Annotated in this window: 47 protein-coding genes, 1 tRNA gene and 1 pseudogene (2 of these 49 running past the window's edge); 15 read left to right on the top strand and 34 right to left on the bottom strand. The window is 61.0% G+C overall.

The genetic code is table 11. The annotated features are described in order from the left end of the window. From cyoB to QMZ26_RS08760, 14 genes are all read right to left on the bottom strand, one after another. Window positions 1-1,648: the 5' portion of a cytochrome o ubiquinol oxidase subunit I gene (gene cyoB / locus QMZ26_RS08825; protein ID WP_283221219.1), read on the bottom strand. 350 nt of this gene lie to the left of the window's left edge; the window shows 1,648 of its 1,998 coding nt (coding positions 1-1,648); its start codon is at window positions 1,646-1,648; the stop codon falls past the left edge of the window. Between the two features lie 2 nt (window positions 1,649-1,650). Further along, a complete protein-coding gene (gene cyoA / locus QMZ26_RS08820) occupies window positions 1,651-2,694 on the bottom strand; it encodes a ubiquinol oxidase subunit II (RefSeq protein ID WP_200733924.1) in 1,044 nt (347 codons plus the stop codon). Between the two features lie 304 nt (window positions 2,695-2,998). Then, window positions 2,999-4,231: a hypothetical protein gene (locus QMZ26_RS08815; protein ID WP_283221218.1), complete on the bottom strand. Its 1,233-nt coding sequence runs from the start codon at window positions 4,229-4,231 to the stop codon at window positions 2,999-3,001. Window positions 4,232-4,356: 125 nt separating this feature from the next. After that, the gene (locus QMZ26_RS08810; RefSeq protein ID WP_283221217.1) at window positions 4,357-4,713 is read right to left on the bottom strand and encodes a hypothetical protein; all 357 of its coding nucleotides are present in this window, start codon (window positions 4,711-4,713) and stop codon (window positions 4,357-4,359) included. Between the two features lie 553 nt (window positions 4,714-5,266). Beyond that, window positions 5,267-5,791 (bottom strand): hypothetical protein, encoded by a 525-nt coding sequence (locus QMZ26_RS08805; protein ID WP_283221216.1) that lies wholly within the window; start codon window positions 5,789-5,791, stop codon window positions 5,267-5,269. Beyond that, window positions 5,788-6,174, bottom strand: a complete 387-nt coding sequence (locus QMZ26_RS08800) for a hypothetical protein (RefSeq protein WP_283221215.1) — start codon at window positions 6,172-6,174, stop codon at window positions 5,788-5,790. Before QMZ26_RS08800 ends, QMZ26_RS08805 begins: the two co-directional genes overlap by 4 nt. A gap of 795 nt (window positions 6,175-6,969) precedes the next feature. Next, window positions 6,970-7,950, bottom strand: a complete 981-nt coding sequence (locus QMZ26_RS08795) for an RHS repeat-associated core domain-containing protein (protein WP_283221238.1) — start codon at window positions 7,948-7,950, stop codon at window positions 6,970-6,972. A gap of 485 nt (window positions 7,951-8,435) precedes the next feature. Further along, window positions 8,436-13,685 carry an RHS repeat protein gene (locus QMZ26_RS08790; protein ID WP_283221214.1) on the bottom strand — a complete coding sequence of 1,750 codons (5,250 nt, stop codon included), beginning with the start codon at window positions 13,683-13,685 and terminating at the stop codon, window positions 8,436-8,438. A gap of 1,296 nt (window positions 13,686-14,981) precedes the next feature. Next, a complete protein-coding gene (locus QMZ26_RS08785; RefSeq protein WP_283221213.1) occupies window positions 14,982-15,341 on the bottom strand; it encodes a hypothetical protein in 360 nt (119 codons plus the stop codon). 529 nt (window positions 15,342-15,870) lie between these two features. Next, window positions 15,871-16,335, bottom strand: a complete 465-nt coding sequence (locus QMZ26_RS08780; RefSeq protein ID WP_283221212.1) for a hypothetical protein — start codon at window positions 16,333-16,335, stop codon at window positions 15,871-15,873. Then, window positions 16,323-16,538 carry an RHS repeat-associated core domain-containing protein gene (locus tag QMZ26_RS08775; protein ID WP_283221237.1) on the bottom strand — a complete coding sequence of 72 codons (216 nt, stop codon included), beginning with the start codon at window positions 16,536-16,538 and terminating at the stop codon, window positions 16,323-16,325. The genes QMZ26_RS08780 and QMZ26_RS08775 overlap by 13 nt, the downstream gene beginning before the upstream one ends. A 64-nt stretch (window positions 16,539-16,602) precedes the next feature. Beyond that, complete coding sequence (locus tag QMZ26_RS08770; RefSeq protein ID WP_283221211.1) at window positions 16,603-16,962, bottom strand: hypothetical protein; 360 nt, start codon at window positions 16,960-16,962, stop codon at window positions 16,603-16,605. Window positions 16,963-17,173: 211 nt separating this feature from the next. Beyond that, window positions 17,174-17,530: a hypothetical protein gene (locus QMZ26_RS08765; protein WP_283221210.1), complete on the bottom strand. Its 357-nt coding sequence runs from the start codon at window positions 17,528-17,530 to the stop codon at window positions 17,174-17,176. A gap of 81 nt (window positions 17,531-17,611) precedes the next feature. Then, the gene (locus QMZ26_RS08760) at window positions 17,612-18,433 is read right to left on the bottom strand and encodes an RHS repeat-associated core domain-containing protein (RefSeq protein ID WP_283221209.1); all 822 of its coding nucleotides are present in this window, start codon (window positions 18,431-18,433) and stop codon (window positions 17,612-17,614) included. Window positions 18,434-18,796: 363 nt separating this feature from the next. Here QMZ26_RS08760 and QMZ26_RS08755 point away from each other — a divergent pair, with 363 nt between their 5' ends. Continuing rightward, a complete protein-coding gene (locus tag QMZ26_RS08755; RefSeq protein WP_283221208.1) occupies window positions 18,797-19,072 on the top strand; it encodes a hypothetical protein in 276 nt (91 codons plus the stop codon). Window positions 19,073-19,218: 146 nt separating this feature from the next. Here QMZ26_RS08755 and QMZ26_RS08750 read toward each other — a convergent pair whose 3' ends face one another. Beyond that, window positions 19,219-20,118, bottom strand: coding sequence for an RHS repeat-associated core domain-containing protein (locus QMZ26_RS08750; RefSeq protein ID WP_283221207.1), 900 nt, complete (start codon window positions 20,116-20,118; stop codon window positions 19,219-19,221). 395 nt (window positions 20,119-20,513) lie between these two features. Here QMZ26_RS08750 and QMZ26_RS08745 point away from each other — a divergent pair, with 395 nt between their 5' ends. After that, a complete protein-coding gene (locus QMZ26_RS08745) occupies window positions 20,514-21,938 on the top strand; it encodes a tyrosine-type recombinase/integrase (protein ID WP_283221206.1) in 1,425 nt (474 codons plus the stop codon). 26 nt (window positions 21,939-21,964) lie between these two features. Here the strand turns inward: QMZ26_RS08745 and QMZ26_RS08740 are convergent, their stop codons facing one another. Both QMZ26_RS08740 and QMZ26_RS08735 read right to left on the bottom strand, forming a co-directional pair. Continuing rightward, on the bottom strand, window positions 21,965-22,339 hold the full coding sequence (locus QMZ26_RS08740; RefSeq protein WP_283221205.1) for a hypothetical protein: 375 nt from the start codon (window positions 22,337-22,339) through the stop codon (window positions 21,965-21,967). A gap of 72 nt (window positions 22,340-22,411) precedes the next feature. Beyond that, a complete protein-coding gene (locus tag QMZ26_RS08735; protein ID WP_283221204.1) occupies window positions 22,412-22,672 on the bottom strand; it encodes a hypothetical protein in 261 nt (86 codons plus the stop codon). 911 nt (window positions 22,673-23,583) lie between these two features. Between QMZ26_RS08735 and QMZ26_RS08730 the strand changes: the two genes are divergently transcribed. Next, on the top strand, window positions 23,584-24,891 hold the full coding sequence (locus QMZ26_RS08730; RefSeq protein WP_283221203.1) for a hypothetical protein: 1,308 nt from the start codon (window positions 23,584-23,586) through the stop codon (window positions 24,889-24,891). A 415-nt stretch (window positions 24,892-25,306) separates the two neighbouring features. On the opposite strand, the gene QMZ26_RS08725 is transcribed toward QMZ26_RS08730, so the two are convergent. Further along, the gene (locus QMZ26_RS08725) at window positions 25,307-26,992 is read right to left on the bottom strand and encodes an AIPR family protein (protein WP_283221202.1); all 1,686 of its coding nucleotides are present in this window, start codon (window positions 26,990-26,992) and stop codon (window positions 25,307-25,309) included. Window positions 26,993-27,814: 822 nt separating this feature from the next. Between QMZ26_RS08725 and QMZ26_RS08720 the strand changes: the two genes are divergently transcribed. From QMZ26_RS08720 to QMZ26_RS08710, 3 genes are all read left to right on the top strand, one after another. Then, window positions 27,815-28,513 carry a recombinase family protein gene (locus QMZ26_RS08720; protein ID WP_079221099.1) on the top strand — a complete coding sequence of 233 codons (699 nt, stop codon included), beginning with the start codon at window positions 27,815-27,817 and terminating at the stop codon, window positions 28,511-28,513. Window positions 28,514-28,711: 198 nt separating this feature from the next. Continuing rightward, entirely contained in the window at window positions 28,712-28,858 is a 147-nt protein-coding gene (locus tag QMZ26_RS08715; protein ID WP_283221201.1) for a hypothetical protein, read from the top strand. A gap of 697 nt (window positions 28,859-29,555) precedes the next feature. After that, entirely contained in the window at window positions 29,556-30,329 is a 774-nt protein-coding gene (locus tag QMZ26_RS08710; protein ID WP_152027050.1) for a hypothetical protein, read from the top strand. Window positions 30,330-31,475: 1,146 nt separating this feature from the next. Here the strand turns inward: QMZ26_RS08710 and arsB are convergent. From arsB to QMZ26_RS08695, 3 genes are read right to left on the bottom strand one after another with little or no spacing between them, the layout of a single operon-like run. Next, on the bottom strand, window positions 31,476-32,507 hold the full coding sequence (arsB, locus tag QMZ26_RS08705) for an ACR3 family arsenite efflux transporter (RefSeq protein ID WP_079221095.1): 1,032 nt from the start codon (window positions 32,505-32,507) through the stop codon (window positions 31,476-31,478). A gap of 14 nt (window positions 32,508-32,521) precedes the next feature. Further along, entirely contained in the window at window positions 32,522-33,025 is a 504-nt protein-coding gene (locus QMZ26_RS08700) for an arsenate reductase ArsC (RefSeq protein WP_079221094.1), read from the bottom strand. A 37-nt stretch (window positions 33,026-33,062) separates the two neighbouring features. Beyond that, window positions 33,063-33,392 (bottom strand): metalloregulator ArsR/SmtB family transcription factor, encoded by a 330-nt coding sequence (locus QMZ26_RS08695; protein ID WP_079221093.1) that lies wholly within the window; start codon window positions 33,390-33,392, stop codon window positions 33,063-33,065. A 17-nt stretch (window positions 33,393-33,409) separates the two neighbouring features. On the opposite strand from QMZ26_RS08695, the gene arsH reads away from it, so the two are divergent. Beyond that, complete coding sequence (gene arsH / locus QMZ26_RS08690) at window positions 33,410-34,138, top strand: arsenical resistance protein ArsH (protein WP_283221200.1); 729 nt, start codon at window positions 33,410-33,412, stop codon at window positions 34,136-34,138. A 201-nt stretch (window positions 34,139-34,339) separates the two neighbouring features. On the opposite strand, the pseudogene QMZ26_RS08685 reads toward arsH, so the two are convergent. Beyond that, a pseudogene (locus QMZ26_RS08685) lies at window positions 34,340-34,732 on the bottom strand (nuclear transport factor 2 family protein); the annotation flags it as partial. A gap of 973 nt (window positions 34,733-35,705) precedes the next feature. After that, window positions 35,706-35,933, bottom strand: a complete 228-nt coding sequence (locus tag QMZ26_RS08675) for a hypothetical protein (RefSeq protein WP_152027048.1) — start codon at window positions 35,931-35,933, stop codon at window positions 35,706-35,708. Window positions 35,934-36,081: 148 nt separating this feature from the next. On the opposite strand from QMZ26_RS08675, the gene QMZ26_RS08670 reads away from it, so the two are divergent. Then, the gene (locus tag QMZ26_RS08670) at window positions 36,082-36,360 is read left to right on the top strand and encodes a hypothetical protein (RefSeq protein ID WP_079221087.1); all 279 of its coding nucleotides are present in this window, start codon (window positions 36,082-36,084) and stop codon (window positions 36,358-36,360) included. Window positions 36,361-36,782: 422 nt separating this feature from the next. Here the strand turns inward: QMZ26_RS08670 and QMZ26_RS08665 are convergent, their stop codons facing one another. Continuing rightward, the gene (locus tag QMZ26_RS08665) at window positions 36,783-37,397 is read right to left on the bottom strand and encodes a hypothetical protein (RefSeq protein WP_079221086.1); all 615 of its coding nucleotides are present in this window, start codon (window positions 37,395-37,397) and stop codon (window positions 36,783-36,785) included. A 297-nt stretch (window positions 37,398-37,694) separates the two neighbouring features. Further along, window positions 37,695-38,183: a BLUF domain-containing protein gene (locus tag QMZ26_RS08660; protein ID WP_079225140.1), complete on the bottom strand. Its 489-nt coding sequence runs from the start codon at window positions 38,181-38,183 to the stop codon at window positions 37,695-37,697. Window positions 38,184-38,385: 202 nt separating this feature from the next. Between QMZ26_RS08660 and QMZ26_RS08655 the strand changes: the two genes are divergently transcribed. Continuing rightward, window positions 38,386-38,688, top strand: coding sequence for an SOS response-associated peptidase family protein (locus QMZ26_RS08655; RefSeq protein WP_237772015.1), 303 nt, complete (start codon window positions 38,386-38,388; stop codon window positions 38,686-38,688). 393 nt (window positions 38,689-39,081) lie between these two features. Here the strand turns inward: QMZ26_RS08655 and QMZ26_RS08650 are convergent, their stop codons facing one another. Beyond that, window positions 39,082-39,546 carry an Lrp/AsnC family transcriptional regulator gene (locus QMZ26_RS08650; RefSeq protein ID WP_079221085.1) on the bottom strand — a complete coding sequence of 155 codons (465 nt, stop codon included), beginning with the start codon at window positions 39,544-39,546 and terminating at the stop codon, window positions 39,082-39,084. A gap of 195 nt (window positions 39,547-39,741) precedes the next feature. Here QMZ26_RS08650 and panB point away from each other — a divergent pair, with 195 nt between their 5' ends. Next, entirely contained in the window at window positions 39,742-40,590 is an 849-nt protein-coding gene (gene panB / locus QMZ26_RS08645) for a 3-methyl-2-oxobutanoate hydroxymethyltransferase (protein ID WP_079221084.1), read from the top strand. Window positions 40,591-41,234: 644 nt separating this feature from the next. Here the strand turns inward: panB and QMZ26_RS08640 are convergent. The 3 genes from QMZ26_RS08640 to QMZ26_RS08630 all read right to left on the bottom strand — a co-directional run bounded on the left by QMZ26_RS08640 (window position 41,235) and on the right by QMZ26_RS08630 (window position 45,311). Further along, window positions 41,235-41,310, bottom strand: a tRNA-Thr gene (locus tag QMZ26_RS08640). A gap of 36 nt (window positions 41,311-41,346) precedes the next feature. Beyond that, complete coding sequence (locus QMZ26_RS08635) at window positions 41,347-42,351, bottom strand: 2-hydroxyacid dehydrogenase (protein ID WP_283221199.1); 1,005 nt, start codon at window positions 42,349-42,351, stop codon at window positions 41,347-41,349. Window positions 42,352-42,425: 74 nt separating this feature from the next. Further along, on the bottom strand, window positions 42,426-45,311 hold the full coding sequence (locus QMZ26_RS08630) for an autotransporter domain-containing protein (RefSeq protein WP_283221198.1): 2,886 nt from the start codon (window positions 45,309-45,311) through the stop codon (window positions 42,426-42,428). Between the two features lie 162 nt (window positions 45,312-45,473). Between QMZ26_RS08630 and QMZ26_RS08625 the strand changes: the two genes are divergently transcribed. From QMZ26_RS08625 to treA, 4 genes are all read left to right on the top strand, one after another. Beyond that, on the top strand, window positions 45,474-46,076 hold the full coding sequence (locus QMZ26_RS08625; RefSeq protein WP_283221197.1) for a sigma-70 family RNA polymerase sigma factor: 603 nt from the start codon (window positions 45,474-45,476) through the stop codon (window positions 46,074-46,076). A 14-nt stretch (window positions 46,077-46,090) separates the two neighbouring features. Then, window positions 46,091-47,041: a FecR domain-containing protein gene (locus tag QMZ26_RS08620; RefSeq protein ID WP_283221236.1), complete on the top strand. Its 951-nt coding sequence runs from the start codon at window positions 46,091-46,093 to the stop codon at window positions 47,039-47,041. A 10-nt stretch (window positions 47,042-47,051) separates the two neighbouring features. After that, on the top strand, window positions 47,052-49,823 hold the full coding sequence (locus tag QMZ26_RS08615) for a TonB-dependent receptor (protein WP_283221196.1): 2,772 nt from the start codon (window positions 47,052-47,054) through the stop codon (window positions 49,821-49,823). A 169-nt stretch (window positions 49,824-49,992) separates the two neighbouring features. Next, window positions 49,993-51,612 (top strand): alpha,alpha-trehalase TreA, encoded by a 1,620-nt coding sequence (gene treA / locus QMZ26_RS08610; protein ID WP_283221195.1) that lies wholly within the window; start codon window positions 49,993-49,995, stop codon window positions 51,610-51,612. Between the two features lie 203 nt (window positions 51,613-51,815). Here treA and QMZ26_RS08605 read toward each other — a convergent pair whose 3' ends face one another. Together QMZ26_RS08605 and QMZ26_RS08600 are read right to left on the bottom strand one after the other, a co-directional pair. Continuing rightward, window positions 51,816-52,322, bottom strand: coding sequence for a hypothetical protein (locus tag QMZ26_RS08605; RefSeq protein ID WP_283221194.1), 507 nt, complete (start codon window positions 52,320-52,322; stop codon window positions 51,816-51,818). 83 nt (window positions 52,323-52,405) lie between these two features. Next, complete coding sequence (locus QMZ26_RS08600) at window positions 52,406-54,289, bottom strand: peptidase M61 (RefSeq protein ID WP_283221193.1); 1,884 nt, start codon at window positions 54,287-54,289, stop codon at window positions 52,406-52,408. Between the two features lie 210 nt (window positions 54,290-54,499). Here QMZ26_RS08600 and QMZ26_RS08595 point away from each other — a divergent pair, with 210 nt between their 5' ends. Continuing rightward, window positions 54,500-54,829 (top strand): hypothetical protein, encoded by a 330-nt coding sequence (locus tag QMZ26_RS08595; protein ID WP_283221192.1) that lies wholly within the window; start codon window positions 54,500-54,502, stop codon window positions 54,827-54,829. Between the two features lie 68 nt (window positions 54,830-54,897). Here QMZ26_RS08595 and ispH read toward each other — a convergent pair whose 3' ends face one another. The 3 genes in view from ispH to ileS are tightly spaced (at most 27 nt apart) and all read right to left on the bottom strand, a layout consistent with a single transcriptional unit that may run on beyond the window. Further along, window positions 54,898-55,848, bottom strand: a complete 951-nt coding sequence (ispH, locus tag QMZ26_RS08590; protein WP_108760141.1) for a 4-hydroxy-3-methylbut-2-enyl diphosphate reductase — start codon at window positions 55,846-55,848, stop codon at window positions 54,898-54,900. A 27-nt stretch (window positions 55,849-55,875) separates the two neighbouring features. Beyond that, the gene (gene lspA, locus QMZ26_RS08585; protein ID WP_200734438.1) at window positions 55,876-56,400 is read right to left on the bottom strand and encodes a signal peptidase II; all 525 of its coding nucleotides are present in this window, start codon (window positions 56,398-56,400) and stop codon (window positions 55,876-55,878) included. Further along, window positions 56,400-57,671 carry the end of an isoleucine--tRNA ligase gene (gene ileS, locus QMZ26_RS08580; RefSeq protein ID WP_283221191.1) on the bottom strand. It continues 1,560 nt past the right edge of the window, so 1,272 of the gene's 2,832 nt are visible here — the last part of the coding sequence; the start codon falls outside the window, past its right edge — the gene reads right to left on this strand; it ends in the stop codon at window positions 56,400-56,402. The genes lspA and ileS overlap by 1 nt, the downstream gene beginning before the upstream one ends.

Genomic DNA, 57,671 nt, shown 5'->3' with positions numbered 1-57,671 from the left:
TGTAGAAGGCCGGCGGCGAAGAGGTTTCCCACTCCAGCGTACGGGCATCCCACGGGTCGCCGGTCAGGTCGGCGGTCTTCTTGCGGTCGCGGATGGACACGGCCACCTGGATGATCTGGCACAGGATGCCGGCACCCACGATGAAGGCGCCCACGGCGGCAACCAGCAGGAACGGCTCGTAGGCCGGGTTGACGGTGCTCTGCAGGCGACGGGTCATGCCCATGAAGCCCAGCACGTACATCGGCATGAAGGTCACGTAGAAGCCGATGAACCAGCACCAGAACGCGCACTTGCCCCAGAACTCGTTCAGGCGGAAGCCGAACATCTTCGGCCACCAGTAGGTGATGCCGGCGAACATGCCGAACACCACGCCGCCGATGATGACGTTGTGGAAGTGGGCGATCAGGAACAGGCTGTTGTGCAGCACGAAGTCGATGGCCGGGATCGCCAGCATCACGCCGGTCATGCCGCCGATGGTGAAGGTGACCATGAAGCCGATGGTCCACAGCACGGGCGTGGTGAACTGCACGCGACCGCGGAACATGGTGAACAGCCAGTTGAAGATCTTCACGCCGGTGGGGATCGAGATGATCATCGTCGTGATGCCGAAGAAGGCATTGACGTTGGCACCCGAGCCCATGGTGAAGAAGTGGTGCAGCCACACGATGAACGACAGCACGCCGATGCAGGCGGTGGCGTAGACCATGCCCTTGTAGCCGAACAGCGCCTTGCGCGAGAAGGTCGCGATGACTTCGGAGAACACGCCGAAGGCCGGCAGGACCAGGATATAGACTTCCGGGTGGCCCCAGATCCAGATCAGGTTGATGTACAGCATGGCGTTGCCGCCACCATCATTGGTGAAGAAGTGCGTACCCAGGTAACGGTCCAGGGTCAGCAGCACCAGGGTGATGGTCAGCACCGGGAAGGCAGCGACGATCAGCACGTTGGTCACCAGGGCAGTCCAGGTGAACACCGGCATCTGCATCAGCTTCATGCTCGGGGTGCGCATCTTCAGGATGGTAATGAAGAAGTTGATACCACTCAGGGTGGTACCCAGGCCCGCGACCTGTAGGCCCCATATGTAGTAGTCCATACCTACATTGTTGCTGTACTCGATACCCGACAATGGTGGGAAGGCCAGCCAGCCGGTGGCGGCGAATTCACCGATCCACAGCGACAGCATGATCAGCACCGCGCCGGACACGAACAGCCAGAAGCTGAGCGAGTTGACGAACGGGAACGCGACGTCGCGCGCACCGATCTGCAGCGGTACGGCCAGGTTCATCAGGCCGGTGATCAGCGGCATCGCCACGAAGAAGATCATGATCACGCCGTGGGCGGTGAAGATCTGGTCGTAGTGGTGCGGCGGCAGGTAACCCTCGGACCCGCCGACGGCGATGGCCTGCTGGGTACGCATCATGATGGCGTCGGAGAAACCGCGCAGCAGCATGACGAAGGCGACGATGAGGTACATCACGCCGATCTTCTTGTGGTCCACCGAAGTGAACCACTCTTTCCACAGATAGCCCCACAGCTTGAACTTGGTGATCAGGGCCATGACGCCCAGGCCACCCAGCACCGCGCCGACCAGGGTGGTCAGCACGATCGGATCGTGGGGGATCGACTCAAGAGAGAGTTTTCCCAGCATGTTCATTCTCCCGAACCCATGTGGCCTTCATGGCCAGCGTGTTCGTGTTCTTCGGTGGCGTCCAGGTTCTTCCCGGATTCCTTGGAGTCATGCGCGTCCATCGGGGCGTGCCCCTCGTGCGCTTCATGGCTGGCCGCATCTGCCGCAGCAGCACCCGCGTGGGAATGCTTCATGCCGTAGTGCCTGTTGTCACCCATGTGCTTGGCGAGGACCCAGTTGAACAGGCCTTCTTCCACGGTGCCGTAGTAGGTGACCGGGTACCACTCGGAGTTCTTCGCTTCGCCCAGGGCCTTGAAGGTGGCCTTGTCGAGCGTTTCCGTGCCGGCGCGGACCTGGTCCAGCCACTGGCGGTATTCGGCATCGGTGACCGAATACGCGGTGAAATGCATCTTGGCGAAGCCCAGGCCGCTGTAGTGCGAGGACATGCCCGGGAATTCACCGGTTTCGTTGGCGATCAGGTGGAGCTTGGTCTCCATCGCCGCCATCGAATAGATCATGCTGCCCAGGTGCGGGATGAAGAACGCATTCATCACCGTGTCGGACGTGATCTTGAAGTTCAGCGGGGTGTTGACCGGGAACTTGATCTCGTTGACGACCGCAACCTTCTCTTCCGGATAGATGAACAGCCACTTCCAGTCCAGCGAGATCGCCTCGATGGTGACCGGCTTGACGTCCGACTCCAGCGGCTTGTACGGGTCAAGCGCGTGCGAGGACCGCCAGGTCAGCACCGCCAGGACCAGCACGATCATGCAGGGGATCGACCACACCACCACCTCGATCGCCGTCGAGTGGGACCACTTCGGCTCGTAGCGGGCCTTGGTGTTGGAGGCGCGATACTTCCACGCGAAGGTCAGGGTCATGATGATGACCGGGATGACGACCAGCAGCATGAGCACGGTAGCCGTGATCAGCAGGGTCTTCTCATCCTGGCCGATCTGGCCCTTCGGACTGAGGATGGCCACTGCATCGCAACCGGTGAGCATCACCAGCAACGACAGCAGCAGGCCCGGGCGCAACCAGCGCCCAAGGGTTTTCAACGGAATCATCGGTCGATCCAATTGCGAGGGAATGCCGTTCCCCGTCCTGCCCGCTCCGGCCAAAGCCGGTCCCGCCTGCGGTTGAGACAGGCAGTGAGGTGGGGTCGAGTCAGCCTTTCAATTTTAGGCCGTCACGCAACATTTAAGAAGGGCATTGACAATGATCCAGCGCAGGAAGTGGCCGGATATCGCTGCGACACGTTGTCGCACCGGGTGCGCAGGGGGCGGGGATGCCGGAATCGGCAAAGCCCGATGAACGCATTCAGGAATGCAGCCAGGGCGCCTGTCGTCCGGCTGCATGGCTGCCCGCCCCCTACCGCGCCGCAGCGCCATGGGGCGCGGGGTACTCGAAGCGCAGCTCACGCTGGCCCTCCCCCACCACCGGCAGCAGCGGATCGACGCCCACGCAGCCGGCGCGCAGCCGCAGCTGATCCGCCGCAAGTACCCGGCCGCAGGTTCCGAAGCTGGTGACCTGCACGCCCGACAGCATCGTCCTGAAGAAGGCCTCTGCCTCCCGGCTCGCCTGCTGGCGGCTGGCTGTCGCCGCCTCCACGCTGTAGCGCAGCTTGATGGCGTACATGCGGTCAACCGCAAAGATCATCACCGAGCTGTACGCCTTGCCCTTGCTGCTGTAGCTGAAGTCCAGCGCGTTCGCGTCCACCTGCGCCGGTCCACCAACGCCCAGGCTGGCCACCGGTACCACCATCGGCTGCAGCGCGGACATGCCCCGTTCGCTGGCCATCAATTCCCTGCGTGCGTCCAGCAGCGCCTCGCGCTCGCCCTCGGCCATCGCCTGTTGCTCGGCCGGCTCCTGCAGGCCGGCGGGATAGAAGTACAGGTCGATCCAGCCGGTTTTGTCGCCCGGCCGCTCGAAGCGGACCGAAGCGCCACCCAGTACATCGTCGTACCGGCGCTCATTTACCGCCTGCCACTGGCCCACCTGCATCGGATAGACCACGCTGGTGCCGCGCAGAAAATCGCCCAGAAACACCGTGAGGTCCGACGGCGCTGCATCGTCCGCGTCCAGTCTCAGGGTTTCCCTGGGAGCATCGCCGCTGCACTTTTCCTCAAGGACCGCCGCCACATGCGCGCGCAGGGTGCCGGCCTTCTGCAACGCGGCCAGATGATCCACGCCCGGGATCTTCAACGAGGGATCGGCCTTCAAAAACACCGCGTAGGCCTTGAGTGCACTTTCCACGCCGGCCAACTGACGATCCACCTCGTCGCCGTCACGGCCTTCCGTGATCTGGTAGGCCAGATTTCCGAACATCTGCTGCGCGAGTATTTCCGGAGCGATCGAGGTCTCCTCATCCACAGTCTCGGGCAGCCCAAGGACCGGGCAGATAATCACCTGATAATCCGGTGTTTCCATCGTCCAGTTGAGCAGCCACCGCCGCATGTCCTGCGCACCGGGCTGCAGTGGAGCGGCTTCCAGCTGCCGCGCTTCCCGTACGAAACGCGTGGTCTCGGCCTCCTGCGCGGCCCATGCCAGCGCAGGAAGCGCTACCGGAACCACGAGGGCCGCGGCGAGGATGGTTCGGCGCAACACATTCCCTGATGCCATGGCACACGATCCCTGAGGCCCCGCGACGGGGCGCGCTGGCGCAGCGTATCAGGCAGCCCCTGGCCGGGACAGCGGGTTTATACGACCCCGCTTGCCCCGCCAGGACGTCAGGACGGCCTGATTTCGCGGCACACCAGTTCGGCCAGTTCGCGGCAGGCGAAGAAAAGCCCTTCCACCACGCCCTCATCGAGGTGGCGGCGGGGCGTGGCCATGGTCTTGCAGCGGTTGGCCGCATGCAGCATCTCCGCCGCCGTGAGGATGGCCACGGCCGCACGGTCGATCCGCGCCAGGGACTGTCTGCGGCCGTCGGACAGGTTTTCTTCTGGCCAGAGCATGCCATCGGAGCCTTCGCCATCCCGGATGCGGGTGAGGCAGCCCTGGAAGGTGCTGAGATCGGAGGTGGGGTCTTCATTGTCGTTGACGGCATCAACAACATGGAGCGGTGGGTTCTTGCGCGTGGTCATGGCGTCGGCTTCCGTGGCTGTATTTGACAGCGCCACCGCGCGGAGGCGGGTGGCGGACGGTGCGGGTTGCAAACCGGGACAGAGAGTTACCATTGACCGGCGGGTCCGAAGACCCCCACGCACCGCCCGCCATAAAGGCCGACGGATTGCCAGCCGGCACCGCTTCAGGACGGTGCCGGCTGGCAAGCGTAAGTAACATCTGTCTCGGGTTTGCACGCCCGGCCACCCTGTTCTGGTGGCGCGCCATGTTGTCTACGCCTGCACGTTCGATTCAATGAGAAAAATCCGAAAGGTTCGGAGGGAATCGAGAGTGCGGTGGGAAGTGTTGCATGCGGGGTGAGTGGCGGAGACGACGAGGAAAGTCGCGAGCGCACTGATGTTGAGGCTTATGCGACACGTGGTGCCGCAAAAAGCTCGATAACCGGTCAGGTGCGTGACGTTTCTCGCTTACTACTAGTTGTATGAAGCGACGTGAGTGAATGCATGGAAGACGGGTGGCTTGAGGCAATCTGACGCAATCGACCGATTTATCGTGCTGGAAGCGACAGCCGATTCAACTGGGTGTCGCATTTATCACCTGCGCGAATTGCTCGATGACCGCGTCGAGCTGCTCGCCAGCGAACTCAGCGAAGTGAATTTCGTGGGTCGCCGCTGCCAGGTCGCTATATGGCAAATCTTCAACTGGCGATTCAAGACGCCATAGCACACAGAACGCACCCGTCTCGTTGCGGTAGGCGAAGACCGTATAAACGTCGAACAACGTGCCGCACTGAAGAAGATAGGAATAAGCGTCCTCTCGAGAATCAGCTGCCGCGCATTGATCGCTCAGGCGCAGATCATCATCGAGCGCATGAAACAACGCAGGCCCCTGCAGGTGTGCGTAACGTGCATGCAGAGTGCCTTTTCGACGCAAGTCCTGCAGACAGCCCATCACATAGCCGTCCAGATAGACAAGCTCCTCAATACTGCCCAGGGATGCATTGCCGAGCCAGAGCCGTGAATAGCCCATCATCTTCGAGGCATCCGTGATGCAGTATTCCAATGCAAGGGTCGATGGTTTACCGATGACCGTCGTCATACATCACATCCTTTCGCTTGCCTGTCAGCCACACCACCACCATCGAGATCCTTGACCTCGGTTACATTGCCATGTCGATCTTCATAGCGTTTTGTTTCACCTACACCTTTGATGCTATCCCATGCCGCGTCGGCAGCCTCCTGACCACCAGGATGAACATCGCCGTTACGTGACTTGCTCCCCGTGGAGGGTGAAGTGCCTTCCTTGATCTTGTCCGCAGCCGAACCTGCGGAGTCAGAGCGCTGAACAAGCCGTTCCAAACCTAAAGCACTCAGAATCCCAGCGATGACACCGCCGCCGCCACTGGTCCCTCCTGCTCCTGAGGCCCCTCCCCCCGTCGCGATACCGGCTTCAGCGCATGCTGCAGCATTTGCAGGATTCATTCCGCATGCAGCAATGCTCTGCCGCCCATCCGGATCCGTGAACTTGTACGGATTGCTGTTCGCGTACCGGTACCGATTGAACTGCCCTATCGCAACGAAGCCACAGTAACCGGATACAACGACGCGGCCCCAAGGTACGACGCTTACCGTGCGCCCAGGTCACGATCCAAGCTTTGTGCCCAGAGGGCTGCACACGGAGGATCAGGCCGCGAACCTGAGCGTCCCTAAGCTCATAGGGGCGATCACGGGGTTCTGCTGTAAGAACGATGCGCTTAGTGAGTGCGGATGACATCGGGCGGACAGTCCGTAAGTGGCGGTAGAGCCAACTTAGGACAGGATACGAGGCGGTGTTTGGATGCGGATCGTCTGCAACCACCGGCAACTTACCCTAGCGCAGCGAGGTCCCGGTGCGCTTCAAATCCTGAGCGCGCTGAATCAATGCAGACGCCGAAAGTCGATTGTGACCCTCTTCGCACAGCGAGATGGGACAGGCGAGAAACGCCATTTCTCTACAGCTATCAAGACAGCACTCTCATAGGCAGCAGTATCGACCTTTCCACGATCAAGCTGTTCTAGTTGAGAACGCGCAATGACCGGATTCGTCACCCTGCCATCTTCTTCCACGACAACGGTGGCCACGATAGAGCCACGCACCTGCAATTCGCTTACGGCAGGAACCCTAGGGGGAACGGTTTCCACAGGAATGTTTCCGGCGCCGCAAGGAGGCGGGACCTCGTCACCGGTCCGACATGAGACAATGGATAAAGCCATTGCAATCATCAGAATGCGGTTCATTCAACACCCTTGATTACTGGTGGGGGAGCAGACTTTGACGGTGCCATTCGTATCGCCATAGCTTTTCCGGACGGGCTCATCCAGCTCACGCGCAGCTCGGGTCTCTACGCTTGTCGCCCGCGCCTCCTCCGGAGATACGCCGATTTTGATTTGCATAACGCCGTTACTCTCCGAGCTGGACTGCGGCGCAACGAGGGAAGACTGGAAAGCGGACAGGCCAACCCGATCATGCTCGGCGGCATGGCTCACCTCGTGACCACCCCCTAAAGCGGGAGACTGGATCTCCCCTGAGGATTTGATGCGAAGTCCAGAGGTGACATCAATACGGACTGTCCTTGTGTTTTCGTCATATCCAAAATCGCCATTACGGTTGAACTGTATCGTGTAGGTTTCATCTGACAAGAGAATCTGCCTTAGCTCAGAGTTGATTGTCTCAGACTTCATCCAATGATTGAGAACCGCAGCACCGTCCTGCAGCGTGGCACCTCCATTAAAGGCGTACTCGACGACTCGCCCATCCGGGTCTGTGAACTTGTACGGATTCCCGTTCGCATACCGATAGCGATTGAACTGCCCCACCGGCTGCTCATAAGCGGTCACCGGATCAACCGACAGGAAGACGCCCAACTGTGGATCCATGTAACGCTGCTGCATGTAGCTCAGCCCGGTAGACGAGTCGCTCACATGCCCCGTATACCCCGGCCCATCCGTGGCCTGACCACCGACCACAGCGCCGTAGGGCTCATAGTCATAGCGCTTGATCACATTGCCGTTGGCATCGCTCTCAGCCACAACAGAGCCCAAGGCATCCGTGTGGATATAAGTGACCGTCGTCTGGGCGATTGCGGCTGGCGACACGCAAAGACCAATGAGCAGCACGCAGCAAAGCCAGGTGCAAAATGCCCCCAGCTTGCGAATTCGATCTTCAAATCCCCTGAAGCGGGACGACACACCGCCTGCAGTTCCCCCGAACCTGCGCATCCTTCCAATCTCTGAAAGAGCCTTGAAGCAAGGCTGGGCATTCATAGCACGAAAATGGCCGGGTGCGGTTCCATGTCAGAACACGGCAGGAATGCAAGCACCTGGGAATCGGATAAGGCAAGGAAAGCGCGAGGCTCGGAACTCCTGGGCTGCCAGCCATGAGCTGCCACTACCAGAGCAAAAGAGAAGCCCCGACCAAGTCTGGGGCTTCTCATCAAGAAGTAGCGAATCGGTCCTTTGACCCGCGCGCTGGCTGGAGCTCTGAGCCGTGCGCGCGCATCATCGACGTTCTTGGATCATACCTTCGACCATCCGCTCTTCATTCGCCATAGCCATAGCCGTCCTGAAGCACGGCACAGCGCGACCGTCCTTAGCAACCCGGATCGAACCGGGCGATTCTATTTAAGCAGCCAGCTGACCAGGCAAATGTAAAGCGCGTTACCTGGCTGCGCCCACTAACCTTCCTGCACACAAAATACAGGCGATCACTCAAGACCATTATCCGGAATCACAGCGTTCGATGGCACGGAACACCCAACGTCGTTGCAGGCGCGAACGGTACTTGGCACCACTTTCGGAGCTCCACGAACGGTAACCGAGCACAGTAGTCGAGTGGTGACACAGCCGGCACCCCCGCTGAACTCGTAACGTGTAGCCCCTGCAACTGCCGTCCAGCCGCCTTGGTAGGTGGTGTTCCCACCGGAATAGAAGTACATGGCATTGATCAACTGTGGCGCTGCAGGCACTGGCGGCGGCAGATTCACCACCACGGAGGCCGTCGCGCTAAAGCCGCTGCAACCGGCCTCGTTGCACGCAGCGACTCGATAGCCATAGGTCCCATCGACCTTGCCGCCGAAAGAGCGCTGCAGCAATCCACTATTCTGGATGACAGCAAATCCCCCGCTGTTGATCCGCTCCTGCAATTGATAGGAGGTTGCTCGTCCCGATGTTGACCAGGACACGGCATAGCTTCCCGTGCCACTTGATTCAGGCGCACTGATTGAAGGAACTGCCGACGGAGCGACTACAACCTGGACAGAAGCAACCGCCGAGTAGGGACCACACCCCACCGAAGCGCAACCGCGCACCCGATACTCGTACGTTCCTTGGGCACGGCCAGAAACTGCTTGAGTCGTCGATGAGCCATTGGCAATGGTCGCCCAACTCCCACCGCTAGAGCGCTCGTCAAGTTGGTATGAAGTAGAATTGGCAACGGCTGACCAACTGATTGAGTAGGACGAACCCAGCGACTTTGACGGTGCGGCCAAGGCGGGGGCAGAAGTCGGAAGATGCACAGACTGCACGGGGATCCGGCTACTGTAACTACCACACCCGCTATTGTTGCAGGCACGCACTCCATACCTGTAAACGCCAGGGGGCATTGCACTGAAGGACCGAGTGCGTTCGGCCGAATCCTGGATCTGCACCCATTCGCCGTCTCCCCTCTGTTCATCCAGACGGTAGGTAGTTGCGCCCGCGACCGCACTCCAACTGACAACGTAATTGCCGCCACTGGCGGTTGAAGGCGCGGTCAATACAGGCGCTTGCGCTGGCGGCAACTCCACAACGACAGTGGCTACGGCACTCCAGCCGCCGCAGAGGGAAGAACGACACGCGCGGGCCCGCAACTGGTAGCTGCCCGCAGCCTTGCCCGTAGCAGTCCAGGTCTTTGCTGCACCACGGTAGGCCGCAGCCCATTCACCCTGCCCCGCACGCTGCTGCAGTTCGTAAGCAGAGACGCCGGCGACTGAGGACCAACTGACCTGGAAAGTTCCGTTACTGCTGAAGGACGGCACGGAAACGACCGGGACCCCGGGCGCTACAGAGGTTGTCGACTTCGCAAGGAGACTTCCGTTGAGGTGAATGTACTCCGTGCCCTCGCCTGTCCGCTGGCTTTCCTGGCGGCGGAGTACGCCTGCACTGTCGTACATGGAAATGACATCACCACCAGCCGCTTTACTCAGGACTCGGCGACCATTTGCGTCATATGCATATTCTTCAGACCCCACGACTTCGCGCAGTCTATTACCAAAATCGAATCGAAAGATCTGTCCATTACGCGACGCCAGATTACCCTGAGCGTCGTAGCTCAACCCCATAATGGTTGAACCCGTCGCGGACTGCACATTGGTGAGCCGGTTGCTTGCGTCATACCAGTAACCATGGTCCTTAACGCCAGCAAGCCGCGCCGACCGCATGTTATCAAGCGCGTCGTAGCTGTAACGCATCACACCATCGCCTCCAAAGGCCATGGACGCCGCCTGTGTCAGCCTATCCAGATCGTCGTACTGCATGGAACGTTTGCGCACGGAACTCAGGGCATCCCCGATCACGGTGACATTGCCATTCGCATCGTAGCTGTAGCTGTTGTCCATGGCTCCCCCCGAGTCCGTGGACCTCGCAGGAAGCTGACGCGCATTCTGCGTCATGGAATGAACGATGCCATTTCCATAGGTGAATTGCCGCATGCCACCACCAGGATAGTAAGACACGCCAAGAGCGAAGCCACCCGCACGCGTAGGCTGCCCCAGACCGTTGGGTGCCATTGCGACCGATAGCCCGCTCGGATACTGAACGCTTGCAGCGGCGCCCCTCGTGTCATATCCATAGCCCATCGCCCAGTCGAACACGCCTGTCACGGCGACATTTTCGCCTATCAGCAGGCGTCGCCTGTTGTATACGTAGGTATTGACGACTGGCCCAAGGCTGATACCGTTCTGGGTGGAGACCTGCTGAGGCAAGCCATCGGCAGTGTATGTCCAGTCCTGATTGCCATTACCGTCGGGAAAGGCGAGGCTCTTTAAGCGATTTCGAGCATCATAGGTCCGATCCACCCTCCGGCCGGATGCATACGCGGCTGCGCTGTCACAGTTCGTAGCATTCAGCAGACTTGTTCCCGCTGCGGACCACAATACGTTGTCGGCAGCATCGTAGCCCACAACTGTCGCCCCCGTCTCCGGCTCGACTGTCTTACAAAGACGCTGGTTCGCGTCATACACATAGCGTCGCGTCAAGGAAACCGCACCATCAGCGCTACGCTGAGTGACGCTGGTCGGCTTTCCGAAGACGTCGCGTGCAATGTCCAGCACGACGCCCTCCGGCTTGGCGATCGTAATGGGCGCCTCAAACTGGGGCTTGTCATACGATTGGAAACTGGTGGTCGTCTGCTTTCCACGCGCGTCAGTAACTCTGGTTCGGGAGCCGGGCAGGTACTCCGTCAATGCAACAATTGCACCCAGCTCACTGTCTTGGACAGCCGCCGTTCTACGCCCAAGCGCGTCATACTCGCTCCAGTTTCCTGTGACTAGATCATGCTTGCTACCTGGATATGAGGCGAACAGCTGCTTTCCGTCATGATCATAAGCAAAGCGCTGGAATCGCTGCGTCCCTTGTATGTCTGATACGTCATATTCACGTGTAATCAACGGACGCCAAAGCGCGTCGTAGTAGGTCTCCGCGCGCCCGCCTCCGATGGTCGTTATTTGCCGCCAGTGGCCGGCGCCCACACCGTATTCAACCTGACCGATCTGGACAAACGATCGACCAATCGGCGCCCAAGCGACCGAGTCGCCCACCGGATAGCTCACACTGGACACTCTGCCCAGTGCATCGTAGCCATAGCTTGTGGTGAAGCCGTTCTCGTCGGTTGAGCTCAAGATCCAGCCGTTATCATCAATGCTGACGCGCGACGAGGTCGAATCCGGGTATTGCACCAAGGCAGGAATACCACGCTTCCATCCAGACAGAGTTGTCGTCTTTCCGTTTGGATCCGAGAGCGCCCCTATCGTGCCGTCGGGCTGGTATGTCCTCGTCTGCGTGCGCCTCCCAAATGCATAGGTCTCCGCTGGCATCGCTTTGGCGTCGAACGCGGCCTCGGCAACGACCCTGCCGCTGCCAAGGTCCGTCAGCTTTGCAAGCTGCCCCAAAACCCAGAGATCAGTATTGTCATGATAGTCAAGGCGCTCGCGCACGGATCCACTGGGACCTGTCCGCACACGCTCCGTGGGCCGTGCAAACCGGTCGAATGCTGTGACCCGCCAAAGATAGTCAGTCCCGTCCTGTTGCAGCAACATCTGCGTAAGCGGTCGGATACGAGCAGTTGCAGGATCGCTCAAGCCGCCGAGGATGCTGCCGAACACACCAATAAACGGCTGGCCGGCAACAGCGTTCTCGGCGAGGTACTCATTTGTCCGACTCTGCACGACCTGCCCTTGGGCGTCCAACAGCTGTTCCCCAAGCTCCTGGCCGTCATTGAACATATAGAGATTGCCAAAGGTAAGCCGTTGGGTTGTCCCGTCCGGGCGCCCAACATGCACTACCTTCGTCCGCGTACACGTAGTGCATGGATACACGGGGGACTCCGTCTCAGTGCCCCAGAACGTCGAAGGTGTGCCACCGAAGTCATAGCTCCAGCGCATCGTATCGAGCCCTGGGCCCGCAATCGACTTATCCGTAATGCTCAACACGTCGAAGTAGTTTGGCACTTCGAGAACATATTCAGGATTCTCCCGGTCTACGCCCTTCCTGTTGCATTCCGTCTGGTGCACACCCTGGCGCCAATGCCTTCGATTGGAGAATGAGAATGTACCGACGGCTCCAGCAGGATGGGTGGCGACGATCACGTACGATGCCGACAGCGGCAGCTGAGCGCTTCTGCACCACGGAGCCAGTGGCAGCGAATCGATGTTCGCAGGTGCGGCGGGCAGCAATGTATCCGAGTAGCTGTAGGACCATGTACTACTGTCAGGCCTGACAACACGGATCAACTGCTTTTCGACCTGCCCATCGTTGTATTGAAACGCCCACGAACGTCCGTTGACGCTCGCGCCAGCCATGCGTTGCTGGTCGTAGGTAAAAGTAATTTCCCGGCCATCGTTCGCCCATATACGAGTAGGGTGACCATTGGCGTTGTAAGTGAACTGAACACTGTTGCCGAACCGATCTTCAATTCGGGTAGCCAGCATGTAGTAGCGAGTACGTTCAAGCATCATCGAGATCGGGGGCGATCCGTCCGTCCTCGGAACTCCCTTTTGCAGCGGTGCCTCCCGACGGGTGGTGAGCTGGTTGAAGTAGTACTTCTCACCGGAGCTCGTGGTGAGTCGAAAACCTTCTCGACTACCACCGTTCATGCTGATGCAGTCAATCGCATCCCGCTCCTTTGTCGTCAATCGCGTACTCGCACCGCCTGTAGGCAATGGGGTCCCGGAGACGATGGAAAGCATTGCGGTGTCGCCGCGCCCAGGCAGATGGACGTTCAACCCGCTCCAGAATTCGCGGACACTGAACACTCCTCCACCAGGAACGCTACCGACAGTGCATATCTGAGCAGGAAGCCCGGATGAGCTTGCATATGTGGCCGTCACATAAGGAACATCAATGTCCCAGTTGCCCAAGCCAAGCAAGCGGGCATCGTGATCCCTGATGGTTCCCTGAGGCTGCAGCTGTACGTTAAGCCGCCTCGATAGCTGGACCGGTAGCTCACTATTTCCCGGAAGATCAATCTCCACGACACGAAACTGAGTACTGCCGTCGTAGAGACTTACCCCTTCACCAAACAGGCCGGTATCGAGTGCAGATAGCGACTCCGCTGCCTTGACCCGCTTCTGGTACTCCAGATAGGGATGAATTCCGTCTGCCACCGTCTGCGCGGAAAGAGCACCGGGAAACGGCAGCCCCATGCCTGCAGCCAGAACAACGAGACAACGCACTGCAGAAGCATGCAATCCTTTGATCACAACGCCTTCCTTGATTATGAATCCATCAACCCCAAGATCCCGCATTACGCCGGACCAGCCCCATGCGAGCGCAGCATTGCTCAGTGCCTCGCAATCGCGACGTTAGCACAGCCTTCGCCTCAAAAGTTCGTCTTGAAAGAATGAGCTTTGAGCTTTCATAGGACGGCTTGAACCAGGCGCTCTGGAGGCTCCCCGTCAAGGATACCCTGAACAATTTACCCTGAGCACTGGATTTTCAGGACTGGGGAGACGGTATCCATCAGATGCGAAGCACTGCTGGTCACCATCGCTCTCGAGATGCCCGGCAGCCACGCCCAAGCGGAGTCACTCCTATCTTTGCTCGGAGAGAGCATCGACGGGCCATGCACAGGCGCGACGCGCCCTGCTTTCAGCAACCAGGCTCATTACATTCCCGACTTTATCTAAACGGTTATTCGGCAGTGCGATCAATCACGACGTCCATAGACCAGAGCTTATCTGTCGCCTCGGCCTATGAGGATCCGTCCGTCTGGATCCGATAGCAATGGTCGGACCTCGAACGTGAGAGCTCCTAAAATTCCCTAAGATGCCTCAGAGCAAGGCTGATATTCATGGCAAAGGTATTGCCGGCTGCGGTTTTTGGTTCTGAAACAGTCGGGAGACCAAGCGACTGGAAGGTCGGAGGGGCGAGCAGGCTGGAGGGTTCGGAAATCGGGGGACTGCCAGCCATGGGCTGGCACTACGGGTTGGCAGCCAGCGGCTGGCACTACCAAAACAAAAAGCCCCGACCAAGGCCGGGGCTTTTCTAGAACTGATGCGGAAACAGGAGTTGAACCTGCGACCTACGCTACCACGAACATCATTTAATGACGATCGATGAAACCACCTTTGATTGCAGGTGAATTCTTGCCAAGCTCATTATTGAAGCACTCCTTCCCGACTGAACGTATTCAGCGACCGCTTGCCGGGCATGGTCGCGGGCTTGATCAAGCGTCAGGTGCTCGACCGACCCCAATGTACGTCGCTTACCGTGCGCCCAGGTCACGATCCAAGCTTTGTGGCCCGAAGGCTGCACTCGCAGGATCAGGCCGCGAACCTGAGCGTCCCTGAGCTCGTAGGGGCGATCTCGGGGTTCTGCTGTGAGAACAATGCGCTTGGTAAGGGCGGATGACATCGGGCGGGAGGTCCGTAAGTGGCGATAAGGCCAACTTAGGACAGGATGCGAGGCGGTGTCTGGATGAGGATCGTCCGCGACCAGCGGCGACTTACCCTAGCGCAGCGAGGCCCCGGCGCGCTGCAAATCCTGAGCGCGCTGAATCAATGCAGACGCCGAAAGTCGATTGTGACCTTCTTCGCACAGCGAGATGGGACAGGCGAGAAACGCCATTTCTCTACAGCTATCAGGACAGCACTCTCATAGGCAGCAGTATCGACCTTTCCACGATCAAGCTGTTCTAGTTGAGAACGCGTAGTGACCGGATTTGTCACTCTGCCATCTTCTTCCACGACAACGGTGGCCACGATAGAGCCACGCACCTGCAACTCGCTTGCGGCAGAAACCCTAGGGGGAACGGTTTCCACAGGAATGGTTCCGGCGCCGCAAGGAGGCGGGACCTCGTCACTGGTCTGACATGAGACAATGGATAAAGCCATTGCAATCATCAGAATGCGGTTCATTCAACACCCTTGATTACTGGTTGGGGGAGCAGACTTTGACCGCGCCATTCGTATCGCCATAGCTTTTCCGGACGGGCTCATCCAGCTCATGCGCAGCTCGGGTCTCTACGCTTGTCGCCCGCACCTCCTCCGGAGATACGCCGACTTTGATTTGCATAACGCCGTTACTCTCCGAGCTGGACTGCGGCACAACGAGGGAAGACTGGAAAGCGGACAGACCAACCCGATCATGCTCGGCGGCATGGCTCACCTCGTGTCCGCCCCCTAAAGCGGGAGGCTGGATCTCCCCTGAGGATTTGATGCGGAGTCCTCTGCATCCAAAGGAACGTCAACGAAATCGAGCTCTGCCTGCTTTCGTCTTAGCTTGTACTGCTGAGATACGCGCATCCTATTCCCCCTGTGCTGGCTTCACTGCCAAAGCGGAACGTACCTCATCAAGGACTACCTTTGACTGGGGAAACCCCGAACGCTTTAACGATGACCTACGCATCGGCGTACCAACCGAGACCCACTATGTTATCGAAATCGATCAACGCCAGCGCTCACGATCAGCCGCGCAATCAAATCCATCACCATAGGCCCGGCCATCCATAAAAAATGAATCAACCTCAAACCAACGATCTTTTCCGTCAGGAGTCTGAGAATAATTTCCACACAAGGCAGCAATGACCTCTTTTTCTTGACCACCCTCCAGCAACATACCTCGCTCGTAGAGGATGGGAGCATAGCGATCCGCGCTTTTCGAAAGCAACACCGGAATTCCACGCTCACCGGAATGGCATCTATTGATCATGACTCCATGAGGATTTGATTCTATACACCCTTCAATCCTCAACCTGACCCCACCAAGCGACTGACCAGAAATCAACATTTCCTCAATGGATACACGCCGAGCGCGCTCCTCACCACTACTGCATCCACCCGCCAGGAATAATACCGCCACGCAAGTCACACATGAAAAAAAGGCGACCGGGAAGGCTGTCAATCCGCGCACGGCAAACCTCCTTGAGCGCTAGCGGCACACATTATATCCACTGACTTTGCAGCCTGCGCTTTGATCTTATCCCTTCGGCCGTCGGGATCGACAAACCTGTATGGGTTTGATGAGGCGTATCGATATCGATTGAACTGCCCAACCGACTGCTCATACGCTGTCACCGGATCCACCGACAGGAACACACCCAACTGCGGGTCAATGTGCCGCTGCCTTAGTTAACCAGCGGGGCGGAAATTACCCATAACGATGCCGCCATCCATAGATTCAGGCCGCCAGCGCGTCGACGACTGGCAACGCGAAGAATTTAAGATAGGGGGCTGACTCAATACTGAAATCAGCCGACTCCACCCTCCAATCGTTTGGGCAACCCAAGAAAATCGCACCTCGGCGACCGTACAGTTCATCGCGCAGCAGACGATCAAGGCCATCCATATCTGCATCAGCGAGAAAGCGCTTAATCATGTGCTTTTCCTGCGCAATAATATTGATCACGAAGTAGACTCTATCCTGCAAGGGTTTGCTGAAATTCGCCTCCACACAGATTGCGTAGAAGTATCGACCACCATCTTCCATGGCTTGCTGCAACTCACCGTCGTACCATTCCACAATCAAGTCGATCTTCATTTGCAAACCTCACTGAACTTTTGAGCCACTTTCTCCGTTACTGGCTTGGGGAGTTCCACAGCATGGTGGCTCGGATTGTTCCCGGTTTGAGGTGTATTGAACGCGCTCTTTGCCTCCGTCTGATCGGCAACCCGGTCTTTGATTCTGTCTGCCGCACTCACCCTCTCCTGCGCTTTGACCTAAACCCCATGCGGGAACCCGCATTCGGATCCTACCTAGCATAGGAAATTCGAGTAACCACTCCATCGGAAGAAATAAAGTAATGGATTTCTTTTCCATGTTGCGTCCCGCCCCCCCTAACCCCCTCATCACCCACCGCCCTTTTTGGCAAAAAAATCAACTCCGAACCTTCACCATCAGGTCGAATCACGACAGAATATCCCTCCAGCGCTGCCCCTAATTTTTGAAATTCACGGAGCGCGCTAGCCAACGCCACCAAATCAGTGCCGCCAAGCGCAATTTCTGCATTATTGGGCATATCACTCTCTCGCGCCGAAACGGCACCAACGATTAGTGCAACCCAAAGCACCACTCCAAGTGCAATGTACCCATGCCACAGAATTCTCATCACAACTCCTCCGTTGTACGCGCAACCGGATCGTACTCTTTAACTACGCCACCAGGCGTCCCCAGATATCCTCGATAATCATCAGAACCTGCTGGAGCCGCAAGCGCCTTCGCAGCAGCACCCCCCCCTTATCCCACTCCTATCAGTCTCCGAAAAATTATCACTATCGAAATGATCTCTTGCAGGATCACCTGTAGCAACAATCGTTCCGTCCGGATTTTTGATTGAGTACTCCGCATGGGTATGCCAATCACCCACCACCTCAGCACCCTCCGGCACTGGACTCGCATGAGGGTTGGCACCATCTTCCGAACCTCGAACCGCAGGACTCGAGTAGTATTTTTCGCCTACTTTATAAATCCTCGCAGCATATTCTCGATTCTCAGACTTTGAATTAGGGTTCGTTGAAACAATGGCATCCTTAGCGGCCTCTCTTCTCGTCAAGAATGGATCACCGACCGCCCGTCCATCTGGATCAGTAAACCTGTAAGGGTTGTTCGCCGCGTACCAGTAGCGATTAAACGCCCCCAGCGGCTGCTCATACGCCGTCACTGGATCCACGGACAAAAAGACACCCAACTGCGGATCCATGTACCGCTGCTGCATGTAACTTAGCCCGGTCGCCGAGTCACTCACATGCCCGGTGTACCCCGGGCCATCCGTGACCTGACCACCGACCACAGCACCGTAAGGCTCGTAGTCATAGCGCTTGATCACATTGCCGTTGGCATCGCTTTCAGCCACAACAGAGCCCAGCGCGTCCGTGTGGATGTAGGTGACTGTCGTCTGCGCCATTGCGGCTGGCGACACGCAAAGACCAATGAGCAGCACGCAGCAAAGCCAGGTGCAAAATGCCCCCAACTTGCGAATTTGATCTTCAAATCCTCTGAAGCGGGTCGACACACCGCCTGCAGTTTCCCCAAACCTGCGCATCCTTCCAATCCCTGAAAGTGCCTTGAAGCATGGATGGGCATTCATAGCACAGGAATGGCCGGGTGCGGTTGTTAGGCCAGGAGCAGGGCGCGTCGCTAAGCGCCTGGGAAGCCGGAGAGGCGAGCGGGTAGTAAGGTGATGCGAGGCCGTGTTTGGATAAGGAACGTCCGCAGCGTCGCCACCCCGCCCCAAGCCAGCCCTCTGCGGAACTCAGAATCAGGAGGATATGGGACCTGTGTCTGAAAACAATCGCCCCCGCTTCAACATTAGCTCATCGAGGCGATGCTATCTGCCCCCTGCGCTATACGCAGACCCGCGCAAAGCAGCTCATGGATGTCTAAGAAAGACTTGCCGGTCAACGTCTTTTTTCGCTCGTTGCGTACAGACACCTCCATCGTTGCAATCCACTGTGACGCCAGAGCGTCAACGGAAACCCGCCTGGTCCAACGCAGTGGTTCCAGCACCATCAATCACCGGGACGAGACTTCGCAACAGACCGTTCGGCGGTTGATTGCAACCCGCGAACGTAAGTTTCAAGCCCTGCCCGCCGAGACCTTTGAACTATCTCATCGAGCTGCCTATCGTAGTCTTCAGAAGAAGAACAATTGATGAGCGCTACTGGGACAGCGTGAAAAATGCCTGCGATCCTCTTAGCAACATCTCCTGATTCCGCAGCCCTTATTTCAACAAGCGCCAAGCTAAGCATGTGATGGACCACATCCCTTTTTCGTCTAGCTTCGAACTCATCATCCACGTCACAAACCTCTGTATGGACCCAAGGGATCGTCATCAACATTTATGGGACTATCATCAAGCTCTCGCACTGGAATTTTGGTCGAATCCGACCAGCCTCTAGCCTTCGCTTCGTTGATTCTGGTATTGCCGTCGAGCACCCTGTTCCCTCGAACCGTAACCTCATCGCCATTCTTCGGGTTATTGATCGCGTCTCCCAACTCTTTGTCGGAGAGTTTTCCTATAGCAGGATCATTCTGAGAGTGATTTGGATCATGAATTGGCTCCAGATCACCGAGTTGTCTTACGCCACTACCTTCCTCACCGCTCGAGTTGTTCGTCTCACTTTTCTGAAATAGGCCTTTTATTCCACGTATGAGAGCTTCGCCCGCTTTTTCACGCTGCTGAGGGGTAGTCGTCGCGTAGTAGCCTGTGGCGATGATTATCGGCACCAGCACGATAGGCGCGACGAGAGTTGCACTGTGGCCATCCGGGTCCTTGAACTTGTACGGATTACCGTTCGCATACCGATATCGATTGAACTGCCCCACAGGCTGCTCATACGCCGTCACCGGATCCACGGACAGGAACACACCCAACTGCGGATCCATGTACCGCTGCTGCATGTAGCTCAGCCCGGTTGCCGAGTCGCTCACATGGCCGGTATACCCCGGCCCATCCATGACCTGACCACCGACCACAGCCCCGTAGGGCTCATAGTCATAGCGTTTGATCACATTGCCGTTGGCATCGCTCTCAGCCACAACAGAGCCCAGCGCGTCCGTGTGGATGTAGGTGACCGTCGTCTGTGCGACTACCGCTGGCGACAGGCCAAGGCCAATCAGCAGCACGCAGCACAGCCAGGCGCCCAATGCCCCCAGCTTCCGAACTCGATCTTCAATCCTCCTGAAGCGGGTCGACACACCGCCTGCAGTTCCCCCGAACCTGCGCATCCTTCCAATCCCTGAAAGAGCCTTGAAGCAAGGCTGGGTATTCATAGCACGGAAATGGCCGGCTGCGGTTGCCAGGTCAGGAACAGGGCGCGGCGCTAAGCGCCTGGGACGCCGGCGGGCGAGTAGGCCGCGAGATTCGGAAATTGGGGGCTGCCAGCCATGGGCTGGCACTACTGGGGCCGGCATTCCGCCGGGCATGGCCCGGCGCTACCAGCACAAAAAAAGCCCCGACCTAGGCCGGGGCTTTTCTACAACTGGTGCCGGAAACAGGAGCCGTTAAGACATGTTCGGCAAAGCGTTGAGGCTACTGGCACAAGGCTTTCCGCTGTACCCTTTGTGCCCGCACTCTGTACCCGCACCGCACAATGTCCCTCCCCTCCGGCATCAAGCGCCGTGGCAACACCTACTCCGCTCGTTATGTGCTTCCTCGCTCAGTGCAACGTATCGCAGGCAGACATGACCTCGTGCAGGCGTTGGGCACCAGCTCCCTCAGCGACGCCGTAGAACTGGCCGGTCCGATCATTGCGGGGTGGAAAGCGTGGGCAGTCGCCGTGAGCAAGGGAGACATGCGGCACGAGCCTGAGGTCTACGTGAGGCGTGCCGAGGTTGCCCACCGGTTGATCCGCGATGGCATCGATCAATGGTCGCCGGAGCTGATCGTGGAGCGCGCCCGCGAGGTGTTCGCCATGCAGCAGGCTGGGGAGATCGGAGCCAACGACGTCGAAGCCCAGGTCGACCTCGACGTGGAGAGGTACGTCGCGCAACAGCAAGATGTAGGTGCACAGATCGATGTCGAGGGCGTGAGACGTGCCCGGAGGGCCGCACTCGGTCAACTCGGGGTGACCGTGGCCGATAGCCTAGAGGCCTATCTGCATGAGCGCACCGGGGACCTCACAGCACAGTCACTTACTGAGACCAAAAAACGTTGCACCAAGTTTGTTGGCTGGGTTGGGAGCAACATTGAGATGGCCACCGTGACCCGTGTTACGGCTGGGCAGTTCTTGGCGAAGGTGATTCAACCCCGACCTGTATCTAGGACGACGAAGACGAAGGAGATATCTGCCTGTCGGGGCTGGTTCCAATGGGCAATGCTGCGCGGCGAGATTGACGCCAACCCCTTCGACGGGATGCAAGCGACGCTGAAGAAGTCAAAGCGTGGCACTGAGGCTCCGCGCAGGACGTGGACCGAAGGTGAACTGCTGGTCGTCCTGAGGGGCCTGAAGGATGACCGGCGGGAACCGCTGTTGCTTCCGCTTACGTCGCTGGCGCTCTACACGGGGATGCGATTGAATGAGGTCTGCAACCTGACCGTGACAGATTACGACTCAGCGGCCCAGGTGCTACACGTCCGCGAAGGCAAGTCGCAGGCAGCGGTAAGGGCGGTCCCGATCCATCCGGCCATCCGTTCAACCGTCGCAGCACTGGCAAGGGAGACACCTGACGGCTACCTGCTACCGGGTCTCGTACCGGGAGGACCTGACGGGAAGCGAGGCCACGGCATCGGCAAGACGTGGGGCAGACGCATTCGCTCGCTAGGCATCACTGACCGTCGACTTGTGTTCCATGCGCTGCGAGCGACCTTCATTACAGCCGCCCTCAATGGCGGGGCGACCAAGGAAGTGGTGCAACAGGTGGCAGGCCACGAGCGGGAGGGCGTGACCATGACGAGCTATGCGCGCGTGTTGAGTCTGGAACTTTGCCGACAGGCCGTGGCCGGAGTGAACTTTGGTGCTACTGATGAATACGTAGAAAATGCTGCCCGACCGACGCCGGAAACCTCTTCAGCTTGAGTGAAATGCCACGAACCCTCTTCTGACTATCCCCGCCGCACTCCCAACTCGCTCAATATATCCTCAAGCGCGCGATTCAAGTTGCTCGCAACACCCTCCATGCGCTCTTGATCGGGCGCCATTTCCGACCAATCGACTGACATGTCCAGCATCTGAGTTATGGCAAGCACTGAACCAGAGCTAGGCCACTCTCCTTCTGAATCCATTATTTGCTTCAGCATGATTGAATAGCGCATGGCGACAACGCGATAAAGAATCGCCGTCTCCGCCTCCAGCGACATGCCCCTACCGCCAGCAAGCCGCTCAAACCCATCAACAACTGTGTCAGCGTCGGGAATCGACGCCAATGTGATGCCAGTCTCGACCTCGAGGTTCTCAAAAGGGGGCTTTGCTGTAAGCATGGGAAATTCTCGCAGTAAGCCCTTGCAACTAATTAAATTTCCGCCACGAAGCGGCGTGAATTGAATAAGCGTTCAGCCAGCAAGGTCATCATCAAGTTTTTTTAGGCATCGCTTGCAAGTGACTACAGAATGCAGCGTGCCACGTATCCCACACAAGGTTTCACCAAGGCCCGCCCGCTTCTTCGACTTCACTGACGGCGCATGCAACTCTAGAACCTTAGGGAGAATACCAATAGAGCCAAGAGCGGCGTCGGTATCCGCCGAGGAAATGAGTTCGCGCACGGCCAACGGATCATTCCTTATTGCGTGCAGCAGTTCATCCTTAAGTGCCATGACAACCCCCTATCAATCAAACATTTAACTGATCCAGCCGCAAGTCTAACGAGCTTGTCAGAATGGGAACACCTTAAACCATGATCGCGCTGGCGGGCTAGCCAGTCGGGAGAGGCCGCTAGACTTTACGGTCAGCGGTGCGACCTCATGCTACCGCAGGCCCCCACAGCCCAGTAACATTGAGACTCAACGCTCACCGCCCGCCAGCAAGAAGCAGCCAATGACCGTCAACTCCCTCAAGCTGCTTGTTGCATCGCTACTGTTCGGGTCCTGCGGGGAGGCTGTAGCGCAATCCCCGCTAAGTTCCTCGCTACTCTCTGATTTTGGGTGGCATGGCGTCCGTGGGGGCGGACAGCTGCACCACCCCTCCCTGTCCGCTACACCCACCACGGTGGACGTATGGCAGAGAATTCCGTTGGGCAATCAGTACGGTGTGTGGTCCTACCGCAAGCTACTGATTGACTGTGCAGCCTGGACACAGCTCCCCTTCATGACCATGGACGGCAGAGGACGATTTACTTACTGGGGCGACACTAGCGAAACCATCAAGGCCTCTTGGGCAGCATCGGGGCTGGACGCTAACTCAGTCATCGGTCCAGTATGCGGCCTGTACGGCCACAAGAAGCCACGCGACGGCAACAGCCAGGCCGCGCCCAATCGATCCAATTACGTAGAACGGGCGGATAAGCCAGCAGATAAGCGCCCGCCCACCTAGCCAGCCCTAAGTCGTTCCGGCAGCCGCGTAAGTTTCGTCGGCGTAAGCGCATGTGAAAGCCAGCGGACCCTGCTAACGTTTGCCAAGGCCCCGCACACCAGCCCGAACAAACCCTAACGGACAGTGCACACATAGCCGCTCCGGAAGGAGCATGGAGCTACGCAAGTCGCATTTCATAAACAAGGACGAGTAAAAAATGAAAACCTGTCAATACTGCGATCTATCGGGGGACTTGACCAAAGAACACGTGATACCCAACTGGTATTACAAGGGAATTAAACCAAAGTCCGGCGCCGGCTTCTCCGAAAAAGCGAGGGGGCGCCTATTCTCAGGCGAGCTAAAAATCAGGGATGTATGCGAAAAATGCAACAACGGCCCTCTTTCGGAGTTAGACAATTACGGGAAGGGCTTGTACGAACGGCACATGCTCCAACCTACCAATGAGCGCGGGTCGTCAGACTTCACTTTCGACTACAACTTGCTTGTCAGGTGGCTACTGAAGCTTAGCTACAACTCGGCGCGAATGACTGGAAACGACGTAGGTATCCTCTCAGAATACAAGGAGGTCATCCTAGGGACAGCGCCAATCCCTAAAAATGTCCGCGTGACCCTTAAGTGCGTCTCGCCAGCCATGCCAGGCGAGGTTTCGCCACATTCAACCGACCCCAACACCTTGGATGCAGCCCTTTCCCTTGAACCAAATTGGTTCAGAATTGGCGCATTTAGAATTCCCAGCTTTGATACCGCTCACTGGGCACTTAGGCATGTTTCCATAAACTCCTACTTTTTCCAGATCTTCGCCCCGTCCCAAGCCACGCCGCCAACAGCTGCTGATACGAACAACTTGCTCGAATCTCTGGAGAGGGACCTTGATCCTTCAGTTGACCTAAGCGAGGAAGGGCGCGTGCAGCTCCCGTCCCCCTTCATGTCATCCTTGTCTCACCTCAGAACGCATATGGAGCAGTTCCCCGTTGCATACGATATGCCTCGGAGCGACATGGTGGACAGGATAGTCACTGAGAATCCCAAAATTCTTCACCTGAAGGTCTCCAGGTCTGACATTGAATCCAGATTGCTCGACAATACAGTCGATGTACTCACAGAGCTAATCTCAAGCCGAGAAGTAATTATCGTAGCGAAGGACAAACTAGAAATAACAGTCGACGGCTACTGCGACGACCCTCGGGAACTAATTGAGATTCCTGAGGTGGTTACTTTCATCAGGGACTTGGACACTGCTTGGCCCCACTGGCTGCTGTTTTGCGACCCCCAGAAGAGTTGGCTGCCGTTGGTATTTTCCTGCATTTGTGGAAAGCCTCTCTCTGGAGGGAGGTTTGAAATTGAAATGTCAACAGTTAAACCAACCCTTGATCGATGGTACATTGCGCTAAATGACCTGAGCAATGAGTTTGCAATTTCAATCGAGGACAATAGACGAGCCTCGGACAAGGTTAGGGAGCTCGGACCGCGCTTAAAACCCGCTGCCACCCCTCCCATCCCTTGAGACCCTCAAGAATCGGTATCAATTCAGCCCCCGCCCTCTCTTGGGTACCGACCCAGGAGAGGGCCCTAGGCTCCTCGCGCCGTTTTCTGCGCAATTTTCCGAAGTGGCATCCATAGGTCATCGACGACGGAATTCCCCCTCGGGGGGGGGCGTGGGGGCATTCGAGGGGATGGGGTGCGCCGCATTATCGTCTACAGCGATGGCGAGAGATTCTCTGACACCGCCCCGCCCCACGGGACAAAATCGGACAATCTGTCCGTCCGACCTGTGATAGGCGCACGTGGCCGCCTCGTTACGCATGACAGGTGAATCACCACTTGCCATGGCAATACGCCGACATTACAGTTCGTCACACGAACGAACGACAATAAGTGCGACGAGCCGCCACCCCGCCCGCCGCACGAGCGAAACTGACTCAAGCCAGCTTGGGAAGACGAAGTAGCGCTGGCCTGCCTGTCCTCAGGGCCAGCTGCCGCTTGAGGCGATCCAAAAACCCGCGAGTGCGAATAGAATTTCGTGGATTCGGCGAAAAATCGTCACCACTCATAATGTTAACCGCCAATTCGGTATAAAGCTCAAGTGCTCTTACCGCATATTTGTGCAGCGGCGCATCAGCTTCGTCAGATGCCAACCAAGCCAGGGAAACCCTACTAAGGTCACCACCGACCTTTTCGAGCAATTGATTCGCGACATAGAGGCCCCAAGGGGTGCCATGGATGCCGAGTATCGCCGCCATGATAGGATCATCATCCTCCCCGATTACCGACTCTAGAGTTTCTATTCTGTGCTCTTCGACGGCGAGCGCCAACTTCCAGACAAGAAGAACGCGCTCAGCCGTAATCCCTCTTGGGAAGATGGTCTTGTAAAGCTTGTCATACAAATCTGACTTCCGCGCCACCGAATCCAGGACAGTTTCATCCGACAGTGCCGCGAGATACTGGGTGATGCGCTCGAGCTCAATACGCTTCACGCTCCGCAGCAGTTTTGCGCCCTCTTGCTTTGGCGCATAAACATATTCATGCGCCGCGAGACGCTGCCTGAGGGACTCCTGGGTCGGATCCAGAAGACGTACAGCAGATAGCTTTACCGGATTCTGGGTGTTGTTGTAGCGCACAATCTCCGTCAGCAACGCCTTCCTCGCCCCAACGACGCGCACTAGGACTTGGGATTCACCAGCCTTTTCAGATCGCTCAATTGCGCGGCATAGACTCACCGTCGTTTGGCAACCATTAACGATTGAGAACCGTGAAAGTTTGAAGCGGTGTTCAGAAAGTTGCTCATAGCTATCCGCAACTATAGTGATCCCATTATTCAGCGCCCAGAATACACCCGGCTTCACTTCAGCCGTTTCAATAATCTTCTCATTTATCCCTCCCTTTCGCGAACCCACGAAAAGTCGAACATTTCCTTCAAAAAGCTTGTTCTGATGCGCCTTAAATAGGCGACTGAGCTCTTTAGCTGCCAATGTCCCCACGACTGCTTGACCGAACTCGCCTTTCAGAGAGATCACCGGGGTACTGAAAGAGAGAGTGTCACTATCAACGGATCGATCCGCCGCTTTAGCGACCACGTAGTTCTCGTAAAGCTTTTCCTGCGCTTCGTACAAGAAGGAAACGTTCGGCCCATAGGCCTGACTCTTTCTGGCAGCTTCAACGTGGCGACCTATTTCTGCATTATTTGCAGACACGGATACGACACCGAACAGAAGACTGTAGTCATCCTGATTCAGATCTTTCAGTCGCTCATAGATATCGGACCGCCCGCCGTGCTTAAAGCTCGACGGATCCCGGACGCTACCCACAGCGGCAGTGAGTGAGTTCCACTTTTTCACCGGCGTAGCGCGATCTATTCGATCAGCCACATACCCTTGCAACACGACAATCTGGGCCTGCTCTTCATCAACGTAGATGAAGTCGCATCCGTTGTCCCCCGGGCCATCAACCGACGCTGCGTCGATTGCTTCGTCTTCATCAACCCCAAGAAGGGTCGTCGCATACCATGCAGCCAGAGCCTTTTCCCGACTCATGCCGCCGCGCTTCGCCAGCCCATCAATCGCCCCTAGGAGCTCCTTTCGCTGTTCTGCAAGAGACTCTGCCGCCACACTTCCCTCCATTGGATTGACCTACGCCGTCGCCGGTCTCCGAACATGCGAAACCTATCACAGAATGCATCAGTTGCAACGCTGCGCATAACTCCGAATGAGACCCTGCAATTCTTTCTGAACTTTGGGGCACGAGGCGTTTCACCTAGACACGCTGCTCTTGACCCAGGTAAGTGCCGCTCGAAGGAGCGTGTATTGGCGGATGCCCCTCTGGCTAACCGAGTGACTCACTTAGATAGCATGTGCGGACCGTGAGTCATACTATCTGGCAGGCCCCTGCATGCGCTCCCGATGAAGAAGAAGCTCCGCTCGAAACGCGCTAAACGCTACGTCCGCGTGCCCCCCCTTAGAACGGATACAGACGAGGTGTTAAGCAAGCAACTGGTCGAAGCTCAACGACTCGACTCGGTGACTGGGCAAGCTCTAAGGTTCTTATTGGGAGCAGCGTTCGCCAGCGCGATTCTGTGTGCCCTCTTGGCATTCGCTAAGTGAACCGCAGGGAAGCGGACTGTCCTACAGTGGATCACTTGAGTAGGGCTGCTTCTCATTGAAAAAATTCGAGGCACCACTTATCAACCGTGAATGGGGCAAATCCCCCCGCCCCCCCCCTCGGGCGCTCCCCTGCGCTGCTTACTCGTCACGCTTCGCGTGAAGGCTGGACTTCGCATACCGCCGTGACGCACGCAGTTCGCCAGTGTCATCGGCGCCAAGTTCTTCCTTGATAGTGCACAGCGATCCTTTGCCTTCACTCGACCTGGGCTAGACGCTTTGCGAATGGCATGTATCATTCTGACTATCGAACGTTAGTGACTTTGATACAGAATGCCTGTCACCCCCCGCTTTATCGCCTACTACCGCGTGTCCACTCGCTCTCAGGCTGCATCCGGCCTTGGCCTTGAGGCTCAGCGCACAGCCTGTGAGGCACTTTCTGCGCAGCGCGGTGGCGTGATCGTTGAGACATACACCGAAGCTGAGTCCGGCAAGCACAACGCCCGCCCTGAGCTACTAAAGGCGCTGCGGCTTTGTGCGCTCACTGGCGCAACACTGCTCATTGCCAAGCTGGACCGCCTTAGTCGTAACGCCGCCTTCCTACTGACGCTGCGTGACTCTGGCGCAAGGTTCATTGCCGCTGACATGCCCGATGCCTGTGAGCTGACGGTCGGCATCCTCGCACTGGTCGCCGAACAGGAACGGGGAGCCATCTCGAACCGCACCAAAGCCGCCTTACAGGCTGCCAAGGCGCGTGGCCAGGTGCTGGGAAACCCCAATGGTGCCGAAGCACTTAGGCGCGCCGGGAAGGGTAATGAGGCGGCTATGAAAGCGGTGCAGAGCAAGGCGGACGCCTTCGCGGGGCGACTTCAGGACACCATAAGGGAACTTCAGAACACCGGCGTCACCACCTTGGGCGGCATCGTGTCCTCCCTAAATAGTCGCGGGATTCTGACACCTAGAGGTGCTGAGTGGACCCGTGCGGGTGTTTCGAGATTGCTAAAGAGGCTGGAAGGGCAAGCCCTAGGTTGATCCCCATACCTACGCGACCGAGGCGGGCACGAAGCCGCCACGTGGCAGGCAAAGGTGGCGTGCGACGGTCACTGCCTGGCACCAGAGGCAGCAACGGCGCGACTGAAGGGTGTCGATGCGGTTGGCCGCGAACGGGCCGCTGACCGCGTACAAGGCCGAGTAGGAGCACAAACCGCAACCATCGAAGCCACGGCGCGCATGATGATCGCTCAAGGCCAGGACAAACTCACGAAGCTTGCGGCTGAAGCGCCGCAAGGTGGCTTCCCTACCAAGCAGCGAGCGAAAGCCGTGGACACCTACAGCCGCCATGAGGTTGCTCAGGAAGCTGCGAAAGCAAGAACCTGAGGGAGCCGAATGCGGACAAGTTGATCGCCAGCCGCTGCGTGACGCCCCCCCCCCTGAGCAGCTTCAGCTCAAAACACGTTGCCCACAAGATCGCCGACGTTCAATTCGCCCGGACCCTCGTAAGCAGGGAGCATTTTTTCGCCGACGTTTTAACACCACGCTGCACCGTCAATAAGGTCAAACCTCGCACGTCACATCTACCCACCCTCAGTAGCGCCCAGAACACTCTCACCGCCTCCAGACCTTTGCTATGGACTATAGGCGCCACTGGACCGAGGTCTGGGCCTACCCTTGAAGAGATGGAAAGGACGCGCGAGATTTGCGTAATAGTGTTCGACCAACGACCAAGCAACTACCACATCAGCCAGGGCAGGCCGTACGCAACCGACCACCACCCGCTCTCAAAGAACTACCTCTCAACGGCAAGCTACTGAAGCAGCGCTTCTTGCCAATCTCCCGATGAGCACGGCAACCATTGGATCTGTCCTCTCCTGCCCTGCCCGACTTGAGGGATGCGAGCTCCTTAGGTGTATACGCATAAGTACACCTCTCCCTCCGACGGAACGGACCAGCCCCTTAGGTGTATACGCATAAGCGTTCACTGATCGGGTGACCACTCTTGCCGGTCCACCCCGGCCACACCCAGGACTACTTCATGCCGCCTGCGCCCAACCTGCGTGGAGCTTCCGCGCACCCGATGTTCACCGACGAAACCCAAGAAGGCCCCAGGTTGCAGGATGGGCGCTTCTATCCACCGTCCCCCATGGAGAAAGCGGAACACACCTCTGCGGCCCTACGCCAACTGCACAAGGAGAAAAGTATGGCGTTCATGGCCGCACGCGCGTCCCTGAAGAAAGGCCGGAAGCTTCCTCCTGACGCCCCGCGCAAGCGCGCACCTAAGAAGCCACGACTGCCTGCCGACCTTTCCACAATCGATCCGCTGGACTACCGAATGCGCCTCAAGGCGGAGGGATTCGTCACTGCATCGGGTGTCCGCTTCTTCATGGCCCTTCTCAAGATGCAAGGAGAAGGCACACAAGTGACCATCCCCGCATCCACCAATCTACCCGCACACACCATGCTGGAGAGGGTAAACAAGTGCTCGCGTGACTGTGGTTGGATGCCTGCTCTCCATCTGTCTTGCTGCCCTACTACATTCGGCTTGGTCGTCCGATGGCTGACCCCTGACGAGCCTCTGCCTGCACCCTATCGGTCGCAATTCGGCCTTGACCACCTCTCAGGCTGCGGCGAGTTCGCCGACATTCCTATCACCATGTTCCCAACCACCATGAAGCGCTCTGTGCAGGCTCGAGCAATCTATCTGGACCACGCCGTCAGCCGCCGCAAAGCACGACACGCCAGCCCCCTGCAGATCGACATCCTCCCCGACGACCCGCTCCGCCCTGGCTCCCTGACTGCCGTTCTGAAGTCCGCCGACCACGACCTCCGGGCCGCTGGACGCCCGCACTAGCGCTTGGCTTGAACCAGCCTAGGGACGCAGCAGTATTCCTTCGTCTGCGCAATCGCTTCCCCTGCGTCATCGATGGCGCAACTGTCGCAGGAGTGCACCGAGCAACAGTAGTACCCATTGAAAAAAAGAAGGAGGTCGGCCGTAGTCAGCACTTCGAGGCTACGGCAGCACCGTCTTCCACATTCAGCCTCAACCAGCCGGACTGGTTTGCTGGCACGAGCACCTGTCTGTATCTGTCTTTTTCTCTCGGTCACGAGCCATTAGGTCGAGAAGACCAGCCATGAATGTCCGGCCCATCGGGCTTAGTCGAGTCAACCTAAACCTTCCATCCTCCGGCGCTAGGAAGACTTCAACCAACCCCAGCTCCCGAAGTATGCGCAGGGATCTACTAATGGTGCTTGGGGCAACAGGGACAGCCCTGCTCATTTGCTCCTCGATACTACCCGCAGACAATCCCGCCGCATCTGCGCGCCACAGCTCCATAAGGAAGTAAATCTGGCGTAGCGTGGTGTCAGGACCCATTAGATCAGAGAGACGCCGAATCGGAACTTCTAGCAAATGCGATTGACGTGAGACCGGCCCATAGGGCGCGTCATTGGCTACGACAGCGTCGCGCTGCGCTTTAGAGGGGCGCGGTGACCTCATCTGCGCTTACCCCTGACAGTCGTGCCAGAGCGCGTCCAGAGGTCCGCTATAAGCCGGGCCCGAAAGGGAAGACAGATCATGAGGTATCGGCCGTATGCCGTCTTCCCCGCTCCGATACTGGCAATTTCGCCAGGAAGCAACCGTTCCAGTGCAACTTTTAGCATTGCGTCAGTCTGATTGTGGCCAGACCAGAACTAAAGCACAGCACCGCAGATATCGAAAATCCAAACTATCGCCAATCACCGATGCAGTTCGAATGGCGGATACAGGCGGAAACGACGCGGGTAGACGCGGGTAGACGCGCAACCATAGGTTATCACTTCTCCTGCTCTACGGTTGCGCGAGGGCAGAGAACCTTTGGTTGCAATGCTCACGGGGCAGGACTGGCCTCCGAGGATATCTCGTACACGGCTCCCTTCACGCTTGCCCAACTGCGAAGGGTCTCTCGCTAAGAGTCTGCTATCGGCCAAGAGCGGACACTGCGTTGAGAGCGTTGCTCTGTCAGAGCCCGTTCCGCATCTCATACCAGTCTTGAGTCCGGTTGACGATGCGAACCACCGAGAGCATTACTGGCACCTCAATCAGTACACCGACTACCGTGGCCAGTGCGGCTCCCGAATGCACCCCGAACAGTCCCACGGCCGTCGCCACCGCCAGTTCAAAGAAATTGCTCGCTCCAATCAGGGCGGATGGTCCAGCAACGCAGTGAGCTACACCCAGGCGGCGGTTGAGGAGATAGGCCAGGCCCGAGGTGAAGTAGACCTGGATCAGGATGGGGACGGCGATCAGTGCGATCACCAGGGGCTGTTTGACGATCTGTTGTCCTTGGAAGCCGAACAGCAGCACCAGAGTAAGCAGCAGGGCAGGCAGCGAAACTGGCCCGAGCCGGTGCAGCACAACCTGCAGACCGGTGTTCCCGCTGCGCGAGAGCATCCACTGCCGTAGCAGCGCAGCCACCACTACGGGCGCGACAATGTAGAGGCCGACGGACAGCAGCAGCGTGTCCCATGGAACCGTGATCGCGGAAATCCCCAATAGCAACGCAACTACGGGGGCATAGGCAACGACCATGATCGCGTCGTTCAGCGCAACCTGACTCAGCGTAAAATTCGCATCGCCGCGGCAGAGATTACTCCACACGAACACCATCGCAGTGCAAGGCGCAGCTGCCAGCAGGATTAGGCCAGCGATGTAGCTGTCAGTCTGCCCAGCAGGCAACCAATCTGCGAAGACGTGGCGAAGGAACACCCACCCCAGCAGTGCCATCGAAAAGGGCTTAACAGCCCAGTTGATGAACAACGTAACCCCGATACCTTTCCAATGCTGCTGCAGCTGGCGCATGGCACCGAAGTCCACCCTCAGCAGCATCGGGATGATCATCAACCAGATCAGCACCGCGATCGGCAGGTTGATCTTGGCCACCTCCGCCGATGCAAGCGTGGCAAAGGCGCCTGGCAGGAAATGGCCAAGCAAGGTCCCGGCCGCAATGCACAGCGCCACCCACAGAGTCAGGTGGCGCTCGAACAGGCCCATGGCTGGACGCGGCTTCACGGGGAAGCGTCGACCGGCTGCAACTGGCCGATTTGGTCCAGCGCGCTTTGAAGCGCCAAGCGATCCTTCCATAGCGTTTCTGGCAACGCCAGTAGAGCACGCAGGCGAATCTTGACGATGGTGTGAGCCCGTGCAAACGCTGCAGCCTTCTCACTATCAGTGCCTTCTACCGCAGCCGGATCCGGCAAGCCCCAGTGGCTGCGGATGAAATCCCCGAAGACTACGGGGCAGGATTCTGCTGCAGCTGAATCGCATACGGTGATCACCAAGTCCATTGGCGCGGCATCCACGAACTCATCCCATGACTTGCTGCGCAGCCCATCGACGGGCATCCCCTCGGCCTGCAGCTGTGCGAGGGCAAACTGATTGACGCAGCCCGTGGGCTGGCTACCGGCACTGAACGCGCTGAACTCCTGGCCGCCCCACGCGCGTAGCGTGGCTTCAGCAAGGACGCTTCGCGCACTATTGCCAGTACAGAGAAACAAGACGTCACGTGTCATCGTGCAATCGCTTTGGCAGGAAAGGGAACGTGCGGTTTCAGCACTTGCACTCGGGAAAAGTCGGCACGCATTGCTCGCTCGGCGAGCCTGCGCAGCAGTTGTGCGTGAGGTACTCGATCAAGCCAGTCATGGCAGCGAAGTTCGCGCGGTAACAGACGTTCCGGCCTTGGCTCTCGCTCTCCACCAGGCCGGCCTGTACCAACTCTTTCAGGTGGAAGCTAAGTGTTGCCGGCGGTACCTGCAGGGCCGTAGCGAGGTCGCCAGCCATGCGCCCCGCTGGTCCAGCTTCCACCAGCAGGCGGAAGGCAGCCAATCTGGTGGCATGCCCCAGGGCGGTCAGAGCAGAGATTGCATTTGATGTTTCCATATTTCTAGAATAGTCGAATGAAAGAGCCAATCACAAGTGCCGATCTACCGAACCTGGCGGTGGCCTCGCTTCCCGGGCCCGACCACCGTCTACTTGCTGCAGCGGACCATCGCGCGCCCAAGATCCTGCTGCTTTACGGCTCGCTGAGGCCACAATCATTCAGCCGGAAGCTGGCCCTGGAGGCCGAGCGGCTTCTGCGCCACATGGGTTGCGAGACCCGTGTATTCGATGCCCATGAGCTGCCCATGCTGGACAGCGTGGACAAGAGCCATCCCGAAGTTCAGCGGCTGCGGGAATGGTCACTGTGGTCCGAGGGACAGGTATGGGTCTCGCCCGAGCGACACGGAACCGTTACGGGCGTGTTCAAGAACCAGATCGACTGGTTGCCGTTGGAGGATGGCAGTGTGCGCCCCACGCAGGGCAGGACGCTGGCGGTGATGCAGGTGAGCGGTGGCTCCCAATCGTTCAATACGGTCAACACCCTGCGGGTGCTCGGCCGCTGGATGCGCATGTTGACCATTCCCAACCAGTCATCGGTGGCGAAGGCGTGGCAGGAGTTCGATGACGATGGCCGAATGAAACCTTCTCCGTACTACGACCGTGTAGTGGACGTAGTAGAGGAGCTGGTCAAGTTCACTCTGCTGACGCGAGGCCGGTCGGACTACCTGGTGGACCGGTACAGCGAACGCAAGGGTGACGGGGTTGCGGCTGCGTTGGCCCGCGCGGCTGGGGCTACAGCTACTTGACGCTCGGCGGCTGCGCTGCTGATCATTGCGCGCCGGCCGCTACTGCATAGGGACGATGCCCCAAGCCAAGGCGCGTCAGCAGCTGGTGCTTGAGACTATGTCCGCTTTCGGCCAGGAGCGGACATCGCGCCACCGCCTTCCGGCCCAGCGTTGCCCAAGGCTATCCAAGCGAGCCAGTTCCCCGCTGCCAGGCATCTCACATCAAACCACGGCGAGTACGCGCGGGCTCCAGGTACGCCAGACGTTGTCTACAGTCACCTGCTCGATCACCCACGCATCGTCGCTCCGGGAAAGCGCGACGTCGTAGCTATTCTTCATCAGGCAGTGGCTGTCTGGGTCATCGCGATGTACATGCTGGGCCTCCACCGGCATGTCAACGCTGGAATCGTCCCCGTCGATCATCACGGGTGGATTGCTGATGGAGTGGATTGTATCAACCTGGCTGAGCGAGCTCGCCGGTGTTTCAACAATAATGTCCCTGCCTTGCAAGCCTGGGTACTCAGATCCCGCTTTGGCCGCCATTGGGCGAAAGTCGGAGATCGGGTTCTCGGCTAACGTAGACGCGTGCAGAGCACGATCGCGCAGTTCGATACCTGCGGCAAAACGGTAGAGGGCTCACAGAGCGGATTACTTGCCGCCGGCGAGGTGCGCGGTGGTGTTGGGTACTGACATTTGACCTCCTCCGATTCATCACTGCTAACGGAACATTACCCACCGACTGGATGTCGACCCGCAATCGCCCCCATGGTGAATGCATAACCAGCGTCTTCGAGCATTGATCGCAAACGCATTTCTGCCCTCCGCGGCATCGGAAGACCACGCGACGCATACAGCACATAGACAACATGACCGTCAGGGCCGTGCTCTCTGCGGACACTGCAGCTGTTTGTCTCGGCAGCATCTGACCATACGGCCTTCAGCTTGCCAGGACCGATCGACTGTCCGTTTCGCAGCCGAAAGCTGAGCCAGCGCACGCATACGGGGTCGTATTTTTCTAGGTCAGCCATTGGGCACCTTCTATACGACGATGAAGATCCATCAGGACGACGGGGTCTATTCTGGGATGTTCGTCAACTGAAGACATTGGCAGATCAATTCGTGTCGATCGCCTGACCAGCGCAGGGCACTCACGCGATAGATCAATCCACCAGCCCTCGGGAAGCCGCAGACCCCTGCCGTTCCTGTCGTAAATGCTGATGTGAAAGCTCATGCTCGATCCAATACTTTTGAGATCTCAGGCGCATGGATCAGGATTGACGCGGCTAGCGCACAGAAATACCTGAGCCTCGTCTTGCTGGACCTTTAGGAAAGAATCAAGCCAGCGGGTCGCGGCCCCGCGGTTCTTTATGATTCTTCCCAATTCTTCCGTTAGGCAGCGAGCACACTCCATTCCTCCCGGACTTGGAGAATGGCAGGATCGGCATGAACCCATAGTCGTCGTACCAGCAGGCCGCGACTGGTACATGATCTTGGTCATTAAGCTTACCGCTTGCTCGTGCAAAGCCATTGATCCTAGCTCCTCCCAGCCAAGAAGAAAGCCGCGCAAGGCGCGGCTTCTCGTGGTGCCCTATCGACGAGCGTTCTGCTGCTCACCCAGCTTTTCCTTACCACTTCCCTGTTGGCCGCCATCCTGGCTGCTTTGCTGCTGCTTCTGCGAGTCTTTCTCGCCCTTTCCACTTGGGGCGCCGCCGAGCTCTTCGCCATCGACCTGGCCCTGCTGCCCTTGCTGGCCAGCGCGCTTTGCATCGTTGGTGTCGTTATTATTTGCTGTTTGGCCTTTCTCGATGTTGTTCATGCGTCACTCCACTGCAGCTGATGCTGCCCTGCAAACACTCCTCTACTCACTGTTACCTGAGCGTGGCGCCAGCCCCGCTTTATGAACGGTGCCGCAAACGGCTGCACCATCGAGGGAGTAGAGTTCAAGCGTCCAAAGGAGAACTGCCATGGAAAGCCGCCGCAACAAAGACTATGTCGACATCGAAAGAGAGCTGGCCCACTGGGAGTTGGCCTTCAACGCGGGTTCCCTGCCTGCGTTGAACTTTCGCCATGAGGTTGCTCCCATCATTCGCTTGGCATGTGACATCTACGTGAGGAACCCTCATGGTGATCGGCCTGCCTGGCTACTGGAGTTGAAGGAGCATCTGCAGCGACGCTCCAGTTTGCGCGGCGACCCCGGTGCGGAAGAGATCGCCAGTGGCTGCTGGGCAATCATTTCTGCGTGAGTGCTTTCCGAGCCAATTGCCTACGTAGAGTCACCCATCACGCGAAGCACACTTGGATCAGGGTAAAATCCAGTTCCTTGGCTTTCCTCGGGCGCGAAATCCTTTGCGTCTGTGTCCGGCCCCAGCTGGCTAGACACATGCTTACCCCTAGCTCATTCCGGATCCTGAGGATCCAAGCGTCGCTGCATCCAAGCGGCACGCTTGGCAGCATTCAGTCAATACAGTGCAGATGCGGGACCTGTGACAAGGAGTGTCGACTTACAGCAGGGATGGGCTTTTCGAAAGTCTCTGCTGGACTTGAGCTGACATGTTCGTTTTGCCAAGGCGTTGAGCGTGTCAGTCATGAAACTCTCTACGCAGAGTGGACCCAGCAGGTTAGGCGCGATCGAATGCTGAGATCGGCTGGAATCGATCCAGACGATCTATATCGCTCCTAGGTCGGTTAAATTCGCTCTCAATCGGCCCAAGCTTAAACACAGAAGTCGTCCGCCGGCGACTTGGCGACCGCTGGTGTTGTTTAGCCATGACGCCTGAATTCGGCCAGCCTCCAGCACCGCCTCCAGCTCGAAGCTATCCGGTCTGCCTCTCAATGGCTCCCCAGGGGAGGCCAGACCACCCTCCAGCGGCTGCCGTCGAGCGGGCTCTCCGTTGACGCTTTTGGCATATGCCGTAGCCACCATGCGGTTCGCCTGCGGCGACCACCCGCCCAGCACGAGTTCGGTCCCTATAGCGGACGGTGCAATCCCTGCCTCCAGCGCGGCCTTCTCATACGCGGGCCACAACTGGTCAATCACCAGCCCAAGCTCCCTGCCGAGCTGCTCCATGGTGAAATCCGCGCGGAAGCTCGCCTGCAGGGCCAGTTCGTAGATCCGCAGGAAGAACTGCGCGCTACCGCGGCTGGCCAGCACGAGGTTGTGCTGCGGGAGAAGCAGCAGCTTCGCGCCAGCGGACTTGGCACCCGTCCGCGAGTCCTCAGCCAAGGTATCTACAGCAACCAATAGTTGATCTGGCGACAGCAGAACGTTGAGGATACTCATTGCCTGGGGCCATGTGGAATGCCCCAACTATTACCCTCATTCAGCGACCTGTCTACGAGCGCGCCATGCCTACCACTTCCGAGCTTCTGCACCGCCTCGACAACTGCACGACAGAACTTGAGGCCCATCGAGGCTACCTCAAAGCAATGGAGTATTGCGTCCGAGCGCTCATCATCAGCCACCCAGATCCGACGTCATTGACGAGGGTTTGGGAGGGCATAGTCCCAGGGATCTTTGACAATCACCTAGAAGATTCCGCCCTATCTTCCGCAGCAATGCGCCAAGGGCTGGCCCTGCTCACAGAGCAGATCGAAGCGGCATCGCATCCCGAGCGGTAATCGGCATACCTGCACGGACCTGGACCAAATTGACCAACCGGTCCATCGCAGTAGCATTCATCGCCTCAGCATCGCCGCGCCTGTTGAAGCGCGTCCAATCTGCATGAGCAACGCTGGACAGATCCCGCCGCTCGACCGGCAGCCAGCGCATCGGCCAAAAAGGCAGACGGCGTTGCCCAACGCGGCCACGCTGAAGCTCTACAACGCCCGTGTGGCTCTCTGAGCCCAGCACCCGCGAGTAAGCGACGGCCAAGCCGTCTTCAGGGCCCTCCAGATACTGGAGAAATCGACTCCCATCGAACAGCAGCACCCCGGTGACACCGGCGTCCCTATTGAAGCGCGCCGCGTCCTGCACTAATTGCTCGAGCTTCTGGCTAGGCAGGCCAGAGCCGCAATCAGCAACGCCTGAAACGGCCTCGCTCACATACACCACAGCCCTGATAGGCATAGAAACAACTCCCGATCGGATCCCCCCGGCGGTGAGGCTAGCACCGAGCTGAACAGGTGGCGTCATGGCGTCGTGAAACAGAGGATTGCATCCCAAATAGCTCAGGCGCAGTCTCACAAAGCCGCTGCGCTGGGCGTTCTGTGGTTCGCCCAAGTGCGGAAGATTCATCCAGCTTCCCGTTGTCGAATTCGGCCTGCCCGCCTTGGCGGACCTCACCTCGGGCCTGGCCGAGATCAAGCCGAGCTTCAACCTGGCGCCCTCCCAGCGCGCCTTGGTCATCCTCGTCCGCGGCGAAGGCCAGCAGGTGACCCGAATTGCCTGGAGCCTCCTGTTCTTCTGGGCGAAGGCCGAAGGCCTGCAAGGTTCGACCATCGATGCCCGCATCGAGAAGCCGACCACGAAGCCGGCCTTCCGGGCGGTGCTCAAGAAGCGCCGCTGCGTCATACCCATGGCTGGTTGCTACGAATGGTCCGTCAGCCTCGGGGACGGGAACAAAGATCCGTGATTCATCCACGCCGCAGGCCCGCTGTTGGCCGCTGGCCTCTGAGGGGGGGCACCGACCCACTGCTGCCGGATGGCAACTTGAGCACCTTCACTATCATCACTGGCGACGGCATAGTCTCCGCAGATATCCAAGAACGGATGCCGGTGTGGTTTCACGGCGGCCAGATCGGTGAGTGGCTGGCGGCCAGCAGGGACGACGCCCTAGCAATGCTGCTGGTGACCCAGACACCGGCCAGCCGACTGAGGAGATCTGTACTCCTTCGTGATCTCCGACTCGGCGACCCTGCTCCGAATAGCTGCCTTTGTAACAACGTTAGATTCAATGTGGAAGGACGTCGGATTTCGGCCAGAAGCGGACAGCATCAACGCTTGAGGAATTTAGGTGAAGCGGCTGTTATTGCGTGCCACCAGGAAAGAGCGGGCGCTCGGCAACCACCTGCTTCATCACCAGGGTGGAGGTGAGTCTCTGCACACCGGGCAGCGACGACAGCTCGGCATCGTAAAGGCGCTGAAACGCTGATAGGTCTTTGACCAGTACCTGCAGCAGATAATCGGGATCGCCGAAGAGTCGCTGAGCCTGGACGACTTGATGCAACGCCACAACAGCTTTTTCGAATGCCTCCACCGCTCGCTTGTCGCCCTCCTTGAGAGTGACGAAGACGATGGTTGAGAACCCCAGTCCGAGTGCTGCAGGATCCAGCTCGGCTCGATAGCCTCGGATGACCCCGCTCTGCTCCAACGCCCGAAGTCGACGGTGGCAAGGGGAAAGACTCAGGCCGACCCTTGCGGCCAGATCGGTAACTGAAATTCGGCCGTCTCGCTGCAGCTCGGCAAGAATCTTTCGGTCATATGCGTCCATGGGGAATATTTTGCCCCTGCCGGGCGATGGGCCGCAACAATCAGGCGCCAATTTCAGCCTTCATGGGAATACCATCCCTGAACCAGTGTGCTCCCCGAGAATCCGCCTTGCCCACAAGCCGGAACATCGGACTGGCGCGGCATGCTGACCAGTGCGGCAGTGCCTATGCCCCCCTCCCCACGTACTGAAATCCCCATGAGCGAACAGATCTCCCCCTACGGCACTTCACCATCGGCTGCATCGACTCACCAGCCGAGGGTCCGCATCCACCATCTCAAGCAGATGAAGGAGCGAGGAGAGCGATGGGCAATGCTTACCACCTACGACATGTACACCGCAGCAGTCTTCGAAGAGGCCGGAATTCCGGTTCTACTGATAGGAGATTCGGCCGCCAACAACGTATTTGGCTACGAGACTTCGCTGCCCGTAACGGTTGATGAGCTTTTGCCCCTGGTACGCGCCGTGTCCCGCACAGCAAAACGGTCCTTGGTGCTGGCCGACCTCCCTTTCGGCTCGTATCAGGGCTCTACAGAGCAATGCTTCCATACCGCCGTGCGTTTCATGAAGGAGGGCGGCGCACACGCGGTCAAACTGGAAGGTGGTTCGGAAATGGTGCCTCAGGTGACGAAGCTCACCAGCAGCGGCATCCCCGTCATGGCGCATATCGGATTCACCCCCCAAGCCGAACACCAGCTCGGCGGATATCGCGTACAGGGCAGGGGGGAAGCGGCAGATGCACTGGTTGAACTTGCCCAGGAAATGGAGCAAGCAGGAGCGTTCGCATTACTGCTGGAGATGATTCCAGGAGAAGTGGCTCAACGCATCACGTCATCGGTAAAAATTCCGACCGTCGGTATCGGCGCCGGAAGTGAGTGCGACGCGCAGGTACTTGTATGGCAGGACATGGCTGGACTGCGCACTGGGAAGCTTCCCCGCTTTGTGAAGCAGTACGCTGACATGCGCACGGTGCTGCTTGAAGCGGCCAGTGCATACATGGACGATGTCCGCAGTGGTCAATTCCCAGGTCCAGAGCACACGTTCTAGTTCATCGGTAGGCCGGAATACAGAGTGCACAGGCACATCACATGCGGCTCGTCGCTGCGTGTACCCCGCTCCATGGAGCAGTGTCGTGGATGTCCGCTTTCGGCCAATAGGAGACATCGCTTCCCATACAAGCTTGGTCTAGGACTACCGCCCTCCATGTTAGGCACGTTTCCTGCTTTATATTGGAGGGATAGCCGACGCGGCTTAGCTTTTGGTCAGGCCAACCTGCTAGGCAAGCAACCTAGTTCGATGACGTGAGATGTTGATTGCGCGGCTAAGGGAGGTGTTGCTGGCAAAGCATCACTCTTCGGACTCGCCCGCAGTCACGTGACCTATCGACCTCTCGCAGGCCAGGTAATCGAGCGAATCGCCAACGAGGTCGTCCCGCCTAGCTCTCGTCGCGAGCGTCGCAGGCATGCCTCGCTAGCCACAATTTGGGCGGCACTTGATCCACTCGGCCGCGCAGCGCGTCTAGCAGGCAACTCAGAGTCGAGAGACCGAACAGCCCTTAGAGAATCTGCGCAAACAGCAGAGCAGTAACCCAAAGTGGGCTTCTAAGGATCGTACCGCAGTGCTCCCAACTGTACCCCGCATGTGTACCGCAGGGCATCGTAAATCGCTGATTTGTAAGCGATAAGGAAGCATGGTGCCGGAAACAGGAGTCGAACCTGCGACCTACGCATTACGAATGCGCCGCTCTACCAACTGAGCTATTCCGGCCGAGCAGGCGATTTTACGGGTAGCCCACCCCGCTGGTCAATCCGCCCCTACCCGGTTGCCACAGGCCCGCCCGGCGGCGAAATCGGCCAGGTTGCCCAGGGTGATGGCCGAGATCTCCTGCAGCGCCTCCACGGTGAAGAAGCCCTGGTGGCCGGTCACCAGTACGTTGGGGAAGGTCATCAGGCGCTGGAAGGCCTCGTCGTCGATGATCTCGCCGGACAGGTCCTGGAAGAACAGCGCGCTTTCCTGCTCGTAGACGTCGATGGCCAGATGGCCCAGGCGGCGCGACTTCAGCGCGCGGATGACCGCATGGGTATCCACCAGGCCGCCACGCGAGGTGTTGACCAGCATCGCGCCGGGCTTCATGCGCGCCAGCGAGGTGTCGTTGATGAGGTGCTGGGTGTCGGGTGTCAGCGGGCAGTGCAGCGAGACGATGTCCGCGCGCGCCAGCAGTTCGTCCAGCGCCACCATCTCGCCCAGCCCGGCGAAGTCCGGCGACGGATAGGGATCATGGCCAAGCACCGTACAGCCCATGCCACGGAAGATGCGTGCGGTGGCCAGGCCGATCTTGCCGGTGCCCACGATGCCCACCGTGCGCCCGTGCAGGGTGCGGCCCAGCAGGCCATCGAGCATGAAGTTGCCTTCGCGCACGCGGTTGTAGGCGCGGTGCGTCTGCCGGTTGAGGGTCATCACCAGCGCCAGCGCGTGTTCGGCCACGGCCTCGGGCGAATAGGCCGGCACGCGGGCGACGAACAGGCCCAGGCGCGCGGCCTCGGCCAGGTCGACATTGTTGAAGCCGGCGCAGCGCAGCAGCACCGCGCGCACGCCCAGCGCGTGCAGCGCCTGCAGCACGGGGGCATCAAGGCGGTCGTTGACGAATACGCAGACGGCGGCGCAGTCCTGCGCCAACGCGGCGGTGTGTACGTCCAGCGCGGCATCGAAGTGGACGAACCGGAAGGCCTGCCCGGCGCCATCGCGCGCGTTGGCTTCTTCCAGGAAGCGGCGGTCGTAGGGACGGGCGCTGAAGACGGCGATCTGCATGGACGGGCCTGCACGGGAATCCTGTGCAGACCATAGCGCACCGGCGGCACTGCTGCCGCCGGTGCGCCCTTTACTCAGAACGCGTAGCCGAGACCCAGCATCACGCCGTTCTGCACCTGGCCATCGCGGCGCTCGCCCACGTAGTCCACCATCACCGACAGGCGGTCACTGGCACGACTGGTGACGCCCAGGTTCCAGGCCAGCACCTGCTCGCCCAGGGTCTGGCTGCTGCTGCCGAACACCAGGTCCGGGGCGGCGGCGAAGCCGGTGCTGTAGCGGGCCTGGGTGTCGCCCAGTTCCTTCTGCCAGACCACGCGCGCGCGCGGTGTGATGCGCTCGCCGTTGGCACGGTTGAAGGTCTTGAACAGCTGCAGGCCGGCACCCACGCGGATGCTTTCCAGGCTGTCGCCACGGCCGGCCAGTGCGCCCGCGCCCTGCCCTTCGTTGAAGCGGGTGGCCGAGGTGCGCGCGTAGTCCACCACCGGCAGCAGCGGCTGCACCACCAGCCCGTTGCCGGTGGTGAAGCTGAAGCCGTGCTCCAGGCGCGCGGAGATCGCATCGTTGTTGTACTTGGCGCGCAGCGAATCGTTCAGGCCGTCGATGCCGGCAATGCCGCGACGGGTGTCGTGGCGCAGGTCGGTGTAGCGCACGGCGGCCGACAGGTAGCCACGCGCGTAGGTGGCATCGAGGTAGCCACCGATATCCAGCGCGCGCACGTCACCGGTGAAGCCGGAACCATCGCGCGCCTTGGTCGACATGTCTGCCGCCGCCACGCTGACGCCCAGGCTGACGCGGTCATCGGCCACGCGCGTATCGGCACCCAGCACGATGCCGCCCACGGTGTGGCTCAGGCCGGCCACGCCGCCTTCGCCATCGATGCGGCCATGGCTGCCGAAGCCGCGGCCCCAGAAGCCGTGGTTGCGCGCACCGGCGCCGCTGTCGGTGCCGGCCAGGGCCTGCGCGGCAGGCTCGACCAGATGCATGGCCAGCTGGTTGAACAGGCTGCCGCTGGCCATGCCGGGCTGCGCTGCCGCCGACTGTGCCGCCTGCGCCGCCAGGCCGCCGGCATCGCCGCTGCCGCTGCGCAGGCCGGCCTGGTGCTGCGTCACCACGCTGCCGATGCTGCCCAGCAGGGCGTTGTCGGCCAGGCGCAGGGTGGCGTGCCCGTCACCCCGCAGGGCACCGGCCTGCTGTGCGATGACATCGCGGTCGGCAAACTGCAGCGCGCCCAGCAGCGACTTCAGGCGGGCATCCTGGCGGTCACCCGCCGCAGCCAGGGCAACGCCCAGGCTCTGGTTGCCGTTGCTGGCGGTCAGCTGTGCCAGCTGGTCGAAGCCCGGGTTGGCGGTCAGCGACAGGCCGTCTTCGGTCTGGTTGATGTTGAAGCTGAGCAGCGAGTTGTGGCGCGGGCGGAAGACTTCGTTGTCGGTGATGCTGGCGCTGTAGCCCGTATCACCCAGGCGCACGGCGTCGGCGAAGCCGTCCTCGTAGATCGGCCCGGTGATCAGTTCGCGCTGGTAGTTGCCGGCATAGAAGCCCTGGGCGACGTTCAACTCCAGGTGCGCGCCGGGCGAGATCACCAGCGCGCCGTCGGTCTGGCCGCCGTCGAAGAAGGTGCCCACGCGCAGGCGGCCGCTATCGCTGCCACCGGCTTCGGTGACATCGAACAGCACGTTGCCGCCCGGCATGATGTTGACGTAGCCGTGGGTGACCAGGTCGCCACCGCGCGGCATCAGGGTGCCGTACACGCGCAGGCGGTTGAAGCCGTCCTCGCGCAGCGACGGGCCGGTCGCGCCGAGCAGGGCGTCGGTATCGGTTTCCAGCGACGCGATGTCGCCGTGGCCGACCACCATGCCACCGGGCATCACCCGCACTTCCGGTGCGCGCAGCGCGCCACCTTCCAGGGCGATGGTGCCGCCGTCGACCAGCATGAAATCGGCGCCGGTGGTGGCCGAGGTGCGCCAGGTGCCGCCCTTGGCCACGCGGATCACGCCGGCCGAGTTGGCCAGCGCGGAGGCATCGAGTTCACCCAGGCGCAGCTTGCCCAGCAGCAGCTGCTGGATGCCCGGGTCATTGAGGTAGTCCTGCACCGAGGCATCGCCGATGCCATTGGGGCCGTCGCTGGCGGCGTTGTAGATGCTGACCGCAAGGTTGATGTAGGTGGTGGCGTAGCCGGCGTCGTTCCAGCGCGAGAAGTCGTCCTCGACGAAGGCCTGCAGTTGGCGGGCAGTGGACATGTAGCCCGGGTTGATGTCACCGCTGACAGTGCCGGCGACGGTCAGGGTATCGCCGGGGTTGCGGTAACCGGCCTCGGTGATGATGTTGTTGCTGTAGATGTCCTGGCCCGGGAAGAGCTGCAGGTTGCGGCCGCTGCCATCGGGATCGAAGCTGACCGACGTGCCGCTGGTGCGGGCCGGGTCGCGGAACACCAGCAGGCCGTTGGGCGCCACCACTTCGTACATGGCCTTGTGCAGCAGGCCGGCATCCATGCCGCCGCCATAGTTGTCGGTGTAGATCTGGGTCATGCGCGGCGACGGCGCGTAGGTGATGCGGCCGCCGCTGCTGGCAGCGTGGATCTGCACCGAATCGACCGTCGGCAGATCGCCTGCCAGGTAACGGTTGACGCCGCCGGACTGCATGATCGAGCACGACGAGATGCAATGCCCGGACACGATGGTGTCCAGGCCGTTGGTGCGGATGATGGCCTGCAGCCACTCACCGGCAATCAGCGCGCCACCGTTGGAGGTGCGCAGCACGACTTCGCGGATCGGCCGGCCTTCGGCCTGTGCCTTGGCCAGCAGGGCCGGCAGCGCGACCACGTCGGCGAAGGTGACGCCACCACTGAGGACGACGCGGTCGTCCTGCACGTGGTAGTTCATCGCCCCTGCGTTGCCGATCGCGCCCAGCGTTGCCATACCCACCAGGCCGGCCAGGGCCAGGCTCAACTTCGAATGCTTCATTGCGGTCTCTCTCTCCAAACCCGCACCACGCGGGACGAAAGCAGAACGCCGCAGCGCGCCGATCTCCCCCAGTGCATCGCGCACGAAAATATGAATGCGTTCACATAACGCATTGGCATACGACACGGACTTCCCCCTTTGGTCATCGTCTTGTAAAACTCGATGACGCGTTCGTCGTTCGAGGCCCTTCCCCTGTCCGCCCCCTCCCCCCTGCCCCGTCGCGCGCCGGACCCGGCCGGGGTTCCGGATGCCTTCATCGCCTTCATCCGCGAGGAACGCGCGCCGCTGTGCGCTTTCCTGCGCATGCGCGGCATCGGCCCGGATGATGCCGAGGACATTGCACAGGACAGCATGGAGCGGCTGATCCGCTACCGCGGGCACGGCACCGACGAACTGCGCCTGCTGCTGTACCGCATCGCCCGCAACCGCCTGGCCGACCGCGGGCGTTCGTCGCAGGCGCGCGGCCACCTGCCGCTGGGTGAACGCGATGGCAGCGAGGAGCCGCAAGGCACTTCTCCCGATCCACTGCGTCAGGCAGAATCCGGCCAGATGATCGCGCTGCTGCGACAGGCACTGTTCAAGCTTCCCGAACGTGCCCGCGAGGTGTACCTGCTCAACCGCATCACCGGGATGAGCTACGCACAGATCGCCCGGCACTGCGGCATCACCGCCAAGACGGTGGAAAAACACATCGCCCGTGCCCTCCAGGGCCTGCGCAAGGAGCTGGGCAGCAATCCTCTCCACACTGATGGAGATAGTGAGTGACCCGCGACGCCTACATGGATGACACGTTGCTGTTCGAGCGCGCAAGCGCCTGGGTGGCCCGGCTGGAAGCCCCCGACTGCACGTCGATCGAGCGCGAAGCGTTCGAGGACTGGCTGGCCGAGCACCCTTCCCACGTCAGCGCCTGGGTACAGGCCGAGACGCTGCACCAGCGCAGTGCCGGCTTGGCCGGTGACCCGTGGCTGCGCACCGCCGCCAGCCGTGCCGCCCGCGTGCCGGTACAGCGCTGGCTGCCTTCGGTGGCGGCCGCGGCCGGCGTCTGCCTGGCGGTGGGCATCGGCTGGCTGGTATTCACCGATGGCAACCCCACGCCGCTGATCTACGCCAATGCCAGCCACCAGCCGCAGGTGCGCACGCTGGCCGATGGCAGCGTCGCCACCCTCGATGCCGGCACCACACTGAGCGCCCGCTTCGGCTGGCGCAAGCGCGAACTGGAACTGGAGCGTGGCCGCATGCAGCTGCAGGTGGCCGCCTCAGCGCGCGCGCTGCGGGTGCAGGCCGGCGGCAGCAGCATCCGCGATATCGGCACCACCTTCCAGGTCGAGCGGTTGACCGATGGCCGGGTGGAAGTGGCGCTGCTGGAAGGCGCCGTGGAAGTGACCAGCGGCAGCGCCCAGCACACGCTGGCCCCCGGCCAGCAGCTGCAGGTGTCACCGTCCGGCCGCATCCAGCCCGGCCCGCAGCTGTCCACCACCGCCGCCGCCGAAGCCTGGCCCGAGGGCCGGCTGGTGTTCGACGCCACCCCGCTGTCCACCGTGGTCGAGCGCATGAACCGCTACGGCAGCACGCCGCTGGTGATTGCCGACCCGGACATCGCCGATCTGGCGGTGAGCGGCACCTTCCGTGCCGGCGATGCGCACGAACTGCTGTCTGCCCTGGAACTGGGGTGGTCGATCGCTGGCCAGCCGCGCAAGGATGGCGCGCTGGAACTGCGCCGCACCTACTGAGGCGGCGCGGATGCCCAGCCCCGGGGCACTGCGACAGGGCCTGATGGTCCTGCTGTGGCTTGCCCTGGCCGGCGCCACGGCCGCTGCAGATGCGCCCCCCACCGCACCCACCGAGTACCGCATCGCCGCCGGCCCGCTGGTGCCGGCGCTGCAGCAGTGGGCACGGCAGAGCGGCCAGGCGCTGGTGTTCGATGCACGCGAACTGGCCGATCTGCGCAGCCCCGGCACGCAGGGGCCGCAGGAACCTGCCGCTGCACTGAAAGCCCTGGTGGCCGGCAAGCCGGTCAACATCCTGCGCACCCCCAGTGGTGGCTTCGTGCTGCGCCGCCATGCCGTGGCTGCGGCACCGCCTGCCCGGGTCGTGCCGGCCCCGCCACCGCGACCGCAGCGGCCGGCGCAGGTGGAACTGGCACCGATCCATGTCACCGGCAGCCGCCTGCCACGCAGCTCGGTGCAGACCACCCTGCCGGTGACGGTGATCGAACGCGAGGACATCCTGCGCAGCGGCTACGGCACGCTGTTCGATCTGCTGCGCCACCTGCCCGGCATGAACGGCCACCCGCCGCTGAGCACTTCGCGCGGCGGTGATTCGCTGTACCTGCCGGTGGGCGCCGCCGCCACCACCAGCCTGGACGGCATGGGCCCGCGCGCCACCCTGTTCCTGGTCAACGGCCGCCGCCTGCCGCGCTACCCGATGGTGTCGCTGGAGGAAGGCGGCCTGACCGACCTGGGCGGCATTCCGCTCAGTTTCGTCGAGCGCATCGAACTCGTGCGCGGGGGCGCATCGGCCATCTACGGCGCCGATGCGATGTCCGGCGTGGTCAACATCATCCTGCGCGACCAGGCCGATGGGCCGGAGGCCACCCTGCAGACCGGCGCCAGCAGCCGCGGCGACGGCGACCAGCACCGCGTGCAGGCCGCCACCGGCGGCGTGCGCGGCAACGGTGACCGCTGGTTCGCCGGCCTCGACCTGCACCGCCTGCGCCACGTCGCCGGTGACCGCCGCCGCTGGCATGCCGACAGCGAGCTGTACCCGATCGGGCTGATCCTGGCCAACGGTGATTACTACCCGGCCAGCGAATGCCACGCGCCGCTGCAGGAGGAAGAGGATGGCTGCTGGTACGACAGCGTGCGCCCGCGTTCGCTGCAGCCGGCATCGGACACCGTGGCCGGCTACCTGCGCTACCGCCACGAGCGGGGCGACGGCCGCTATGCCTATGTGGAGGCGCGCGCCAGCCACAACCGCCAGCGCTTCGAACTGGGGCCGACCGCAGTCGCACTGAACTTCAACCGCAACGCCCTGCTCAACGTGGTGCTGCAGGAGGGCGGCGAGGTGCAGCCGCGGGTGCGGGCCAGCGAAGGCGACCTGACCGTGGGCATCGGCCGCGACCAGAGCGGCCGCAGCTGGGAGGCCGGCCTGAGCGCGCAGCGCAGCCAGGTGGACCTGCGTACCGGAGGCGCCGTGCGCAGCGAACGCCTGCTGGAGGCTGCGCTCGCGCTGGACTTCCTGCCCGGTTTTTCCACGCTGCCAGCGGGCCTGGCCGACGAACTGTTCCCCGACATCCGCAACCGCGGCCGTACCAGCCAGCTGCAGGGCTGGTGGGGCGTGCAGCGCGAACTGATGGACCTGCCCGGCGGCAAGGCGCAACTGGCCACCGGCATCGACCTGCGCCAGGAACGCTGGACGTCGCTGCCCGACCCGCTGCTGGGCAAGGGCGAGCTGGCGCTGGGCCTGCCGCTGGAGCAGCGCCGGCTGTCGCGGCCGAGCAGTGCGGCCTATGCCGAAGTCGGACTGCCGCTGGCCTCGACACTGCGCCTGGACCTGGCGGCACGGCTGGACCGCGATGATGGCGACAGCGCGTTCTCGCCGCGCGCCGGCCTGCGCTGGAGCCCCAGCCCGCACTGGTCGTTCCTGCTGGCCAGCGGCCGTGGCTTCCGTGCGCCCAGCCTGTTCGAGCGGCGGCGACCGCCGGCTTACTTCGGCCTGCTGGCGTTGCCGGCGTCGGACACCCTGCCGCCGTGCGCACTGCCGCTGCGCGGCGGTGGCTGCGCGGTGGAAGTGGATGTGGTGGAGAACGATGCACTGCGCGCCGAGACCTCGCGCAGCCATTCGCTGGCGGCCAGCTGGACGCCCACCGACGCGTTCTCGTTGTCGCTGACCCACAACATCGTCGAGCTGCGCAACGAGATCCTCGCCCTGCAGCCAAGCGATGCACTGTGGAACCCCGACACGTGGGAACTGGATGAGCAGGGCCGCCTGCGTGACCTGCGCCTGTCGTTCGACAACATCGGCCGCACCACCTCGCGCAACTGGGTCCTGCGCGGCGAATACCGCATCGATGCCGGCCGCGATGGCCAGTGGCTGTTTTCGCTGGATGGCCTGAAGCAGCAGGAACTGCGCCGGGACCGCGCGCATGGCGAAGCGGTGGACCTGCGCGGCCACGCCACGCCCACGTTCGCCGGCATCGTCAACGTGCAGTGGCAGAATCCCTCGTGGGACATCGCCCTGCGTGGCAACCGCGTTGGCCGCACGCGTGCGTGGCTGGCCGGTGAGGACTGCCCGCAGCAACAGCACGACGATCGCCGCTGCATGAACCCGGCACAGCTGCGCTGGAACCTGCACGTGGCGCGCAAGCTGAGCCCGCGCGTGGTGGCCGCGCTGGACGTGCACAACGTGCTGGACACCGCGCCGGTGAACTACCTGGTTGGCAGCGGCGGGCAGATGGCCGGGCTGGATGATCCGCTGGGCCGCTACTTCCTGCTGACCCTGCAGTTCCGCTGACCTGTTTTTGTAGGGCCGAGCCATGCTCGGCTGCGCTCTTGTAGAGTCGAGCTTGCTCGACTGCTCTTTCCAACAGCAGTCGAGCAAGCTCGACTCTACAAAAACAACCCGCAAACCGCTTTCACACATGCGGGGCTACAGTGGCCGCACACCCTTCTGGAGGCACGCCATGCGTCCCTCGATGTTCCAGGCCGGTGCATCGCTGGCACTGGTGCTCTGCATCGCCAATGCAACAGCCGAAGAAACCGCCCGCGTCCCTGAGCCTCCCGACCAGCAGCTCGCGCCGTTGTTCCAGCAGGTGCAGCGCGCCCACCTGTTTGCCGACCAGAAGACCTTCGCCGATGCCGTGCCGCATCAGCCGGCTGCGGCCGTGCTGGCCAACTGGCAGGCCGCACAGCGGCAACCCGGTTACACGCTGCGCGATTTCGTCGCGACCCGCTTCACGGTACCGGGCGATGCGCCGGCCTACGTGCCACCCGCAGGGGAAACACTGCGCGCGCACATCGAAGGCCTGTGGCCGGTGCTGCAGCGGCACACCACCACTGTCGATCCGCACGGTTCGCTGCTGCCATTGCCGCACCCGTACGTGGTGCCCGGCGGCCGTTTCCGCGAGGTCTACTACTGGGACAGCTACTTCACCCTGCTCGGCCTCGCGTCCAGCCAGCGCTGGCAGCAGGTGCGCGACATGGTCGACAACTTCGCCTGGCAGCTGGACCAGTACGGCCACATTCCCAACGGGAACCGCAGCTACTACCTCAGCCGTTCGCAGCCGCCGTTCTTCAGCCTGATGGTGGAACTGCTGGCCCGCCACGAAGGTGACGATGCATACCGGCGCTACCTGCCGCAGCTGCGCATCGAACACGCGTTCTGGATGCACGGCGCCGAGGGCCTTGCACCCGGCCAGGCGCGCGAACGCGTGGTGCGGTTGGCCGATGGCCAACTGTTGAACCGCTACTGGGATGCGCGTGCGGTGCCGCGCACCGAATCGTGGACGGATGATCTGGCGACCGCGGCGCAGGCATCGCAGCGACCGCCATCGCAGGTCTACCGCGATCTGCGCGCCGGTGCCGAATCCGGCTGGGATTTCAGCTCGCGCTGGCTGGATGACCCCGCGCAGCTGTCCAGCATCCGCACGACCGCCATCGTGCCGGTGGATCTGAACAGCCTGCTGTTCCAGCTGGAACAGACGCTGGCACGCGCCAGCACCGCATCAGGCGCGCGTGACGATGCGCGTCATTACCAGCAGCTGGCGGCCTCGCGCCGTGCGGCCATCAATACGCAGTTGTGGGATGCGCGCCAGGGCTACTACGTCGACCGCGACCTGGACAGCGGCCAGCAGCGCCCTGCCCTCACCGCCGCAGCGCTGTTCCCGCTGTGGCTGAAGATTGCCGACGCAGCACAGGCGCGGCGCACCGCCGATGCCGTGGAAGCCGGCCTGCTGCGCTCAGGCGGCCTGCTGACGACGCAGCACGATACCGGGCAGCAATGGGACGCCCCGAACGGCTGGGCGCCGCTGCAGTGGGTGGCGGTGGATGGACTGCAGCAGTACGGCCAGCAGGCGCTGGCACGGACGCTGGGCGTGCGCTTCCTGCGCACGGTGCAATCGGTCTATGACCGCGACGGCAAGCTGGTGGAGAAGTACGTGGTGGATGGCTCGGCCAGTGGCGGCGGTGGCGGCGAATACCCGCTGCAGGATGGTTTCGGCTGGAGCAACGGCGTGACCCTGGCCCTGCTGGATCGCCTGTGCGCACCGGAGCGCATCTGCGAAAGCGCGGCCGACGTCGAATGAGCGCGTTGTAGCGCCGAGCCATGCTCGGCTGCTGCCGCTCTTGTAGAGCCGAGCCATGCTCGGCTGCGCCGCTCTTGTAGAGCCGAGCCATGCTCGGCTGCGCCGCTCTTGTAGAGCCGAGCCATGCTCGGCTGCTGTTGGCAGAAGCAGTCGAGCATGGCTCGACTCTACAAAGGGCAAGCTCGACTGCCGCACCTGCCGGATCAAGCCTCCCAGTATTTTGCGCCCTGGGCCTCATGAAGGCGCGTCAGAAAGCCCACCAGCGATCCCGCTGCTTCGGGCCAATCCTTTCGTTCATCCAACGGCCCGCAGATCAGCACGCGACCAGAGGCATCCATAACAAGGAGCTCCGAGTCCCCGTAGAAACGGCCGAATACGACATCACCATCCCGGCAATCCAATGGACGCAAATCGGAAAGGGCTGCTGTCTGAACGTGCGCTTCCGTTACATCCAACAGCTCAACACCCCATTGGCCGAACTGCTCGTCCTTGAAGAGATCGGCCGTAGCGCACAGCCCCCAGAATGCGAGCAACTGCGCGTTGCAGCTTGGAAGCGCCCGGAATCTCTCTGCCACGCCACTACCCTTCACGAAGGAGGAGCGAAGCAGGAACGGGCACTCACCCATTCGATGCATGGCAACTCGAGGGTGTGACCAATCCGCGCGGATGGCGTCGATGATCCCAGCCAGCGCGCTGATTTCGGTATCCATCGAAAGATCATAGCGGCGAGGGATCACCCGTGCGCAGCAGCAGACGCAGTCGACCAACGGTCGACTCTACAGAGATCAATGCATCATCGTGCCTTCCACAGCTCGGCAAGGCGGTCCGGCTTGCCGGCGATGCGTTCCAGCACCGGGTACTGCAGGCCACCGTGGTAGTCGATGTTCATCGTGTCGATGCGGTCGAACTGCTTGACCAGCAGCACGATGGGCGCCTTGTCCTTGGCCGCGGCAGAGACGGCATCCTTCAGGCGTTCGCTGCTGTACTCGCGGCCACCGACGGCAATCACCTTCATGCCCGGTGCCAGGCCGGCGTTGAAGGCCGGGCTGTCCCAGATCACATCACCGACCACGCCGGTGTCGAGCACGGTGGCACCCAGCGAGTACGCCAGCAGGGCCGCCTTGGCGCGCTTTTCCTGCGCCTTGTAGGCCTCGTTGGGCGTATCGCGGTAGGCCAGCTTCCAGCCGGCCAGTTCCAGGCCACCGGTCAGCGAGCCGTGGCCGTCCAGGCGCTGCCGCAGGAAGCTGGCCCAGTCATACGGGGCGATGCCGTTGAGGGTCGCCACCACGTCCTCGAAGGTGTACGGCTTGACGTTCCAGTCGCCATTGCCGACGCCGAAGAACGCGCGCGCGAAATCATCCAGGCTGCGGCGGTTGCCACTCAGGTCGCGCAGCTTGCCTTCCACTTCCAGCCACAGCATCTGGCCGCCGGAGTAGTAATCCTCGCTCATCTGGTAGTTGCGGTAGGCCAGCCCGCGGCGCTGCGCGATGGTCGGGTCGTTGGTGGTGTCCTGCAGCGCGCGCCAGGCCAGGCCGGGGCGGCCCCGGTCATAGGTGGCCGCCACATTGGCCAGCGTGTCGCGGGTCTGCTCGGCCGACCACAGGCCCGAGCGCGCAGCCAGCACCTGGCCCCAGAACTGGGTCTGGCCCTCGTACACCCACAGCAGGCTGTCGCCCATCGGCACGTTGAAGTTGGCCGTCGCCAGGTCTGCGCCGCGGCGGTACTTGCCGTTCCAGGAATGGGTGTACTCGTGCGGCAGCAGATCGCGCATCCACGCGTTGCTGTCCCACTCGGTGAAATAGCCGGGGGCGGCGCTGTTCTCGCTGGAGCGATGGTGCTCCAGGCCAATGCCGCCGAGGCGATCGGTCAGCGCCAGCAGGAATTCGTAGTGGTCATAGTGGCGCGCGCCGTACAGCTTGTCGGCCTGCTGCACCAGCGCACGATGCAGCTTGATCTGCGCGTCGGTCGGCTTCAGCGACTTTGCATCGTCGGCGAACACGTTGAGGTGCACCGGCACCTTCGCGCCCGGGTCGAGGTCGATGCGCTGGTGGTGCTCACCGGCAAACAGCGGCGAGTCGACCAGGTGGTCGTAGGAGATGGGCTTGAACACCACGGTATCGCCATCGCGGCGCGCGGTTTCCAGTGCGGTGGCGTAGGCCCAGCCCTTGGGCAGGGTGACGCTGGCCTGCGCCTGCAGGTTGCGCGCGTCGACGCCGGCCGGGTACAGCGAATTGGCGTTCCACTGCAGGTTGAGCATTTCCGGGGTCATCACCACCCGGCCCTGGCTGCCGCCCTGCGAGGACAGGAAATCGAAGTGGGCGACGATCTCGCTGACACCTTCGGGCACGTCGACCTTGAATGCGTAGACGTTGAACTGGTCGCGCTGCCAGGCCAGCGGCTTGCCATTGGCGGTGACGCGCAGGCCGGCCAGCTTGTCGATCGGGCCGGTGGGCGAATGGTTGCCGGGAATCCACTGCGGGTACAGCAGGGTGACCGGACCGGACTTGACCGGCACGGTGGCGGTCACCTTGAAGATGCGGCGAGCCAGGTCGCGCGCATCCACATCGATGCGCAGCAGGCCGGGGGCCGCGGCATCGCCCGGCGGCGAGGTCTGCGCCAGCGCAGGCGTGGCAGCCAGCGCGAACAGCACGGACATCACCAGGGCACGGGTCTTCATCAGGCAGGTTCCAGCAGCGGTAGAACCTTCGATGCTAGGCCTGTGTGGTGCGTGGCCCCATGGCCAAAGGTCATGGGCGCGCGCCCATCCACGCATGGCGTGGATCTACCGGGGATGCGATGTGCCGATCGTGGCGGGTGTCCGTCCACGCATGGCGTGGATCTACCGGGGATGCGATGCGCCGATCATGGGCGGTGCGCCCATCCACGCATGGCGTGGATCTACCGGGGATGCGATGTGCCGATCATCGCGGATGCCCATCCACGCATGGCGTGGATCTACTGGGGATGCGATGTGCCGATCATCGCGGATGCCCATCCACGCATGGCGTGGATCCATCGGGGATGCGATGTGCCGATCATGGCGGGTGTCCTTCCACGCATGGCGTGGATCCACCGGGGATGCGATGTGCCGATTGTGGCGGGTGTCCATCCACGCATGGCGTGGATCTACCGGGGATGCGATGCGCCGATCGTGGCGGGTGTCCATCCACGCCATGCGTGGATGACGCCGATGCGATGCCCCGGCCGGATGCAGTAGATCCACGCCATGCGTGGATGACACACACCCGGTAGCGCCGGGCCGTGCCCGGCGAACGCCCTGCCCGGTCAGTCGACCAGGCGCAGGCGCAGTTCCTTCGGCAGCGCGAACACCATCGATTCCGGCTCGCCGTCCAGCTCGCCGACGCCGTTGGCACCCAGCTCGGCCAGGCGGGCCAGCACGCCATCCACCAGCACCTGCGGTGCCGAGGCACCGGCAGTCACGCCGATGTGCTGCTTGCCTTCCACCCAGCGCGGGTCGATCTCGTGCGCGCCGTCGATCAGGTAGCTCTCCACGCCTTCGCGGCGGGCCAGCTCACTCAGGCGGTTGGAATTGGAGCTGTTCGGCGAACCCACCACCAGCACCAGGTCGCAGCGCTTGGCCAGGTCGCGCACGGCATCCTGGCGGTTCTGCGTGGCGTAGCAGATGTCGTCGTTCTTCGGCCCCTGCATCTCCGGGAACCGCTCGCGCAGTGCATCGATGATGCCGCGCGTGTCATCCACCGACAGCGTGGTCTGGGTGGTGTAGGCGAAGTTCGTCGGCTGGTTGATCACCAGCGTGGCGACCTGCTCCACGTCCTCGACCAGGTAGATCTGGCCGACACCGGCTTCGCGGTTCCACTGGCCCATCGTGCCTTCCACTTCGGGATGGCCGGCGTGGCCGATCAGCACCACGTCTCGGCCGGCACGGCAGTGGCGGGCCACTTCGAAGTGGACCTTGGTCACCAGCGGGCAGGTGGCGTCGAACACCTTCAGGCCACGGCGATCAGCTTCCTGGCGCACGGCCTGGGAGACGCCGTGCGCGCTGAAGATGACCGTGTTGTTGTCCGGCACTTCATCGAGTTCTTCGACGAAGATCGCGCCGCGCTGCTTCAGGTCGTCGACCACGAAGCGGTTGTGCACCACTTCATGGCGGACATAGATGGGCGCGCCCAGCGTTTCGATCGCGCGCTTGACGATCTCGATCGCACGATCGACACCGGCACAGAAACCACGCGGGTTGGCGAGCAGCACATCCATCAGTTCAGTCTCCCGGCAGCGGCCGGCTTACGGTTTCGGGGAGGCATTATCCGCCTTTTTGGCGGACTTGCCGTCGAACAGGCCAAACAGGGCGATGCCCACGGCACCGACCACGATGGCCGAATCGGCCACGTTGAACGCCGGCCAGACGTGGTCACCGATATACCACTGGATGAAATCGACCACGTGACCGTGCACCTGGCGGTCGATCACGTTGCCGATGGCACCACCGATGATCAGCGCGTACGGCACCGCCGCCTTCCAGTTGCCGCGGGCGGTGGCACGCAGCCACCACGCCATCAGCGCGCTGATGCCGATGGCCAGCACGGTGAAGAAGTGCTTCTGCCAGCCGCCGGCGTCGCTCAGGAAACTGAACGCCGCACCGGTGTTGTAGGTGCGGTACCAGTTCCAGAAGCCGTCGATGACCACCACCGGCTGGAACTCCGGCAGGCTCGACAGCACCCAGGCCTTGGACCACTGGTCCAGGCCGATGATGGCGGCCGACAGCAGCAGCCAGATGAGTGCGTTCGGATGCGGACGGGGCGCGGCCATCAGAACCAGCTCCGCACTTCACCGGCACCGGTGATGTTGCCGGCGCAGCGGCCGCACAGTTCCGGGTGGTCGGCGTTGCTGCCGACGTCGGCGCGGTGGTGCCAGCAGCGCACGCACTTGGTCTTCTGGGTCGGCTGGGCGCTGACGAACACCTCGTCGGTGGTCGCCGGGCGCACGTGCACGTCGCCGCTGATGAACAGGAAACGCAGTTCATCGGCCAGCGGCTGCCACTTGGCGGCCTGCTCTTCGCTGGCGGCAATGGTGATTTCTGCTTCCAGCGCGGCACCGATGGCACCGTTGGCGCGCATCGGCTCGAGCACCTTGGCCACCTGCTCGCGCACGGCCAGCAGCTGGTCGAAATCAGCGGCGTTGAGCTGGGCGTCGGCCGGCAGCGGCGCCAGGCCGTCGTACCAGGTGGTGAACAGCACGTGTTCGGCGCGCTCGCCCGGCAGGTAGCCCCACAGCTCGTCGGCGGTGAAGGTCAGGATCGGCGCGATCCAGCGGGTGAACGCTTCGGCGATGTGGTACATCGCGCTCTGTGCCGAACGACGACCGTGCGAATCGGTCGGCATCGTGTACAGGCGGTCCTTGGTCACGTCCAGGTACAGCGAACCCAGGTCCACGCTGCAGAAGTTCAGCAGCAGCTGGACGATCTCGGCCATGTTGTAGCTGTCGAACGCGGCCTTGATCTTTTCCTGCAGTTCCCAGGCGCGATGCACGATCCAGCGGTCCAGCGCGACCATCTCATTCAGCGGGCGCAGGTGCTGGGCCGGATCGAAACCATCCAGGTTGCCCAGCAGGAAGCGCGCGGTGTTGCGCAGGCGGCGGTAGGCATCGGCGTTGCGCTTGAGGATTTCCTGCGACAGCGACATTTCGTTGCTGTAGTCGGCCGAGGCGATCCACAGGCGCAGGATGTCCGCGCCCAGCTTGTTCATGATGTCCTGCGGCTCGATGCCGTTGCCCAGCGACTTGGACATCTTGCGGCCGTGCTCGTCCACGGTGAAGCCGTGGGTGAGGCACTGCTTGTACGGCGCGCGCTGGTCGATGGCCACGCCGGTCAGCAGCGAGGACTGGAACCAGCCACGGTGCTGGTCCGAACCTTCCAGGTACAGGTCGGCCGGCTTGCCGAAGCCACGCGCGGCCAGCACGCCTTCATGGGTGACGCCCGAATCGAACCAGACGTCGAGGATGTCGGTGACCTTCTCGTAGTCGGCCGCTTCGGCGCCCAGCAGTTCTGCGGCATCCAGCGAGTACCACACGTCGATGCCTTC

This window comes from Stenotrophomonas sp. PFBMAA-4, assembly GCF_030053215.1.
Classification (GTDB): domain Bacteria; phylum Pseudomonadota; class Gammaproteobacteria; order Xanthomonadales; family Xanthomonadaceae; genus Stenotrophomonas.
Note: the sequence above shows the minus strand (reverse complement) of the source record. Positions and strands in the feature narration are given on the sequence as shown.

What these genes read in the sequence shown, in the direction of transcription:
- cyoA (WP_200733924.1), bottom strand. Translation starts at nt 2,694, where the DNA reads ATGATTCCGTTGAAAACCCTTGGGCGCTGGTTGCGCCCGGGCCTGCTG.
- QMZ26_RS08810 (WP_283221217.1), bottom strand. Translation starts at nt 4,713, where the DNA reads ATGACCACGCGCAAGAACCCACCGCTCCATGTTGTTGATGCCGTCAAC.
- QMZ26_RS08805 (WP_283221216.1), bottom strand. Translation starts at nt 5,791, where the DNA reads ATGACGACGGTCATCGGTAAACCATCGACCCTTGCATTGGAATACTGC.
- QMZ26_RS08800 (WP_283221215.1), bottom strand. Translation starts at nt 6,174, where the DNA reads ATGAATCCTGCAAATGCTGCAGCATGCGCTGAAGCCGGTATCGCGACG.
- QMZ26_RS08795 (WP_283221238.1), bottom strand. Translation starts at nt 7,950, where the DNA reads ATGCGCAGGTTCGGGGGAACTGCAGGCGGTGTGTCGTCCCGCTTCAGG.
- QMZ26_RS08785 (WP_283221213.1), bottom strand. Translation starts at nt 15,341, where the DNA reads ATGAACCGCATTCTGATGATTGCAATGGCTTTATCCATTGTCTCATGT.
- QMZ26_RS08770 (WP_283221211.1), bottom strand. Translation starts at nt 16,962, where the DNA reads ATGAAGATCGACTTGATTGTGGAATGGTACGACGGTGAGTTGCAGCAA.
- QMZ26_RS08765 (WP_283221210.1), bottom strand. Translation starts at nt 17,530, where the DNA reads ATGAGAATTCTGTGGCATGGGTACATTGCACTTGGAGTGGTGCTTTGG.
- QMZ26_RS08755 (WP_283221208.1), top strand. Translation starts at nt 18,797, where the DNA reads ATGTCTAAGAAAGACTTGCCGGTCAACGTCTTTTTTCGCTCGTTGCGT.
- QMZ26_RS08745 (WP_283221206.1), top strand. Translation starts at nt 20,514, where the DNA reads ATGTCCCTCCCCTCCGGCATCAAGCGCCGTGGCAACACCTACTCCGCT.
- QMZ26_RS08740 (WP_283221205.1), bottom strand. Translation starts at nt 22,339, where the DNA reads ATGCTTACAGCAAAGCCCCCTTTTGAGAACCTCGAGGTCGAGACTGGC.
- QMZ26_RS08735 (WP_283221204.1), bottom strand. Translation starts at nt 22,672, where the DNA reads ATGGCACTTAAGGATGAACTGCTGCACGCAATAAGGAATGATCCGTTG.
- QMZ26_RS08730 (WP_283221203.1), top strand. Translation starts at nt 23,584, where the DNA reads ATGAAAACCTGTCAATACTGCGATCTATCGGGGGACTTGACCAAAGAA.
- QMZ26_RS08720 (WP_079221099.1), top strand. Translation starts at nt 27,815, where the DNA reads ATGCCTGTCACCCCCCGCTTTATCGCCTACTACCGCGTGTCCACTCGC.
- QMZ26_RS08715 (WP_283221201.1), top strand. Translation starts at nt 28,712, where the DNA reads ATGATGATCGCTCAAGGCCAGGACAAACTCACGAAGCTTGCGGCTGAA.
- QMZ26_RS08710 (WP_152027050.1), top strand. Translation starts at nt 29,556, where the DNA reads ATGTTCACCGACGAAACCCAAGAAGGCCCCAGGTTGCAGGATGGGCGC.
- arsB (WP_079221095.1), bottom strand. Translation starts at nt 32,507, where the DNA reads ATGGGCCTGTTCGAGCGCCACCTGACTCTGTGGGTGGCGCTGTGCATT.
- QMZ26_RS08700 (WP_079221094.1), bottom strand. Translation starts at nt 33,025, where the DNA reads ATGACACGTGACGTCTTGTTTCTCTGTACTGGCAATAGTGCGCGAAGC.
- QMZ26_RS08695 (WP_079221093.1), bottom strand. Translation starts at nt 33,392, where the DNA reads ATGGAAACATCAAATGCAATCTCTGCTCTGACCGCCCTGGGGCATGCC.
- arsH (WP_283221200.1), top strand. Translation starts at nt 33,410, where the DNA reads ATGAAAGAGCCAATCACAAGTGCCGATCTACCGAACCTGGCGGTGGCC.
- QMZ26_RS08675 (WP_152027048.1), bottom strand. Translation starts at nt 35,933, where the DNA reads ATGAACAACATCGAGAAAGGCCAAACAGCAAATAATAACGACACCAAC.
- QMZ26_RS08670 (WP_079221087.1), top strand. Translation starts at nt 36,082, where the DNA reads ATGGAAAGCCGCCGCAACAAAGACTATGTCGACATCGAAAGAGAGCTG.
- QMZ26_RS08665 (WP_079221086.1), bottom strand. Translation starts at nt 37,397, where the DNA reads ATGAGTATCCTCAACGTTCTGCTGTCGCCAGATCAACTATTGGTTGCT.
- QMZ26_RS08660 (WP_079225140.1), bottom strand. Translation starts at nt 38,183, where the DNA reads ATGCCTATCAGGGCTGTGGTGTATGTGAGCGAGGCCGTTTCAGGCGTT.
- QMZ26_RS08650 (WP_079221085.1), bottom strand. Translation starts at nt 39,546, where the DNA reads ATGGACGCATATGACCGAAAGATTCTTGCCGAGCTGCAGCGAGACGGC.
- panB (WP_079221084.1), top strand. Translation starts at nt 39,742, where the DNA reads ATGAGCGAACAGATCTCCCCCTACGGCACTTCACCATCGGCTGCATCG.
- QMZ26_RS08635 (WP_283221199.1), bottom strand. Translation starts at nt 42,351, where the DNA reads ATGCAGATCGCCGTCTTCAGCGCCCGTCCCTACGACCGCCGCTTCCTG.
- QMZ26_RS08630 (WP_283221198.1), bottom strand. Translation starts at nt 45,311, where the DNA reads ATGAAGCATTCGAAGTTGAGCCTGGCCCTGGCCGGCCTGGTGGGTATG.
- QMZ26_RS08625 (WP_283221197.1), top strand. Translation starts at nt 45,474, where the DNA reads ATGACGCGTTCGTCGTTCGAGGCCCTTCCCCTGTCCGCCCCCTCCCCC.
- QMZ26_RS08620 (WP_283221236.1), top strand. Translation starts at nt 46,091, where the DNA reads ATGGATGACACGTTGCTGTTCGAGCGCGCAAGCGCCTGGGTGGCCCGG.
- QMZ26_RS08615 (WP_283221196.1), top strand. Translation starts at nt 47,052, where the DNA reads ATGCCCAGCCCCGGGGCACTGCGACAGGGCCTGATGGTCCTGCTGTGG.
- treA (WP_283221195.1), top strand. Translation starts at nt 49,993, where the DNA reads ATGCGTCCCTCGATGTTCCAGGCCGGTGCATCGCTGGCACTGGTGCTC.
- QMZ26_RS08605 (WP_283221194.1), bottom strand. Translation starts at nt 52,322, where the DNA reads ATGGATACCGAAATCAGCGCGCTGGCTGGGATCATCGACGCCATCCGC.
- QMZ26_RS08600 (WP_283221193.1), bottom strand. Translation starts at nt 54,289, where the DNA reads ATGAAGACCCGTGCCCTGGTGATGTCCGTGCTGTTCGCGCTGGCTGCC.
- QMZ26_RS08595 (WP_283221192.1), top strand. Translation starts at nt 54,500, where the DNA reads ATGGCGTGGATCTACCGGGGATGCGATGTGCCGATCATCGCGGATGCC.
- ispH (WP_108760141.1), bottom strand. Translation starts at nt 55,848, where the DNA reads ATGGATGTGCTGCTCGCCAACCCGCGTGGTTTCTGTGCCGGTGTCGAT.
- lspA (WP_200734438.1), bottom strand. Translation starts at nt 56,400, where the DNA reads ATGGCCGCGCCCCGTCCGCATCCGAACGCACTCATCTGGCTGCTGCTG.